Source organism: Candidatus Accumulibacter contiguus (assembly GCF_012940005.1).
GTDB lineage: Bacteria > Pseudomonadota > Gammaproteobacteria > Burkholderiales > Rhodocyclaceae > Accumulibacter > Accumulibacter contiguus.
On sequence record NZ_SPMX01000010.1, the window covers coordinates 57,672 to 114,457 of the forward strand.

A 56,786-nucleotide genomic window follows, 5' to 3' on the forward strand; every position below is an offset into this window, starting at 1 on the left:
CCTTGCGTGATGCCTCGGCGCTGATCGAGCACACTGTCTACCGAACTGTTCGGCGCCGTATCGAGAATTGCCAGGCGATCGCCGTGCTCGGCGCAGTGGCTCAGCATGGCGTGTTGCACCTCGTTGATGGCGGAAGGGTCGGGCAGGAGTACGGCGTCCGGCATCGCCACCAGGTCGACGTCGATGAGCGCTCCCAGCTTGGCAAGAGCCTTTTTCAGGGCGGCCAGCCGATCGGCAGCGGCGGGATCGGCAAGTGCCACATAACACCGGCGACCACCATTGGCAAAGAAACCCGTGATTGCAGCTCCGAGATAGCCGTCTGGAGGGCACGGCAGGGCACCGACGAGTTCTTCCATGCGATGCAACAGAATCGGAGCCGGCACAGCCGCTCCGGTGACCGCCGCCAGGCCGACGAAACCAGCGATGCCGGTCGGCAGGCCGGTCGCTGGCTGGAGAAAGACGTCCTCGCGGTAGACACCAGGAGTCTGGCAGGTGGCGGCCATCCGTGTCGCCTACTTGCCGGGTGCAACGAACTGACTGATGCGGAAGATGACGAACTCCGCCGGCCGCACGATCGATACTCCGATCTCGGTGACTACCTGACCCAATTCGCGCAACTCTGGCGGGTTGGTTTCCGCATCGCACTTGACATAGAAAGCCTCCTGCGCGGTGGTGCCGAACAGTGCTCCCGAACGCCAGACGTTGGTGAGAAAGGCCGTTACGTTGCGATTGATTTTCTGCCACAGCGCGGGATTGTTGGGTTCGAACACCGCCCATTGCAGACCCTCATCGATCGACTCGCGCAGGAACAACAGGGTGCGGCGCACATTGATGTACTTCAGATCGGCGTTGGCATCGCCGCCGACGGTGCGCGCCCCCCAGGCAAAGATGTTGTCATTGAGCACGCGGATGCAATTGACCCCTTTCGGGTTCAAACCGTCCTGCTCCGCCTTGCTCAGGGGTTGCGTGACATCGAGCGCGCCGAGGATGACCTCGTTGGCCGGGGCTTTGTGCACGCCCCGCAGGTTGTCGACGCGTGCGTAGATGCCCGCCAGGTGACCGCTGGGGGGCACACCGATCACGCCATCACTGCCCTGCAGTCTGGCAGCGGGATCGAAAACCTTGATCCACGGGAAATACCAGGCCGCGTAATCGGTTTTCTTCGGCATCACGCCGGGATTGGAGTCAGCGGGAATCCGGGTCAGCGTCGTCAAATCGCTGACGCTCTCCGGTCCGTCGAGAATCGCAAAGCGATCGGATGTGCGCAGGCAGTGCGTCACCAGCTTGTCACGGCTGGCGTCATCGGTCATGCCGGGTGCGGCGACCAGAGCGATTTCGTCGATCGCCGCGAAGGCCTTGAGGGCATCGTCGAAGTCGGTCGCCGAGAGGACCCGTACCACGTAACAGCGGCTACCACCGTTGTTGAAGAAGCCATAGACCGCATGTGCGAGGTTACGATGACCGCTGTCGATCGCCGGACCGGGGTCCGTAGTCGCTGCCACCGCCTCGCTGCCGATCAGGTCGCCGAAGGCCTTGGTGAATTGTGTCCAACTGGTGATCAGCCTGGGAGTACCGGCAGGTGTCGGCAGGCTGAAGTCCACGAACTTGATTCCTGCGGGCGCCGCCTGGTCTTTGGCAAGGAGGTGAATCTTGTCCGGTACGACGCCGACGAAACCGGCCGTGCTGGTACTGACGCCAGCGATGGCCTTGATCGCCGACGGGACTTCTTCAACATAGACACCGGGTGACAGGTATTGTGACATACGCCTTACTCCTTAATGTGAAAGTCGCGTATGCGACTCACGAATCTCCCCTCCCCCCGCGCGGGGGAGGGGTCGGGGGGAGAGGGAAGCGGTCACGACATTCATGATCGGGGGTGCCTGGAAAAGTCATGACCGTTAGCGGTTTGGATAGCCTAAATTTGCACGTCGTAGTTGTTTCCAGCGCTGACCGGAACGGTGATGCTGGTCGTCATCTGGGTTGCGCCGGCCTGTACTCGCAAGTCAAAGGTGCCCGGCTCCGGTACGCTCAGTGTATACCGGCCTGCCGCGTCGGTCACCGTCTCGACACCCGTCCGGAGCAGCGTCACCTGGGCGTGCGCTACAGGAAGACTGCTGGCGTCGGTAACCCTCCCGGCGACGCGCAGGAGGACTTGCCGGGTAGCCGGCTTCAGGTCTTCGCCTGCAGCGTTCGTGCGTTCCCCGAGATCGACCTGCCCGGTGATCGCGAGCGGTTCCGTGATCGGTGCAAACCTCTCCATTGCCAGTGTTGCCGTGACGGTGATCGACGGACGCAGCTTGTTGCCGATGGCCGTCCAGAAATCGGCGGGATCCTTCAAGCCGTCGGTTTGCGCCGCCAGCATCGGTAACGGCGGTTGCTGTCCCAGCAGCTGGCCTTGCAGGAACGCGGCGGGAATCGTCGGATAGCGGGCGAGCACCTGCAGCGTCTGGCTCAGCAGGCGATGCTCCTGCAACGGTAGCTCGCTGCCGCCGACCGGCCAGGCGGTGACCAGATACGCACAGGCGACCCGCAATGGCGGCGGATGGATGATCGCCTGACCGCTGTGGCGTTCGAGCAAAGGCTCGCTGCTGCGCAGTTCGAGATTTTCGCGGATGTCGTACAAGAACAGGTTGACCGTCGTCTGCGCCGGGTTGAAGGACTCCGCCGGCCGGTCAAAGACGACCTGCGCCGCCGCAAGTTCCGGGTAAGCGCTTGCCAGGGCTGGATCGTCCAGCAGAGAGCGCAGTGTCAGACTCAGGTCGCGAATCATGCTTCAGGAATATCCCGTCTATTCCGCTGGTGAACTCTGCCGTATCTCCAGGATGACCACCCGGTGTCTTTCGCTATTATCAACGTCCGGAACACCTTCCTCGCGCCAAATTTCTTCGCCATAGACACGCGGCAAGAAGTTGGCGCGTGGCAATAGATCCCTGATTCTACTCAGGATGTAATGAGCGCGCGCGCGCGCCAACTCCCGGTTGCGCTCGAAGTTGCCAAGAGGACTTGCATAGCCGTCAACGAAACCGGAGAGATCGCTTCCCCCTTCGCCATATGGATCAAGATTCATGAGAAAAGTGGTCAAACGTATGCTTTCTTCTTCTCGTGTCGAGGGATTCGTCCCTGGTGTCGCCTGACCGGTGTTGAAATAGTAAGCGTGGTGTCGTATCACGGTGATCGGTCCGAAGGTAATCTCCGGCGGTGGTGCGGGCGTTTCGATGTCAACGACGAATCCGCGCCCGGCGGTCAGGGTCGAGCCGGTAGACGTTCCCCATGAGCGGGAGTATCCGGCGCTGACGTCTACACCAATACCGAACGGCTCAAAGCTGCCGCCAAATTCCACCGGGATCTCATTGCCCACGCTCGTCGACTCGGTCGAGCCAAGCGTCAGAGCCAGTCCAACGCTGGTCTCCCCCTGAACCGGCGTGACGCTGAGAGACCAGGGCGCATCCCCGGCGCCACCCGTCAATCCGTGCGTCGGGGCATAAAGTCTTATCGCGCCACGTTCATCCACCGCAACCCGCCATGTGTAATCGACGTCCCAGGAGTTGGTGTTGTTGAGTATGGGGTCGTCGCGCTCAACAGTGACCGAGCCTGCAATTTGCAGAGAGGCATTGGTGTTCAAAGGGATCGAAATACTTTCTCGTTGACTGCTGGAAAAAGTACGTTCCATCGTTCTTTGTCCACCGACCGACAGCGAGACGCTGAGGTTGATCTCCATGTTGGAGTCGTCCATGGATCGCGGCACCTCACCCCAGCCTGCCAGCGGCACGGTCAAACGCTGTAGGCGTGGTATCTTGCCAGCAACGGGCGGCGGCACCAGCTCACCCGGTATCGGCGCGTGGCTCGCCGTGTCTGGCCTGGACTGTTCCTCCTGTTGCATGACCGCGCGCGCGACCCGGTCCGCCTCCTGTTCGCAGGGGTCGTCCGGTTGACTGACGGAGAGTTCAGCCTGAATCGTGCTGCCGCCTTGCTGCAGCACATGCGTCAGTTCATGAGCCAATGTCTCCCGTCCAGCCGAACTCTGCGGGTTGTACTCTCCCTGACCAAAGAAGATGTCCTTGCCGGTGGTAAAGGCACGTGCGCTCAGCGCTCGATTGAGCGTGTCAGCTTCTGCGTTGGTGTGCACCTGCACGCCGCTGAAGTCGGCGCCGAAAGCGGATTCCATGCGCGTGCGCACGCCGCTTTCCAGCGGCTGTCCGCGGCCAAGGGAACGCTGGATGGCTTGTTCCACGCCTGGAGCAGGCACAGACTCAGCATTGGCCTGTGTACGCTGGGCCAGGAGCCGCTGCACAAAGCGATTGCCGTGCGTGCGCTGGAGATTCTGCAACGCACCGGCCTCTTGCAGCGGCCGTGCTACCGGGTCAGGTTGCAGCGGGCGCTGCCTGACCTGTGCCGTCGTCGAGATTTCGCCATTGCCCTCGTGAACAGTCCTTGTCCTCACTGCCGAGCCCCCCGATGCTGACATCATTGACGCGTTTCACTTCACTTCATTCCACGTTCGCCCAATTTTCTGATGCTCCCGCCGTGCCGCCCGCAGCAGATGCGACATCCCGATCGTCTCTCCGGCGTCGGCAGCGTAAAACGCCGCCGTCAGCGCGATGTTCCTGATGTTCCCCCCGGCCAGCTTGACCTCGCGAGCCAGCACCGCCAAATCCAAATCCTCCGCCAGCGGCGCCTCGGGCGGAAACATGACTTCCCAAATGCGGCGCCGTTGCAGCTCGTCCGGGAACGGGAACTCGACGATGGCATGCATTCGGCGGACGAAGGCATCGTCCATGTGACTGCGCAGATTGGTCGCCAGGATGGCCACTCCTTCGTATTCTTCCATCTTCTGCAGCAAATAGCCCACTTCGATGTTGGCGTAGCGGTCGTGCGCGTCCCTGACTTCGGAACGTTTGCCGAACAAGGCATCGGCTTCATCGAAGAAGAGGATTGCATGGGTGTTCTGGGCGGCAGTAAAGATACGTTCGAGGTTCTTCTCGGTCTCGCCGATGTACTTGCTGACGACCTGGGAGAGATCGATCTTGTATAGCGTTAAAGATAGTTCATTGGCGATGACATCGCCAGCCATTGTTTTGCCGGTGCCCGGCGGACCCGAGAACAGGACGTTCAGCCCTTTGCCGAGAGCAGGCTTGCGGCCGAAACCCCATTGATCGTAGACGGTATGGCGGTGCTTGGCCTGCTGACAGATTTCGTGGAGCTGAGCCAGTTCATCGGCCGGTAAGACCAGATCGTCCCAGGTGTATCTGGGCGTGATCTTGCGTGCCAGATCGTGCAGATGGTGATCGGATTGGGCGCGGGCGGCGGCAAACAGTTCGGCGAGCGTCGGCTGGCTGTTCGGCGTTTCGTCGGGTCGCGTCGCTGTCAGGGCGCCACGCCAACGCGCCAGATTGACCGCGCCGGCAACGGTTCCGGAGATCTGTTCGGGCGTCAACTGCAGGCGCCCGGCCAGGGCCTCCAGCTCGCTCGCTGCCAGCGCGATGCCGCTCGCTGCCAGGCAGGTCTGCAGGTACGCCCGTCGTTGCCAGAAATCGATCGCCGGGAAGCGGATCGCCTGGATTGTCCTGGTCGGGTCGGCGGCGGGCCGCCAGGCCTGCGAACCGGCCAGAATGACGACGCCTGCATGCCTGCCGATCCTGTTCAGCAGATCCTGATACCGCCGGGCGTGCTCACCGGCCAGCAGCGTGTCGAAGCCGGTGCAATACAGCATGGCCTCCTGGAGGAGGGCAGTGCGGAACAGCACGGTCAGCACCGCTGCGAATTCCTCGACGGCAATCGGTGTGCGCGCCAGGTCGGCAACCAGCAGAGGCGCCCCGAGCAGACCGGCCAGCGCCTCGGCAAGCCCGCGTTTGCCGACGCCTGGTGGTCCCTGCAGGTAGAGTCTGAGCGATTGCTGCCTTTCCCTGGCCTGGATCGCCATTCCCGTGATGGCCTTCTTCAGCTCGCTGCCGACCGGCAGGTCGGCGAAAGTGGCCGTCGGTTCAGCCCATTCGCAGCACGATGTCAGACGGGCGTCGAGGGTGTCGTCAGCCAACAGGTAGGCGATGATCTGTCCATCCAGCTTGAGATACTGCGCCAGCAGCGGCGGCCGGAGTTGCTGAGGATCAGCGAGCAGGGAAAGCAGGGCATGGCGGCACAGAGGGGCTGCGGCGGCAACATGGGCGCGCCTGGCCAGCTTGTCCTCGGGCGAAGTGCACAGCAGATTGAAAGCCAGATCGATGCTCGGTCGACGACGCGTCACATCATCCTGCAGGTAGGCATAGAGCCGTTCGTAACGCAGATCCACTTCCGGCGCCAGGGCGACCAGAAGCACGTCCAGGTCGAACGACGATAGCTGGAACGCGCTTGCCAGGCGCCGCAGACGACACCGCTCGCCCAGAGCTTCCGACAACGGCAGCTCACGTGCAGCATTCTGCAGCACCGGGATACCGGGTTGACGGGCCAGCAAGGCCTCCACCTCGCCGAGTCCGATGTATAGCCCCCGGTAAGGATCAGCAGCCGCCTCGGGTCCATAGACAGACTGGGCTGCCGCAATGGCCGCCTGCAAGAGTCTGTCCAGCCGCTGCCATGCCGGCTGCAGATCCTGGAATGCCGAGTCTGGGGCGTTGAGTTCATTCACATGAATCGAGCCTGGTGTGTTGACTGTTCAGCCCCAGGGAAGGTTGATGCCGCAGCAGACCAGAAGGGTGCAGGACGACGCTTACAGGCCGGGCGAGCGGGATAGCCAATCCCCTGTCGGACAAGAACGGGTGAGCGATCGAGAAGTCGCCAGGCGTGGTACTCGACCGAGCGGCATCCCCGAGTACGACAAGTATCCCATCAATCGGCCGGGGATGCCGCACCTCTTTGCAGCAATTCTCATTATGACCGAAGCAATGGGGCGAACTGGTCGGAAAGCGCCTTTCTGCCGTCCATGAGAGGGGTTTGGCCACTAAATATTGCCGATTTCCATGCGATCAGTGGGGAAGCAGAAGGCCTCGTTGGCCAAAATGGGAATTGCTGGCCGATCGAGTTGACGCGCGAGCCACGCTTCGGCCCTGGCAGACTGGGCAGTGGCGGTTGCCGCAGCAGCGCGCACTTTACGAAGTACGATTACGTCAGTGCGCGCAACAGCCTGCCGTGCAGCGGCTTACTTGAACAATGTGGAGCAAGTAACCTGCAGGCGCAAGGGCCGGCGGGCCTACTCCGTGTTTCTTTGAGAGCGCCTGGCCCGCGCGCGGGGTTGGGAGGCTCAGAAGCGCAAGCGATCGTTGGCCAGATAGTGTTCCTGTTGCAGTCGGGCGACGGTCGGCAGGAGATTGAGCCCGGTTTCTTGCAGGCACTGGTTGGCGCGGTGGATCAGTTCGTCGTGGCTGGCATCGACGTGCTCGCCGGCGGCGGCGAAGGCGATGGTGTTGCCGCTGTCGCAGGAGGGAAAGATCATCGCACGGCCGTCGAAAGCCCGCTGGATGCGTTCGGCACTGGCCTCGAAAGCATGCTCGCGACCGAGCAGATTGACTGCCAGCAAACCATTCTCGCTGAGGCGCGCACGGCAGGCCTGGTAAAAGGGCAGGGTGTCGAGCACGCCGGCGCGGGCATCGCGGTCGAAGCCGTCGACCAGGATGTAGTCATGGTGGCTGTCGCCCTGGAGCATGTACTCGGCGCCATCGGCGATGACGACGCGCAGCCGCAGGGGGTCGTCCGGCAGTTTGAAGTGCAGGCGCGCGATCATTTCGACCTGCGGATCGATCTCGACGACGGTGATCCGGGTTGCCGGCAGGCGGTGGTAGATGAACTTGGCCAGCGATCCGGCGCCGAGGCCGATCAGCAAGGCCTGGCGCGGCCAGGGCGGCGCGCGCAGCAAGAGGCCAGCCATCATTTCGCGCGTGTAGGGCAGTTCGAGGGCGTTCGGACGCTGAATGCGCATCGCCCCCTGGATCCAGGCGGACGAGAAGTGCAGGTAGCGTACGCCGGCCTTCTCGCTGATTTCGATGGTGCTGCGGGCCATCAGGCGCTGCAGTTGCCGGCGGAAGTCGAGTGCCTGCAGGGTCTGGCGGAATCGCTCGGGAAGAGTGTGTTTACGTGCGGGCAAGGAATGGTCTGCGCGAAGGCTTCTCGGAAGGGGGAGCGTATGATTTCGTTTCCTGTATGCAAAAGCTTGTGCCGACAGGCCAAGCGGTACGACGGGGCAACCGTACATTTTGTCGACATTTTACCTGGTTCTTCGGATGCCATTTCGACGCTTGCTGGAGGCGAGGCGAAGTGCCGGCAATGCCTGCCTGAACTGCGCATACCTGGCGCATGCAGCGCTTTGTTGCAGCGCAACTTTCATAACGCTCCAGGGTTGCCTATAGTGCTCATTCCAGTCGCGGTCGGAGGTGCGACGTCATTCAACAGGATCATCGATCACTCAACGGAGGAGACGACGTCATGCAGAAGTCCTTGCACATCGATCCGGGCAAATGCACCGGTTGCTTGCAGTGCGAAATGGCCTGCTCTTACGAGAATACCGGGATTTTCAACCCGTCCAAATCGCGAATCAAGGTTTTCGACTTTCACCACGAAGGCCGCAAGGTGCCCTATACCTGCACGCAGTGCGCGGAAGCGTGGTGTCTCAACGCCTGCCCGGTCGAGGCGATCAAGATCGACAGTGGCAGCGGTGCCAAGGTGGTCCTCGAAGCGGTATGCGTGGGCTGCAAGGTGTGCACGATTGCCTGTCCGTTCGGGACGATCAATTACAACCATGACTCGGGAAAGGTCCAGAAGTGCGACCTCTGTGGTGGTGACCCGGCCTGCGCGACGGCTTGCCCGACCGGCGCCATTACCTACATTGATGCGGACTGGACGGGTCTGCAACGGATGCGTCAGTGGGCACAGAAAACCGATAGTGCGGCACGCCTTTGAGGAGGAACGATCATGGCCTGGACACGCAAAATTCTTCGCGTCAACCTGACCCAGGGGACCTGCAGCAGCGAACCGCTGAACATGGCCTGGGCAGCACAGTATCTCGGCCAGCGTGGGCTGGCCAGCAAATACCTGGTCAGCGAGATCGACCCGAAAGTCGACCCGCTGTCTCCGGAAAACAAGCTCATCTACGCGACCGGCCCGTTGACCGGCACGATGGCGTCGACCGGCGGCCGCTATTCGGTGATCACCAAGGGGCCCCTGACCGGCGTGATTGCCTGCTCGAATTCGGGGGGCTACTTCGGTGCCGAACTGAAATCGGCGGGCTGGGACATGCTCATCTTCGAGGGCAGGTCGCCGCAGCCGGTCTATCTGCACATTGAAAACGAGAAAGCGACCCTGCTGCCTGCGGACGATCTGTGGGGAAAGACCGTATGGGACACCGAAGGCACCCTCAAGAAGCGTCATCAGGATTCGCTGCTGCGGGTATCGAGCATTGGCCGCGCCGGGGAAAACCAGGTCCTGTTTGCGGCGATCGTGAACGATCTGCACCGCGCCGCCGGCCGCTCGGGTGTCGGCGCCGTGATGGGGTCGAAGAATCTCAAGGCGATTGCCGTTCGCGGTACGCTCGGTGTGGGCAACATCGCCGATCCCAAGGCATTCATGGCGGCCGTGACCGCCGGCAAGAAGGTGCTGGCGGAGAATGCGGTCACCGGCCAGGGTCTGCCGACCTACGGCACGCAGGTGCTGATGAACGTGATCAACGAAATGGGCGCTTCGCCGACGCGCAACCACCGCGATGTGCAGTTCGAAGGGGCGCGCAAGATTTCGGCGGAAGCGATGCACGAAAAGCGCGCCACCGACGGCAGGACGCATCTGGTCACCAATCAGGCCTGCTTTGGCTGCACCATCGCCTGCGGCCGGATTTCGCGGATCGACGAGACACACTTCTCGGTGCAGACCAAACCGGAATATTGGGGGGCCAACGGCGGCCTCGAATACGAAAGTGCCTGGGCGCTGGGCAATGCCAACGGCGTCGACGACCTCGAGGCGCTGCAATACGCCAACCTGCTGTGCAACGAAGACGGCATGGATCCGATCTCGTTCGGGGCGACGGTCGGTGCAGTCATGGAACTGTACGAGCTGGGTGTCCTGACCAGCGAAGAGATCGGCCTCGAAGCGCCTTTCGGTTCTGCCGCAGCCCTGTGCAGCTTGGCGGAAATGACGGCGCGCGGCGAAGGCTTCGGCAAGATCGTCGGGCAGGGATCGAAGCGTCTGTGTACCCGATATGGCCGGCCGGAGTTGTCGATGACCGTCAAGGGGCAAGAGTTTCCGGCTTACGACGGACGCGCGCTGCAGGGCATGGGTCTGGCCTATGCAACGTCGAACCGCGGTGCCTGTCATTTGCGCGGTTACGTGGTTTCCAGCGAGGTTTTCGGCATCCCGGTGAAGACCGACCCCAGGGATACCGACGGCAAGCCCGAACTCCTGAAAGCGTTTCAGGATGCCACCGCCGTCGTCGATTCGAGCGGCCTGTGCGTATTCACCACCTTCGCGTGGACCCTGCACGACATTCAACCGCAGATTCAGGCGGCTTGCCCGGGCGACTGGTCGCTGGAATCGCTGCTGGCGATGGGCGAGCGGATCTGGAACCTCGAACGCGACTTCAATCTGGCGGCCGGGATCACCAGCAAGGATGACACCCTGCCGCCGCGCCTGCTCACGGAACCGTGCAAGACCGGTGCTTCGAAGGGCATGGTGGCCGAACTCGGGAAGATGCTGCCGGAGTACTACAGCCTGCGTGGCTGGACCCCGGACGGCGTCCCGACAACGGCCACACGCGCTCGCCTGGGTCTCTGAGGTGACCCGCCACGTCATTATCGGCAACGGCCCGGCCGGGGTCGTTGCCGCCGAGACGCTGCGACGTGCCGATGCAGCGGCCGAGATCACGCTGATTGGTGACGAAGCCGAGCCGCCGTATTCCCGGATGGCGATTCCCTACCTGCTGATGGGACAGATCGACGAGGCGGGCACCTATCTGCGCAAGAATGCGGAGCATTTCGAACGTTTGCGCATCCGTATGCTGCGTGGCCGGGTCGAGGCCATCGATAGCGGAGCTCGCTCGCTCAGGCTGGCCGATGGCCAGCTGCTTCCCTACGATCGCCTGCTGATCGCCAGCGGTGCGCAGCCGGTTCGCCCGCCGGTTCCCGGCATCGATTTGCCAAAGGTCTGGTCGTGCTGGACGCTGGCCGATGCGCGGATGATCGCCGCCGGCATAGGCCGGGGCGTGCGTGTGCTGCAGATGGGCGCCGGTTTCATCGGCTGCATCATCATGGAGTCGCTGGCGGCGCGCGGCCCGCAACTGACGGTCGTCGAGATGGGTGACCGGATGGTGCCGCGGATGCTCGATGCCGTGGCCGGAGCGATGCTTCGCCGCTGGTGCGAGGCGCGAGGGGTGCGCGTCCTGACCGGCCGGCGGGTGGTGGCGATCGCTGCGGCAGGCGAAGCGCTGCGGGTCCAGCTCGACGATGGCGAAACCCTGGAGGTCGACGCGCTGATCAGTGCGACGGGAGTCAGGCCGAACATCGCTTTCCTCTATGGCAGTGGTGTCGCAGTCGATGCCGGGGTGCTCGTCGACGCGTCGATGCAGACCAGCGTCGCTGGTATTTACGCAGCCGGTGACGTCGCTGAAGCGGTCGAATTCGGAACCGGTCTGCGCGTCGTCAATGCCATTCAGCCCGATGCCGTCGAGCAGGCGCGCGTCGCGGCACTCCACATGGCCGGTCAGCCGGCAGTCTTGCCCGGCACCTTCGTTTTCAACATTCTCGATACCCTGGGGCTGATTTCCGCGTCCTTTGGTCAATGGCAGGGCGTTGCCGGCGGCGAAAGCGTGCAACTGCTCGACGAAGCCGGGTTTCGTTACCTGCGTCTGGCGTTTGACGGGGATCGGCTGGTCGGTGCCAATTGCATCGGCCATACCGAGCACATCGGGGTGTTGCGTGGCCTGATTCAGGGACAGGTGCGTCTCGGTGAATGGAAAGATCGTCTGCTCGCCAACCCCCTGCAACTCAGTGAAGCCTATCTCGCCAGGGGGCTGGCCATGGCGCACTGATGGAAATCACCTTGAAGCTGTTCGCTTCGCTCTCCGATTACCTGCCCGCGACGGCCCGGCGGACCAATGCCTTGTCACTCGACGTTGCCGACGGGTGCAGCGTTGCCTCGGTGATTGATTCCTGGGCGCTGCCGCCGCGCCTGGTGCATCTGGTTCTGGTCAATGGCGAATTCATTCCGCCGCATTTACGCGCCGAGCGCTGCCTGGCACCGGGTGACGCCCTGGCGATCTGGCCACCGATCGCCGGCGGCTGAGCCGTGGCCCATTTCACGATGAGCTTGACTATTCATGAATTCGAGCGCCAATTGCAGCCGCTGTTGACCGGCTGGTGCGTGGAGCAGCAAGCGCAGGAATGGCGCCTCGAGCGTCCAGAGCGCAGCGTGGACATTTCCTGCCGGCTGCTGCCGGCGCTACGGCTTGGCGCACTGCAGTTGCCGCGTCTCGTCGTGTCAATTGCCTTCACTGGCGGCAACGCCGACCAGGAAGCCGATTTCATCGACGACTTCCTGCGCTATTTCCAACGCGGCGGCGGCTGATGTGATAGCATTCCGAGTGGCGGGTCTCCCCGCATCGCAGGATGGTGAACCTGGTCAGGTCCGGAAGGAAGCAGCCACAGCCGTCTGATGTGAGTGCCGGGGGTAAGGCTCGCCACCTTCCACTTCCTTCTGCCACCGACCTTTGCCCAGAGTTGCCCCGAAACCCCTCCGTGGCCAACAGCAGCGGGGTCGGTAACGCCATCTGCTAGAATCCGCCCATGAGTTACCAAGTCCTGGCGCGCAAATGGCGCCCGCGAACATTTGCCAGCCTGGTCGGGCAGGAGCACGTTGTCCGGGCACTGACGCACGCGCTGACCGAACAACGCCTGCATCATGCCTATCTGTTTACCGGTACGCGCGGGGTCGGGAAAACCACGCTGGCGCGCATTCTTGCCAAAGCACTGAATTGCGAGAGCGGCGTCACGGCAAGCCCCTGCGGCGTCTGTTCCGCCTGCCGGGAAATCGATTCCGGGCGTTTCGTCGATCTGCTTGAAGTGGACGCGGCGACCAATACCAAGGTCGATGAAATGCGCCAGCTTCTCGAGAACGCGGTCTATGCGCCAACGCGCGGCCGCTTCAAGGTCTATGTGATCGACGAAGTGCACATGCTTTCGAACTCGGCCTTCAACGCCATGCTGAAGACCCTCGAAGAGCCGCCGGAGCACGTCAAGTTCATTCTCGCGACCACCGACCCGCAGAAAATTCCGGTGACCGTGCTGTCACGCTGTCTACAGTTCAATCTCAAGCAGATGACGCAGCCGCTGATCGTCGGTCATCTCAAACACATTCTCGAAGTCGAGGCGATCAGCGCCGAGAGCGCTGCCCTGCACCTGCTGGCGCGCTCGGCAGCAGGCAGCATGCGCGATGCGCTGTCGCTGCTCGACCAGGCGATCGCGCATGGTTCGGGCAAGATCGAGGAAGTGCAGGTGCGCGAGATGCTCGGCGCAGTCGATCTTGACCACCTGTTCTCGATTACCGATGCCCTGCTCGCCGGAGATGCGGCAGGCATGCTCCAGGTTGCCGACGAGATGGCCGCACGCAGCCTGTCCTTTGACGCGGCGTTGCAGGAGATGGCCAGCCTGTTCACCCGTCTGCAGATTGCCCAGCTCGCACCCCAGGCGATCGCCGACGATTTGCCGGAGCGTTCGCGTCTTCTCGAAATCGCTGCCAGGCTCGATCCGGAGTTCGTTCAGCTCGCCTATCAGATTGCCGTGCATGGCCGTCAGGAATTACCGCTGGCGCCCGATGAGCAGGCGGGTTTCATCATGACGCTGCTGCGTCTGTATGCCTTTCGCCCAGCGCTCGACGACGCTTCCGGCGGACAACGGAGTACTGCGCCCGCTGGCCGCCCGCTGGCGGCGCCACTGCCAGGCACCGCAGCCGCACCGCAGCCGGCACCCTCGAAGCTGGCGGCGGCGCCTGGGCAAACCGCGGCGTCTGTTGCGGCGATAGCACCGGTGCCTGCAGAAGCCGGTTCGGAAACTGGCTGGCACGACATTCTCGCCGCACTCAAGGTCAGTGGCATGGCACGGGAACTGGCACAGCACTGTGAACTGCGCGATCTCGGAAAGGCACGGATGCTCCTGCGCCTTTCCCCGACGCACCGCCATCTGCTGATGAAACCGGCACAGGACAAACTGCAGCAGTCGCTCGTCGAGCATTTCGGCCGGCCGCTGCAACTGCTGATCGAACTCGAAGAAGGCTCGGGGGGATACGCCCGCTGCCGCCGCAGAGCGCGACCGCCGCGAGCGCATGGATCTCGCCATCGCTTCGGTCGAGCAGGATGGCTTCGTTCGAGAGCTCATCGAGACCTTCGACGCCACCCTGATCGAATCTTCCATAAAACCCATTTAATCGTTCAATCGTTCAAAGCGAGGCAAGCAAGATGATGAAAGGCGGAATCGCCGGCCTGATGAAACAGGCTCAGCAGATGCAGGAAAATATGAAGAAAGCTCAGGAAGAGCTCGCACAGCTCGAAGTCGAGGGACAATCCGGCGCCGGCATGGTCAAGGTGCTGATGACCGGTAACCACAATGTGCGCCGGGTCACCATCGACCCTTCGGTGATGGACGACAAGGAGATGCTCGAGGATCTCATTGCGGCCGCTCTGAACGACGCCCTGCGGCGCGCCGAGGAAGTTTCCCAGCAGCGGATGGCCGGTTTTTCCGCCGGACTCAATCTGCCACCCGGGTTCAAAATGCCGTTCTGATGAATACGCCGTCTAGCCTCGAGTCATTGATCGAGGCTTTGCGCTGCCTGCCGGGTGTCGGTCCAAAATCGGCGCAGCGCATGGCTTACTACCTGCTGCAGCACAATCGCTCCGGCGCCCAGCGTCTGGCTGAATCGCTGCAGCTGGCGCTCGGCGCACTCCGTCACTGTCAGCGCTGCAACACTTTTACCGAGTCCGAAATCTGCTCCCGCTGTCTCTCGCACAAGCGCGACGGGAGCCTGCTGTGCGTCGTCGAAACGCCGGTGGATATGAACATGCTCGAGCAGACGCATGCCTATGCGGGCTTGTACTACGTGCTGATGGGGCGCGTCTCGCCGCTGGACGGCATCGGCGCCGGCGAGTTGCACCTCGAGCGTCTGCTGGCACGTGCCTGCGATGGCGTGGTACGGGAAGTGATCATCGCCACCAATTACACCAACGAGGGGGAAGCAACTGCGCACTACCTTTCCGAACTGCTCAGGAGTCGCGGCGTCAGCGTGTCGCGCATCGCACGCGGCGTGCCGGTTGGCGGCGAACTCGAATACGTCGATGCGGGAACCCTGGCGCAGGCCCTGCGCGAGCGTCGACCGCTTGTAGGCTAGCGTTTTGGGCGTTTCGCGATTCAATCCGAATCAAGATTGACGTATAATGCGGCGGTTTAGTTCGTACCAACTTTTCATTACGTTCTAGGGATCAGCGCTATGAGCAATGAGAGCAAAGTGGACTGCGGAAGGCGGCGACTGGTCGTCGCCACTGCTGCGGTCGGCGGGGTAGGGGCGTTAGCCGCGCTCGTACCTTTCCTGTCCAGCATGCTGCCGTCCGAGCGTGCCAAGGCGGCCGGCGCGCCGGTGGAAGTCGACATCGGCAGCATCGAGCCTGGCCAGATGATCACCGTTGAATGGCGAGGCAAACCGGTGTGGATCATCAACCGCAACCCGTCCATGCTCGAAACGCTGCCCAAGCTCGATGACTCGGTGGCCGACCCGAAGTCCGAGAAGAACATGCAGCCGGCCTATTGCAAGAACGAGACGCGCTCGATCAAGCCGGAAATCCTGGTCGCGGTCGGCATCTGCACGCATCTGGGCTGCTCGCCCTCGGCCAAGTTCAAGAAAGGTGCCGACGAAGGCATGGACAGCAACTGGCTGGGCGGTTTTCTGTGCCCGTGCCACGGCTCCACCTTCGACTTTGCCGGGCGGGTCTTCAAGAGCAAACCGGCACCGGACAACCTCGAGGTGCCGCCGCACATGTACCTGTCCGATAAGCGGATTCTCATCGGCGAAGACAAGAAGGGGGCTTAAGCAATGGCATCGAATACCAATTTCGAAAAGTACAAGTCTGACGGTTCCCTGCAGGGCAATCTGCTCGAGTGGTTTGATGCCCGTTTCCCGGCCACCTCGATGTGGCGCGGGCACCTCTCCGAGTACTACGCGCCCAAGAATTTCAACTTCTGGTATTTCTTCGGGTCGCTGGCGATGATGGTGCTGGTCATCCAGATCCTGACCGGCATCTTCCTGGTGATGCACTACAAACCCGACGCCTCGGTCAACGCCAATGGCATTCCAGTGGCCTTTGCCAGCGTCGAATACATCATGCGCGACGTGCCCTGGGGCTGGCTGATCCGCTACATGCACTCGACCGGTGCTTCGGCGTTCTTCATCGTGGTGTACCTGCACATGTTTCGTGGCATGCTTTACGGCTCGTACCGGCAGCCGCGCGAACTGATCTGGATCTTCGGTACGCTGCTCTTCCTGTGTCTGATGGCCGAGGCTTTCATGGGTTATCTGCTGCCCTGGGGACAAATGTCCTTCTGGGGTGCGCAGGTGATCGTCAACCTGTTCTCCGCCATTCCGCTGATCGGTGAGCCGCTGTCGATCTGGATTCGTGGCGACTTTGTCGTCGGCGATGCCACGCTCAACCGCTTCTTCTCGTTCCACGTCATCGCCGTGCCGCTGGTGTTGCTCGGACTCGTCGCCGCGCACATCCTGGCTCTGCACGAAGTCGGTTCGAACAACCCGGATGGCGTCGAGATCAAGAAGCGCAAGGACGTTCACGGCAATCCGCTCGACGGCATCCCCTTCCACCCGTACTACACAGTGAAGGACATCGTCGGCGTGGTGGTGTTCCTGATGGTTTTCTCGATCATCGTCTTTTTCGCACCCGAAGGCGGCGGCTACTTCCTCGAGTACAACAACTTCCTGCCTGCCGATCCGCTCAAGACGCCGCCGCACATTGCACCGGTCTGGTATTTCACGCCCTACTATTCGCTGCTGCGCGCCATGGTCTGGCCGCTGTTCGGGATCGATGCCAAGTTCTGGGGGGTCGTGGCGATGGGTGCCGGCGTCGTCATTCTCGCCTTCCTGCCCTGGCTCGATCGCAGTCCGGTCAAGTCGATCCGCTATCGTGGCCCGATCTTCAAGACCCTGCTGGCATTGTTCGTGATTGCCTTCGCCATCCTGGGTTTCCTCGGCACGAAGCCGCCGTCCTACGCCTTCTTCGGCGTCATTCCCGGCGCACCAGTGGCGCAGGTTCTCAGTGCTTTCTACTTCCTCTATTTTCTGACCATGCCCTGGTGGTCGAAAATCGACAAGTACAAGCCGGAACCCGATCGCGTGACGATGTAAAGGACTGCACAAAATGAAAAAAACTGCTTATGGCATTGCTCTTTGCCCCGCTCACTGCTCTCGCCAGCGGCGCTAGCGTGCATCTTGACAAGGCCCCGGATGTGCAGGGCGACAAGGCCGCCCTGCAAAGCGGCGCGCGGACTTTCGTCAACTATTGCCTGAACTGCCACGGCGCGAGTTTTGTCCGCTACAACCGCCTGACCGATCTCGGCCTCACCGAGCAGCAGATCAAGGAAAACCTGATGTTTACCGCAGTCAAGACCGGCGAAACGATGCGTATTTCCGCTCGCCCCGAGGAGCAGAAGATATGGTTCGGCGCAGCGCCCCCGGACCTCTCGCTGGTGGCCCGCGCACGCGCCTCGGAAGATGGTAGCGGAGCCGACTGGCTGTACACCTATCTGCGTTCTTTCTATGTCGACGAAAACCGCCCGACCGGCTGGAACAACACCCTGTTCGCCAATGTTGGCATGCCAAACGTCCTGTGGCAGTTGCAGGGTCAGCAGGTGCTGAATAAGGAACATCACCTGGAACTGGCCGTACCCGGCACGCTGACACCAGCCGAATACGACAAGCAGGTCGGCGACCTGGTCGGTTTCCTGGTCTGGCTCGCCGAGCCCGATGCCGGCTTTCGCAAGAAAATCGGTTTCGGCGTGCTGGCCTTTCTGGTCGTTCTTTTCGCCTTCGCCTATCCGCTGAAGAAAGCGTACTGGAAAGACGTCAAGTAGTAGCAGCGCCGGGTTTCACCGCGGCATCGCCGGCGAGGACGCGACAAGCGCCCGTAGCCGCCGCGATGCCGATTCGTTTTTGAGGGTATTGATCATGATGAATCTCTATTCGGGAACCACCTGCCCGTTCAGTCACCGCTGCCGTATCGTCCTTTATGAAAAAGGTATGGATTTCCAGGTGATCGATGTCGACCTCTTCGCCAAGGCCGAAGAAATTGCCATCATCAACCCCTACGGGCGAGTTCCGGTACTTGTTGAACGCGATCTCATCCTCTATGAGCCGAACATCATCAACGAGTACATTGACGAGCGCTTCCCGCATCCGCAGCTGATGCCGGCCGATCCGATCATGCGCGCGCGCGCGCGCCAGCTCCTGATCACCATGGAGCGCGAGGTCTTTGCCTACATCGAGCCGCTCGAAAAGAACAGCAAGGCCGCCGAACGCTCGCGCCAGCAGATTCGTGATCGACTCACCGAGATGGCGCCGGTATTCGTCAAGCAGAAGCACATGCTTGGCGAAGAGTTCTCGATGCTCGACGTCGCCATCGCGCCACTGCTCTGGCGGCTCGACCATTACGGCATCGAGCTGTCGAGAACGGCAGCACCATTGATGAAGTACGGCGAACGGATTTTCAGTCGTCAGGGCTTCATCGATGCGCTGACGCCATCCGAAAAGGCGATGCGCAAATAGCTGCCGGCGACGACCTGCACTCGCGCCTGCCAACCCCCTGCGCCAACACGCCTTGAGGAAGTGAACGTGGACCTGCCGTCGACCAAGCCCTACCTGATTCGCGCCATTCATCAATGGTGCTGCGACAACGGTTTCACCCCCTATCTGGCCGTTGCGGTCGATGCCCGAACGCGCGTACCGCGCGAACATGTCCGCGATGGCCGGATCGTCCTCAATGTCGGTTACGACGCCACCGCCCATCTCTGCATGGACAACGACAGCATCAGCTTCCAGGCCCGTTTTAGTGGTGTGGCCCGCGACATCTCGATCCCGATTGGCAACGTGTCCGCGATCTATGCTCGCGAAAACGGCGCCGGCATGGCTTTCGAACCCGAAGACGAAACCGCTTCCACAGCAACAGCCAGCAGCGCGCCCGACCAGGACGAGCCGCCTGATCCGCCACCGCCGCCAGTCAGCCGTGCCAAGTTGCAGCGAGTCAAGTGATCGACGATTCGACGATTTCTTTGCATCGGGTGCTTTGTCGATTGGTATCGCCACTACTACCAGCTCTGAAAGGAAAGTTTCCATCTCATGAAAAGTTGATGGCGATCTACCGAGCGCTGGGCATCAACCCCGCATCAGGAGGGACCCGAAAACTGGTTTCCTGACCTCGACAATACGAGATTGTTGTGCCATTAGAGATTGTTTCATTCGCAAGTTTTTGATTCAAAATAATATTTTTTCGGTATGTTAAACACCGGTTAATGTGGCATTAAATAGTCCCATCCACCCCCCATCGCTTTCGCCAGATCGATCAGCGCAAAGCGCACGTCGCGCGCGGCGAGGATCTGCAGGGTCTGCGCTTGCAGGAGTTGGCGCTGCGCGTCGAGCACGTCGATGTAACCCGAGTAACCGGAACGGTAGCGCAGTTCGGCGAGTTCGAGCGAGGCCTTGAGCTTCTGCGCACGCTCGGTCTGTGCGGCGAGGGCGTCGCGGGTGCTGCGGTTGGCGATCAGTGCGTCGCGCGTTTCACGAAAAGCGCTCTGCACGGTCTGCGTGTAGCTGACCACTGCGGCTTCGCGGCGGGCGGTCTCGGCTTCGACGTTGGCCTCGATCGCTTTCAATCCGATCAGGGGCTGCAACAGCGAGGCGCCGATTCCCCAGGCGAGCGCCGGCGTGGAAAACAGGTTGGCAAGCGCTGCCGACTCGGAACCGTAGGATGCGGTCAGTGACAGCAACGGAAAATACTGCGCGCGCGCGGCATCGATGCGCAGGCTCGCGGCAGCGAGCTGGGCTTCGACCTGTCTGATGTCCGGCCGGCGTTCGAGCAGGTCCGAGGGTAGCCCCGACGGTACCTCCGGGACGCCAAGCAGGCGGACCTGCGTCAGGTCGCGGGCGATCCTCGCGGCGAAGACCTCGCGCGGCGAACGGCCGACGATCGCTGCCAGCGCTGTCTCATAGGTGCCGACCGCGCGCTCGGCGACGGCGACGTTGGCGGCGACTGCCGCACGTTCGGCCTGCGCACGTTGCAGGTCGTAGTCACCGATGAGGCCGGCCTGGTAGAGATCGACCTGCAGGGCGACCGTCTCGTCGCGCGACTGCAGCGTGTCACGCAGCATGGCCAGTTCGGCGTCGGCCGCGAGCAGGCCGAAGTACGCACGCGCGGTCTCGGCCGCGACTGCGGTGCGTACCGTCTGGCGTGCGTACTCGGTCGCCAGCAGTTCGCTGCGCGCAGCACTCGCTCCGTTGCGATAACGTCCCCAGAGGTCGACTTCGTAGGAGGCGCGCAAACCGACGAGATAATCATTGTTGGTCGGATTGAAATTCTCCGGCAGCGGCTGCGAACCGACCAGCGTCATGCGGTTGCGGCGACTATCGACGCCGAGGTTCATGCTCGGGTAGAGGTAGGACTGGGCGAGCAGCACGTTCGAGCGCGCCAGATCGACGCGCACCATCGCCGCCCGCAGATCGAGGTTGTGGGCGAGCGCCTCGTCCATCAGCGCCGTCAGGGTGGGATCGTTGAAGGTCGTCCACCAGCGCTCGAGATCTGGCGCGACGCTCGCGCTTGCCGGTGGCAGGTCGAGCAGCGGCGGTGTGGTCGGGGTCGACTGGCAGGCCGCGAGCGCGAATGTCGTCGCGGTGACGAGTACAAGGGTGCGCAGCGTCCGGCGGGGGTCAGTCATGTTTGCCTCCTTTCGCGAGCGGTTCCGGCGCCGGTGGGACGACCGGGATGACGTGATGCAGGTGCCGCACCTCGTCGAGCAGCTCGTCGTGCGAGCGCGTTTCGCGAATGCGCCGGTCGTAGAGCACCTTGAAGAACAGCGGCACGTGAAAAACGGCGAGCAGGGTTGCGGCGATCATGCCGCCCATCACGCCGGTGCCTACGGAATGCCGGGCGCCGGCACCGGCGCCGGTGGAAATGGCCAATGGCAGGACGCCAAGGATGAATGCCAGCGAGGTCATCAGGATCGGCCGGAAGCGCAGGCGGGCCGCCTCGATCGCCGACGCCGAAGCCGACAGGCCCTCGGCGTGCTTCAACACCGCGAACTCGACGATCAGGATGGCGTTCTTGGCGGCCAGACCGAGCAGCGTCACCAGACCGATCTGGAAATACACGTCGTTGGTCAGTGGCGTCGCGTGAAAAAAGGGCCCGATGAGATTTTTCGCCCAGATCGCGACGAGTGCGCCGAAAGTGCCGAAGGGCAGCGCCAGCAGCACCGACAGCGGTAGCGACCACTTCTCGTACTGCGCGGCGAGGATCAGGAAGACCATCACCACTGCGAGGCCGAGTGCGAAGGTCGATGCGCCGCTCGATTTCTTCTCCTGGTACGACGAACCGCCCCAGTCGAAGCTGAAGTCCGGCGGCAGTACCTCTTTCGCGATCTGCTCGACGCGCGCGATGCCCTGACCGGAACTGATGCCGGGCGCCGTCTGGCCGATGACCTTGACCGCCGGCAGATTGTTGAAACGGTCGAGCGAATCCGGTCCGGATGCGTGCTTCACGTTGACCAGCGCAGACAGCGGCACCATCTCGCCCTTCTGCGAGCGCACATAGAGTCCCTCGATGTCGTCGGGGCGCTTGCGGTACTCGGGTTCGGCCGACATCAACACCTGCCAGGTGCGTCCGTACTTGTTGAAATCGTTGACGTAGTAGGTGCCGAGCGTAGACGACAGCGCGGCAAACACCTCGTCGATCGCGACGCCAGCCTTCTTGGCCTTCTCGCGGTCGACGTCCACGAAGAGTTGCGGAACGCTCGCGCGCCACAAGGTCTGCGCGCCGCCGAGCTGCGGGTCGCTGTTGGCGCGCGCGAGGAATTGCTGCAGCACTTCCTGCAGGCGTCTGGAACCGCCATCGCCGCGATTCTGGATGAAGAACTCGTAGCCGCCGGCGGTGCCGAGACCGAAGATCGCCGGCGGATTGAAGGCCAGTACCAACGCTTCCCGGATGCCCGCGGTTTTCATGAACAGTTCGCCGACCAACTGCTGCGAAGTCGTCTGGCGCTCGTGCCAGGGCTTCTGGGTCACGAACAGGGTCGCCGCATTGTTGCGGAAACCGCCGCCAATGAAGTCGAAGCCGGCGAAGGCAACGACATCCTGGTTGTCGGGATTGCTGCGTACCGCCGCCTCGACCTGCTCGACAACCCGGGTGGTGCGTTCGAGCGTCGCACCGTCGGGCAGGATCACCGCACTGATGAAGAAACCCTGGTCCTCTTCGGGGACCAGGCTGCCCGGCGTCGTGCGCCACAGGAAGGCGGTGATCGCCACCATGCCGGCAAACAGCACCAGCACCCGCGCGGCGCGCCGGATCATCCAGACGACGCCGTCGAGGTAGTGCCCGGTGACACGGGCAAACCAGGCATTGAACCAGCGGAAAAAGCGGTTCGGCTGGCGGTGGCCGTGCTTGAGCATGATCACGCAGAGCGATGGCGACAGCGTCAGCGCGACGATTCCCGAGAGCACCACCGAGATCGAGATGGTCACCGCGAACTGCCGATACAGCTCGCCGGTCAGCCCGCCGAGGAAGGCGATCGGCACGAACACTGCGGTCAGCGTCAGGACGATGGCGATGATCGGGCCGGTCACTTCGTGCATCGCCTGCACCGCGGCGTCACGCGGAGGCAGGCCTTGCTCGCGCATGATCCGCTCGACGTTTTCCAGGACGACGATGGCGTCGTCGACGACGATGCCGATCGCCAGCACCATGCCGAACAGGGTCAGCGTGTTGATCGAATAGCCGAGCAGGTAGATGCCGGCGAAGGTACCGATCAAGGACACCGGGACGGCGGCGAAAGGGATGATCGCCGCTCGCCAGCTCTGCAGGAACAGGTACACCACCAGGAAGACGAGCAACATCGCTTCGCCCAGCGTCTTCAGCACCTCCTCGATCGAGACTTTGACGAAGCGTGTCGTGTCGTAGGGTACTGCGTAGCTCAGGCCTTCGGGAAAGCGCTGCTGGAGTTCGTCTACGGTGCTCAGCACGCTTTTCGCGACGTCGAGCGCGTTCGCGCCGGGCGACAGGAAGACGCCGACGAGGGTGGCGGGCCGGCCGTTGTAGCGACCGTTGAACTCGTAGTCGCGCGAACCGAGTTCGACGCGCGCGACATCGGCGAGACGCACCGTCGAACCGTCGGGGTTGGCGCGGACGATGATCTCCCTGAACTGCGCCGGGTCGGCGAGGCGACCCCTGGATGTGACCGTGTACACCAGATCCTGGCCCTTGCCGATCGGCGACTGGCCGACCTTGCCGGCGGCGAACTGCGCGTTCTGTTCGTTGATCGCACTGGCGACGTCGCCGGGGGTGAGCTTCAACTGCGCCAGGCGATCAGGCTTCAGCCAGATGCGCATGGCGTAGTCCTTGGCGCCGAAAATCTGCACATTGGTCGTTCCCGGCAGCCGCTTCAGGCGGTCGAGAACATTCAGCGTCACGTAATTCGAGGTGAACAGGTCATCGTAGCGGCCGTCGGGCGAATAAAAGGCGAGCACCTGCAGGAACGCCGAAGAGCCTGGCTCGACGGTCACGCCCTGCCGGCGTACCTCCAGCGGCAGCCGCGATTCGACCTGCTTGACGCGGTTGCTGACATTGACCGCGGCGATGTCGATCTGGGTGCCGATTTCGAAGGTCACCTGGATCTGCGTGAGGCCGTTCGACGACGAATTCGACGACATGTAGATCATGCCGGGTAGACCGTTGATCGCGTTTTCGAGCGGCGCGGCGACGGTCGATTCGAGCACTTCGGCCGAGGCGCCGGGATAGGTGGCCTGCACCGTGACCACCGGCGGTGCGATTTCCGGATACTGGGCGATCGGGAGTGAGCGCATCGCCGCCAGGCCAGCAACGATGAGCAACACCGAGATGACCACGGCGAAGATCGGGCGGTCGATGAAGAAGCGAGAGAACATCGGCGCGTACTCCGCTTATCTGCTTGCTGTGTCGGCGGCCGGCGCTGCGGCGGCAGGCGGCTGGCCGGGGAGGGCTGCGGCGGCGGGCTCGGTGATGCGCACCGGCGAGTTCGGCATCATGATCCGCGCCAGCCCGTCGACGATCACGCGGTCACCGGCAGCGAGCCCCGATTCGATCAGCCAGACGTTCGTGCCGTCGCTCCGGGACCAGTCACCGACGATCACCGGTCTCGGGACGGCAATGTCCTTGCCGTCCTTGTCCTTGCCGGCGACATAGACAAACTTACCCTGCGGTCCTTCGAGTACTGCCACCTGCGGCACCGCCAGTGCACCCTGACGCTGTGCGCCTTTGAGCGCAACGCGAACGAACTGGCCCGGCTTCAGCGCGAGGTCGGAATTGGTGATCTCGGCGCGCATTTCGTAAGTGCCGGTCTGCGGGTTGACCCGCGTGTCGGCGAAGTTGATGCGGCCGCTGCTCGGAAAGGTCGAGCCGTCGGAGAGTTTCACCGAAACCTCGAAGGCATTGTTGCGCGGCAGCGTCAGGCGACCGTCGACCATCGCCTTGTTCAGCCGTAACTGCTCGTTGTCGGAAACGTTGAACAGCACCCAGATCGGGTCGACCTGCGAGACCGTCGTCAGCAAGGTGGTATTGGCGTTGGCCAGGCTGCCTTCCGATTGCTGGGCGCGGCTCGACAGACCGTTGATCGGCGCCACAACGCGTGTGTAGGCGAGGTTCAGCCTGGCCTCGCTCAGCTTCGCCTGTGCCGCCTTGATCGACGCCGCTGCGAACTCGGCGGCGGAAGCGGCGTCGTCGGCTTCCTTCTGGCCGATTGCCTTGCGCTCGGCGAGTGGCTTGAGCCGCGCCGCTTCGCGGTCGGCCTGGGTCTTCTGGGCCTGGGCACGCAGCAACTCGGCCTCGGCGGACGCCAGTTGTGCTTCGAAAGGTTTGGCGTCGAGCAGGAACAGCGGCTGCCCGGCGCGTACCGCTGTACCTTCCTGGTAGAGTCGTTTCTCGACGATGCCGGTGACCCGCGCCCGCACCTCGGCATCCTTCGATCCGGCAGTCTGTCCGACGTATTCGAAGGTCACCGGGAATGATGCGGGCTGGACGTTGATCGTCGTCACCTCGGGGGGTGGAAAACCGCCCATGCCGCCAGTGGGATGCTGCTGCCCACAGCCGGCTGCCGCCGCTGCGATGAGGATCAGGAGGAGCAGTGAAGGGGGAGAAAGGCGGGCAGGGGAGGCTGACATGGGATTCCTTACTATGGAAATCGCGAGCGATTCATGAATCTCCCCTCCCCCCTCTCGCGGGGGGAGGGGGTTGGGGGGAGAGGGAAACGGTCATGACTTTCATTATCGGGGGTGTCTTGCAAAGTCATGACCGTTTGGCTCGCATCGCGTTTTTTGGAGAACGTGACTTGCGGAAGGTGCGAATTTTACGTACATTCAAGAATGTTTGTAAATAGGTTGCCGCAAGGGGACAGTAGAAATGGTGAGAAGGACGAAAGACGAAGCGCTGGCGACCCGCGAAGCGCTGCTCGACGCCGCCGAGCGGGTGTTCTGTGCCAGCGGCGTGACAAGCGCGACGCTGGGCGACGTGGCGAGCGCCGCCGGTGTCACCCGTGGCGCCGTCTACTGGCACTTCCGCGACAAGGGCGAACTCTTTGGCGCGATGTGCAACCGCGCCACCTTGCCCTTGCAAAGTCGCCTCGAGCAGGCGGCGGATGGCGATGGTGACGACGCCATCGCCACCTTGCATGCGGTGTCGGTACAGGCCATGCGCGAGATTGCCTCGAACCCGCGCACACGCGCGGTGCTGGAGATCCTGCTCTGCAAGTCCGAGCGGCTGACTCAAGCGGCCGACGGGGCACCGCAAATCGACGAAATGGATCGCCAGTGTGCCAACGCCCTCGAGCGCATCATTGTCCGTGCCATCGCGCAGGGCCACTTGCCCGCCGAAACCGACAGTCATCTCGCGGCACATTTGCTGCAGGCGTTTTTCCACGGAGTGATCCAGCACTGGCTGATGCATCCCGAGGCCTTCGACCTGGACACCGCGGCACCGGCGATGGTGGACACGATGATTGCCGGTCTGGTTGCGGCGCCGCCGCGGCGGGGTGCTGGCGGGAGGCCGGTATGACCCTCCGTTTCGGCGAAGTCGCCACCCATAACCACTTCGTCCTCGATCGCGGCGGCTATCAGCCGGTGCTTCTTCAGGCAAAGCCAGGGAGCCAGCCGCTTTGCGGGCTGCTCGAGACGGCTTCAAGCGTGCCCTGAAAGAGGGCTTCGATCACCGGTGCTTCCTGCCAGTTTTCATTCAGGAAGGTCAGCCCGACTTCTTCGACGAGCGCGCCCTGCCAGTAATAATTGGCGATTTCGTCGAGCGTCGACAGGCTCAGACTGTGTGGCAGTCGCAGGTAATCCAGCCAGCTCGAATCATGAAACGAGCAGATGTAAGCGCCCTTGCTGCGCGCTCTGGTCAGTGTCTTGCCGAAGACGCGCGCCGGATGTTTGGCGCGGAAGGTTTCTGCATCGACGCGCGTCGCGAAAAGCAACAGCGCGTGCAGGCGGCTCGGGAAGTTCTGGTAGATTCGCTGACGAAAATACTCCAGATGGTACTCGGCAAAGTAGTTCTGAACCGTCGTGAAGTGATCTTCGGGCAGTGTTTGAGCGAAGGGGTTGCCGACCAGGATGTCCCAGCCCGGCAACGCGGCATCTTCGTCCAGCCAGGCGTACAACTCGAGTGGGCTGCTGTCCTTGAGTAGATGGTCCATGATCTGTACGGAACCACTGCATGGCCAGGGCTTAGCGGTTGCGGCCAAATTTCTCGACCAGTTGGTCGAGCTTTTCGATACGCTCACGCGCCAGCGTCTCGGCCTCGCGCTGCGCCTTGCGCAGTTCGGCCTGCTTGCGCAGTCGTTCCTTGATCAGTTCCGAGGCATGGCTGCGATGCGTTGCCGGGATTTGATCGGCAGGCTGGCCGTCGAGGTCGAAGCGTATGCTGGCCTTTTCCATGGATTTCAGGTAGCGAAGCGAATGCGTGTGCATTCCCAGCGCGCTGCGCAGAGCCTTGCGATCCAGGCCTGGCAGCCGCGCCAGGAGTTGCTTGTCGATGCCGATGGCCAGTGGCAGAGCGTCGCGGAAGACCGGGAAGGTCTCCTGCAATTCTTTCAGGAGCTGGCGAGCGTGATGACCCGGGACGGGGATTGGGACTGGGTTGGGCGTATTCATGGGAAAGGATTCAGAAATGGATTCCCCGCATGATCTGCGAGAAAGCGATTTGGTCAGCGGTCTGCGGCTCGGACTCTTCGGGCCTGCGCATGGCCGCCGCACTGGAGTCGGGGAACATCCGGAAGGAAGTATTCATGGTGATCTGCGCAACCTTGGGCAGCAGCGAGTGCAGCAGGGCGCCGAAAATACCCAGCCGGGTGGCGATGCGCACCGGTTTGTGGATGATTGCCTCGACGACCAGATCGGCGGCATCTTCGGGGGACAGCGTCGGGACCTGATCGTACAGCTTGGTCGGTGCGATCATGGGAGTCCTGACCAGCGGCATGTTGATGGTCGTGAATTCGATGCCGCGATCGGCAAACTCGGATGCCGCGCAGCGTGTCCAGGCGTCCATTGCTGCCTTTGAGGCGACGTAGGCGGAAAAGCGCGGTGCGTTCGTCAGGACGCCGATCGACGAAATGTTGATGATCTGTCCCTTGCGTTTGGCAATCATTGACGGCAGGAAGCCCATCGTCAGGCGCAGCGCACCGAAGTAGTTGACTTCCATGGTACGTTCGAAATCGTGGAAGCGATCGAAGGAGTTCTCGATGCCGCGGCGAATCGAGCGGCCGGCATTGTTGACCAGGAAGTCGACGCCGCCGTGTTCCTCGGTCATGAATTTGACGAAGGAAGCGCACTGTTGCGGGTCGGCAATGTCGACCGCATGCGTGACCAGGCGCAGGCCTGCGGCTTCGAACTCACGGCGGACTTCTTCAAGCGCCTGCGCGTCGCGGGCGATGGTCACAGCAATCGCCCCGGCTTCAGCCATCTTGCGAATGGTGGCCTTGCCGATACCCGACGAGCCGCCGGTGACGAGGACGACCTTTCCTTCAACCTGGCCACGCAGGGTGTGATCGATGAACAGATCCGGGTCTAGGTGACGTTCCCAGTAGTCCCACAGGCGCCAGGCGTAGCTTTCGAGCGGCGGTACGGCGATGCCGCTGCCCTTGAGCGCCCGCTGCGTCTCGCGGCAGTCGAAGCGGGTCGGGTAATTGACGAACTCTAGGATGTCGTCGGGCAGCCCGAGATCCTTCATGACCGCCTTGCGGATGCGGCGCACCGGTGTCAGGGCGAACATCGCCTTGCGTACCGAGCGTGGAATGAAACCGAGCAGGGCGGCATTGATGCGCATCACCATTCTGGGGCGTGCGCCGCACGGGCGAAGGTGTTGAGCAGATCACCGACGCGCATCGGCGTCGGATCGGTCAGGTGGAAGCACTGACCATCCTGGTTCTCGAGGTGCGCAATGTAGTCCATCGCAGCAACGACGAAGTCGACCGGTACGACGTTGATTCGCCCGCCTTCGATGCCGATCGCCGGCATCCAGGACGGGAACATCCTGCGCATCTTCTGGATCAGCTTGAAGAAGTAGTAGGGGCCATCGATCTTGTCCATTTCGCCGGTGCGCGAGTCGCCGACCACGATTGCGGGACGGAAAATGCGCCACGGGATTTTGCACTCCCTGCGGACGATGCCCTCGGAATCATGCTTGGTGCGGAAGTAGGGGTTGTCGAGGTTCTCCGCTTCGTCGAACATGTCCTCGCGAAACAGTCCCTCGAAAAGGCCGGCTGCCGCAATCGAACTGACCAGATGGAAGTGCCAGGCGTCGATTTCCTCGGCCAGGCGCACCGTGTTGCGGGTGCCGTCCACATTGGCACGCTGCTGGTCCTCGGCGCTGGCCTTGAGGTCATAGATCGCGGCCAAGTGGAAGAAGTGCTCGATCTTGCCCTTCAGCTTGTGAATGTCGGCTTTGGAGACTCCCAGCTCAGGCTGCGTGAGATCACCAACGATCGGGATGACACGTGTTTCGTCACTGCCCCAATACTCGTACAATTCCGCGAGTCGCGGCAGTTCCACGGCGCGAGTCAGAAAATAGATGATGGCCTCGGGGCGGCCGAGCAGTTTTTTTTACGAGCCTCTTGCCGATGAAGCCAGTGGCGCCGGTAACGAAGTAATTCATTGCTGTCTCCTAAAATTCATGGTCATCTCCTGAATGCCTTGCCTGTCCGACTGTCATGCCATCGAGGCTGTCCCCTGGTCTTTAGTGTGCGTCCTCTAGATATTGTCACTAGACTGGCTTCACAGGGCAAGCAAAATACTTGTTGGCCTTTTGATGATTACCTTCAAGGAGAAAGAAATGGGCAAGAAACTCAAGGAATTGGCTGGTGATGTGACGGAAAGCCAACTGGCATCGACGGTCAAGGAATCTGCTCAGCAGATCTGGCTGGCCGGGCTTGGTGCCTTTGCCAAGGCGCAGGAAGAGGGTGGCAAGGTGTTCGACGCGCTGGTCAAGGAAGGCGAAAGCATTCAGTCCAGAACCCGCAAGATGACCGACGAGCGGATCTCGCAGGTTGCCGGCAAAGCGGCTGGAACCTGGGATCGCCTGGAGCAGGTATTCGAGGATCGTGTCGCGCGTGCCTTGGGCAGCCTCGGCGTGCCGAGCAAGCAGGATATCGACAATCTGTCCAAGCGCGTCATCGACTTGAGCGCAGTGGTGCAGGCCTTGACCGAAGGGAAAGCTGCTCCCAAGGTCGCCATCAAGCCGGCAGTCAAGGAAGATTCCGCTCCGGTTGAGCCTGCCGAGGCCAAACCGGCAGTGGCCAAACCGGCTGCCCGCAAGCCTGCGGCCGCGAAGCCGGTACCTCCGGTGACGCCGGCTGACGTGCTGAACACGCTGCCGCAGACCGGCGACTAAGCCTGCTGCCTCATCTAGTTGCGGTAAGCCAGGGGATTGCGCTCGATGGATGCTACAAAACAACGTTCGAAGCTCGGGCTGGCTCTCGCTGGCGGGGGTCCGGTGGGTGGGATCTATGAAGCCGGCGCGATGGCTGCCTTGGCGGAAGCCCTTGAAGGCGTCGACTTCACCGACTTCGATGTCTATGTCGGGGTAAGTTCCGGCGCTTTCATGTCGGCTGCGGTGGCCAATGGCCTGGGGCCTGCCCAGTTGGCACGCATGTTGGTGGAAGATGACAACGATGAGGTGTTCGACCCCGAAATGCTGCTGCGCCCAGCCGTCGGTGAATACCTGCGGCGAGTGCTGCAGGTTCCGGTATTGTTCTGGTCGTCCTTGCGACAGTATCTCTCCGATCCCTGGCATCTTCGCCTGGTGGAGGCGTTTCAGGGCCTCAGTCATGCCATCCCCACCGGGATTTTTGACAGTGCCGGAATCGACAGGCTGTTGAAGAAGCTGTTTTCGACGGGGGGGGCGAAGCAACGATTTTCGTCAGCTCAAGCACCAGCTCTTCATCGTGGCGACCGACCTCGATACCGGTGAGTCGCTTGCCTTCGGCTCCGAGGGGCATGACGATATTCCCATTTCGCTTGCGGTGCAGGCGAGCGCTGCTTTGCCGGGCCTGTTTCCGCCGGTCAGGATCGGCGAGCGTTATTTCGTCGACGGGGCCTTGATCAAGACCCTGCATGCTTCGGTTGCGCTGCAAGCGGGCGCTGACCTGCTGATTTGCATCAACCCGCTGGTGCCATTTGATTCGCGCCTGGCTGCACGGCGGCCGCGGCACGAGAACCGGTCGCCGGCACCTGACCATCTGGTCGACGGGGGCCTGCCGGTAGTCCTGTCACAGACCTTTCGCGCCATCATCCACTCGCGCATGCGTACCGGAATGGATCGCTATCGACACGAGTTCGAGGGCAGGGATGTGATTCTGTTCGAACCGACACGTGATGATACGGACATGTTCTTCACCAATGTCTTCAGCTATCGCGGCCGCAGCCGCTTGTGCGAGCATGCCTACCAGCGCACCCGTAGCGAACTGTATCGGCGGCGCCATGAACTGCGGCCAATTTTCGAGCGGCACGGTATCGAACTCAACCTCGGCGTGCTCAAGGATCACAGTCGTTCGCTGCTGTCGCACAAGCGCCGCCCGGATCTGGCGACCAGCGCGAGTGCGCTGGACTCTTCGTTGAGCGATCTCGAGGTCTGGCTGCAGGCGCAGCAAATTTGATCCTGTCGGCGGCGACCGGCTGCACAGGATTCCCTGACGCATGCGGCAGTGCTATGCTCGCCGTCCAGGATAGATCATGGCGGACAGGTGATGGAAAAGAAACCGAAGCGGCGAACGCGTGAGCGCATCATCGAGACCAGCCTGCGCCTGTTCAATGACTTTGGCGAGCCGAATGTGACGACGACCGTGATCGCGGACGAAATGAACATCAGCCCCGGCAATCTTTATTATCACTTCAATAACAAGGATGAGATCATCGAGTCGATTTTCGTGGTCTTCGAGCGGGAGATCGAGGACACCCTGGCGGTGCCGACGCGACGGCCAGCCGATGTGGAGGATATCTGGCTTTTTCTGCATCTCCTCTTCGAAAAGATCTGGCAGTATCGTTTTTTCTACCGCGATCTGAACGATCTGCTGACTCGCAACCGCATACTGGAAATACATTTCAAGCGAATTCTGGCGCACAAGGTGCGCACCGCGAAGACCCTGTGCGAGGGTCTGGTGTCGGCAGGCGCCATGCGCGCCAACTCGGAGGAGTTGCGTGCGCTGGCAACGAACATGACGGTCATTGCCACCTACTGGCTCTCTTTCGAGTACGTCTGTGATCCGCGCGGCAAGCTCGACAGTGGTCGTATCGGGCGCGGTGTCTATCAGGTGATGGCGATGGTTTCGCCATTTCTGCTGGGGGAATCCAGAGGCCTGCTTGAAAGGCTGTCACAAGAGTATCTCGGCGCACCGCGCCGTGCCTGATGCAATGCTCACAATTCACCTTTCACCTGGAGGATGATCAATGGCCTGGAACAAGTTTCCCTATCCTGACAAGGCATATTTCTATGCCGGAGCGGCACTGCAAGTGAACTGGTCGCGGCTGCATTGCGGCGACTGCGAGCCTTTTCCCGAGGATCCGCGAGTACAGGAGGCCTGGCGGAGTTATCACGCCGGCGACTTTGGCCAGGCTGTCGAGGTCGGCTTGACTTGTGGCCTCGCGGGTTATAACGCGGCCAACAAGGCGGCGACGGTCTATGCCTCTTATCTCGAGACGGATGACGAGAAAAAGTGCGGTCTGCTGATGGAGGTTGCGCAGCGCTGCGAGGAGCAGCAGGAAAAGACGCCTGCTGATGTCAACGCATGGTACCTGCATGCCTTCGCGCTCGGTCGTTACAGTCAGAGCATCTCGGTGGTCAAGGCGCTCGCACAGGGTCTCGGTGGCAAGATCAAACATAGCCTGACCAAGGCCCTGGAGCTGCAACCCAGGCACGCCGATGCGCATATTGCGCTCGGTGCCTATCACGCCGAGGTGATCGACAAGGTCGGGTCGCTGGTTGGAGGAATCACTTATGGGGTAAAGAAGGACACCGGCAAGGACTTGCTTGAAGCCGCTCTGAAACTCAACCCCGACTCGGCGATCACCCGCATCGAGTATGCCAACGCGCTGGTAATGATGTTCGGCAAGGCGAAGATGAAGGACGCCGAGCGCCTCTACCAGGAAGCTGCGGCCTGCGTGCCGATGGACGCCATGGAGCGGCTAGACGTCGAAGCGGCGAAAGCCGAACTTGCCGACTGAGCACCTGCCTTGCCGCTTGCCTGGACCGACGAAAGTCTTTGTAATGTCTGCGACATCTGCAGATGGACTGCTTTTGTTAGGATCAACTGTTGGCCAGGACGAGCAGGTCTTCTGCCACCGCTACCGGGTCGTCAAGCCGGTCCCAGGGCTCGAGTAGCAACAGCCACAGGAGCTTGTCGAACTCGCGGGCAAAGCGGTCGACTATTTGCGCGGGATCGTCGACCAGTTTCTTGTCAGTGATGAGTCCGAACTGGACCCGGCTGTTGTAAGAGAGAATGCTGACGCCCATGCCGATGTCGCCGGCTTGCGGAACCCAGACCATTTCCTGCTCGATCCTGCTGCCGGCAAAAAAGCGGGGCTGCTGCGGACCGGGGACGTTGGTCATCACTGCCGTGGTCTTGCTGGCCAGCAGATTGAGGATCTGGTCCTGGATGAACTTGGGTGCCATGCCTGCGGCTCCCAGCAGGGTGAAGGTCAGCATCGCCTGATACGAACCCTTCAGCGCCGCCATCCTGGCGCGGGTGGCATACAGCCGGGCCAGCGGGTTGTCGATGCCGATCGGCAGTTCGAGAGCTACCAGACCAAAGCGGTTGCCGAGGTCCTCGATGTCATCCGGTGCGCGTAGATTGACCGGGACCATCGCACGAATCTCGGTGGCAGCCACCGGATCACCTCTGGCCAGCAGATAGCCACGCAGGGCGCCGGCTACCGAAGCCAGCAGGATGTCGTTCACCGAGCAGCCGAGAACCTTGCCGACGGCCTTGATTTCGGGCAAGGGGATCGGCTCGGACCAGGCGACTCGTTTGACCGTCCCCGCTTTACCCTTGTAGCGCGTCGGGCTGTCGTTGGGCATCAGGGCAAGTCTGCCGATTTCCTCGGCGATCGCCCCGGCGACGCGCAGGTAGTCGCGGATCGTCGCAGGATCATTGCGCAGGCCCAGGTACTGTCCCCATAACTGGCCACCAATGCGGATCGATGTCAATGCGACATCGCTGAGAGGATCGAAGATCATCCGCCAGAAAGCGTCACCGGCATCGCTTTCCTGCTCGTCCACCGCGTCCAGCGGGGTGACTGCCACCGTCCCGCCGTCCTCGGGGGTGTCGATGTCCTTGTCGGTCAACGAATTGATGACGCCAATCAGGGCGATGCCGTCGGCAATCGCGTGATGGATCCTGACCACCAGTGCGGAGTTGCCGTCGGCGGTGTCGACGAGGTTGAATTCCCAGCGTGGTCGTGAGGGGTTGAGTGGGGTGCCAGCCATCGTCGCAACGAATTTTTGCAGTTCGTTCTTGCCGGCAGGCGCCGGGAGAAAAGAGTGGCGGACATGCGCGTCGATGTCGAAGTCGGGGTCGTCGGCCCACCAGCTACCGTCGGCGTCCTGCGTGGCGATTTGCCGGAAACGACGGTAACGCACGATGCGCTGCGCGACGGTGTGCTTGAAACGTTCGGCGTCGATGCGACCCTTGAAGATCATCACACCGAGGATCTGCATGAGGTTTTCCGGGCGGTCCATGCGCAGCCAGGCGTTGTCGACGTGGGAAATTCTTTCGCGCGAGTTCATCGCCGGTGCTCCCGTGGGAAATGGCCAGCCCATATAATAGCAAGCCATTTCAAGAGATCATCAACCGGAGAGGAAACAACGTGAGTGACTTGCAAGCCCAGTTCGAGGCCGCCGTGGCCAGTTCCAAGACCCTGCCCGAGCGCCCGGACAACGCCACCTTGCTGAAGCTTTATGCCCTGTACAAGCAGGTGACCGACGGCGACGTCGAAGGCCGGCGCCCTGGGTTTACCGATCTGGTTGGTCGCGCCAAGTACGATGCCTGGGCTGCGATCAAGGGCACTGCGGCGGACGCTGCGATGCAGCAGTACATTGCCCTTGTCGAGAAACTGAAAGCATCCTGATCAGGGCCTGTCGGCTCGTCCGGCAGGCTGGTTCAACCGGGGAAGTTTTCGTCGAAGTATCGGTGGATCGCACGTTCGATTGCTGGTTTGACCGCGAAGAGCAGGAGCCCGAGACGGATGTTGAGGGCTACTTCCCTTTCGTTGAGAGACAGTTCGCCGGCAACGCCCGGCCGCTTGAAGCGCATCCGGTCCCCGTCCCAGGCGTAGTCGAGGTCGAACTCTTCCCCTAATTCGCCGGCCATGTGTTCGGCTGCGGCCCGCGCTTCGGCGAGGCTCTTGCCATGCTGGCGGCGAATGATGATATCGCTCATGTGAGAGTTCCTTTGATGTCAGCCGATTTCGGCACAGAGTGAACGGAAAACCGCATAGCGGCGCGGGTCGATGGTACCGTGCTCGACGGCGGCAAGGATGCTGCAGTCGGGTTCGCGGTGGTGCTGGCAATTGCGAAATCGGCATTGGCCGAGCAGCGGTCGCATTTCGAGAAAGGCCTGGGCAATGTCCTCGGACGAGAGATGGCGCAGGCCGAATGCCATCAGTCCTGGCGAGTCAATCAGCGCGGCGCCCGTACTGGGGTGATAGAGGCAGGCATGCGTGGTGGTGTGCTTGCCGGCGTTGAGCGCCTGCGAAAATTCTCGGGTGGGTGCACAGGCCTCGGGGATCAGGGCATTGATCAGGGTCGATTTGCCCATCCCGGATTGGCCAATCAGCAGGCTGGTATGGTCGGCCAGGTACGGCAACAGGCGTTCGCCATCGTTGCGCGCAGAGAGCTTCAGAACCCGATAACCGAGTTTCTCGTACGGCAGCAGGGTCGCCGAAGCTGCCGGTACCCGTTCACCGAGGTCGCACTTGTTGAGAACGATCAGAACCTGGATGTCCTGACTTTCGGCGGCGACGATGCAGCGTGTGATCAAATCGTCCGAAAACGGCGGTTCGGTGGCGACGACGATGATGATTTGTGTCACATTGGCAGCGATCAGTTTTTGCTTGTAGTGGTCCGAGCGATAGAGCAGCGTTCGCCGCGGTTCAAGCGTGGCGATTACGCCCTGGTCGGCGCTCGTTCGCTGCACCTTGACCTGGTCACCGCAGACCAGTTCGCTCTTTTTGCCACGAGGAACGCAGAGCAGCGTCTCGCCATCGCTCAGCTCGACCCGGTACTGCCGCCCGTAAGCGGCGATGACGCTGCCGGCCAGTCTCAAATTCGTGCCAGTGCTTCGATCTTGGCTGCGCAGATGAAATCGTTACGCGACAGGCCGGCAACATCGTGCGTGCTGTAGCCGACCCGGACACGGCCGTAGCCGACTTCGAGGTCAGGATGATGGTTCTCTCGTTCAGCGAGACCTGCGACGGTGTTGACGAATAGCAGGGTGGCCGCGTAGCTGGCAAAGGTGAACTCCTTATGGAGCAGACCGGGCTCGGCAATCTGCCAGCCTGGCAGGTCGGCCAGCAAGGCCGAGGCCTGTGCAGGATCCAGCGCGTGTTCGCTGCCGCGTAGCGGCCGGCAATGTTCGAGAGCAAGTTCGGTGAGCATGGGATCCTCCTGTTTTCTGCTTAGGCGTCCTGCAGGCGGGCGATGCGCAGGGCGGCGGGTGGGTGTGAATCGTAGAACAAGGAGTGTAGTGGGTCAGGGGTCAATGTCGCGGCATTGTCTTCGTACATCTTGACCAGTGCGGCCACCAGATCGCTTGCCGAAGCGTGGGCCGCTGCGTAGCGGTCCGCCTGGAATTCGTCGCGACGCGAGAGGAGACTGAGCAGCGGTGTCAGCAGAAAAGCAAAAACCGGTGCGGCGAGAAAGAAAAGGAGCAGCCCAAGGGCCGTGTTCTGGCTCGTCAGACCGAGACCGTTGAAGAACCAGCGAGCATCGATCAGTTGCCCGAGGATGGCGAGAAAGCCGAGCGACATGACGAAGAGCATGCCGATCCGCTTGTGCACGTGCCGGTGTTTGAAGTGGCCCAGTTCGTGCGCCAGCACGGCTTCGACCTCAACGGCCTGCAGGCGGCCGAGCAAGGTGTCGAAGAAGACGATGCGCTTGCTCTTGCCGAAACCGGTGAAGTAGGCGTTGCCATGGCTCGACCGCTTCGATCCGTCCATCACGAAGAGGCCCGAACTGGCGAAGCCGCAGCGTGCCAGCAGTGCCTCGACGCGCGCTCGGAGTTGGGCATCGTCGAGCGGGGCGAACTTGTTGAATAGCGGCGCGATCCAGGTCGGATAGACGAACAGGAAGAGCAGGTTGAAAGCGCACCAGAAGAGCCACACGTAGAGCCACCACAGTTCTCCCATTCTCGCCATCAGCCAGAGCACGGCGAGCAGCACCGGCGTGCCGATGACGATGGCCAGGCTGGCCTGCTTCAGCAGATCCGCGAGAAAGATTCGGAGGGTCATGCGGTTGAAGGCAAATTCTTCTTCTATGACAAATTGGTGATACAGGCTGAGCGGCAGATCAACGATGGCGGAAATCAGCAGGACGCTGAAGATCAGTGCGACCCCGTAGGCAGGCCATCGAGTCGTGCTGACCAGAAATCATGCAGTGTCTGCAAGCCGCCACCGAGCGTGAAGGCGAGCAGCATCGCCACCTCGACGGCCAGGCCGACCCTGCTGAAGCGGCTGCGTGCCACGGTATAGTCGGCGGCCTTCTGATGAGTCTTGAGATCGACACGATCAGCAAAGTTTTCGGGCACGCGGCCACGATGCGCCATGACATGCGCAATTTGCCGCTGCGCCAGCCAGAGACGCAAGGCGCACATCACCAACAAGGCGGCAAGAAAGGCGAGGGAGAAGGTATTGAACATAGGCCTGTGACACAATGGAGGTTTTACGGTTCAGATGGATTATATGACACAGGCTGCCTCCTACCTCGTTTGGCTGGACATGGAAATGACCGGTCTGGCTCCTGACCGCGACCGCATCATCGAACTGGCGATGGTGGTCACCGACAGCCAGTTGACGACCATCGCCGAATCAACGGTGTGGAGCATACACCAGGAGGATGCCTGCCTCGATGCGATGGACGAATGGAACCGGAAGACGCACGCCCGCTCCGGGCTGCTTGATCGGGTCCGGGCGTCGGCACTCGACGAGACGGCTGTCGAGGCGGCCGCGCTGGAATTCATGCGGGCTTATGTTCCCCAGGGAGTCAGCCCGATGTGCGGCAACTCGATCGGCCAGGATCGTCGCTTCATGGCAAGGTACATGCCACGTCTTGAGGCCTGGTTTCATTATCGCAACCTGGATGTCAGCACCCTCAAGGAACTCTGTCGACGCTGGAAACCCGAGGTTGCAAAAGGTTTTGTCAAGCGCTCCGAGCACACCGCGCTCGCTGATATCCGCGAGTCGATTGAAGAGTTGAAGTACTATCGTGAGCATTTCATCAGGCTCTGAGGAAGTCGGCTGGTCAGCGGCGCCGCTCGCCTACCTGCCGGGCGGCTGGCCTTTCTTGAGGTCGCGCCGATAGAGGTGCAGTTTGTCGACGTTCCGACGCTCGGCGGGACGACCGCCTTCCCAGACCTTTCGCCAGCCACCGACTGCCGGGGCGCTGCCATCCTTGGGTGCGCCATGGATGAGCAGCCAGTCACACTTTTTGCCGTCCGCGGAGTTTGCCGCAAGCGTGCGAATACCGTCGAAGTAGTCCAGTGAGGCGACGATCGAATCGGCGAGGTTGGCACCGGCAATGCAGTTGCGCGTCTCGGGGAGTGCCTTGGCCAGGGACACCGATACCTGACGGTAAGTCTTGCCGTAGTCGATCCAGGGCATCCAGAGCGTCACGATCAGCAGCCAGAACAGGGTCAGACCAGCCATCCAGTGCATGATTCCGCGCATTGGCGAACGCGGGCTGGTGACAATCAGCCAGCACCAGACCAGCGTTCCAAGAATGGCGATACTGGCGCCAAGGAGGCTGAAGTGCCCCACGAATCCCGGCTCAAGTCGAACGGCCAGACGCGCCAGCCTTTCCGGCCAGCCGAAGACCATTGCGCACCAGCCAATCCAGGCCAGCAGGGCAAGGAGACTGAAGGTGATCATGCCAAACCAGTCAAAAGCATTCGCCGCGCCACGTCGCAGCGAAGCGACGCCCGGAACGGCCAGCAGAACCAGTGGCGGCAGCAGCAGCAAGGCTGGCGCACTGCGTGCCCCAAGGCAGATGCCGACCACCAGCAGTGCAACCATGAAAGCGAACATCGGCAAGGCCAGCGGGGTCGTTGCCCATTGGCGCCGCTTTGCCCAGAGTGCCCAGCAGGCGAGAGGGGAGGCTGGCCATGCGTACCACGGGAGCATCAGCAGAAGGCGTTGTATATTCAGCAGGGGTTGCGTGTTGCCGCCGAGTTGGTTTAGCTCGCCCTGCGAGAAGGCGGCGAGGTACTCGGGCGAGGTCGCGAACAAGGCAGCCAGCCATCCTCCGGCAAGCGCACAGGCAAGCAGCAGCGAGCCAAGCAGCAGCAGCGCTGAACGTTGGCGATGGTCGGATCGCCAGACCACAAACGCTGCCACCGGCAACAGCGGCAGCATCGCTGCCAGGCCGTTGGCGAGAAACCCCAGTCCTAGTGCCGAGCCGAACCAGGAAGCGCCTCGCAACGGCCGCCTGTCAAGCTGTGTCAGTCCCCAGTAGGCGGCGGTGTGCGCCGTCAGCGTCGCCAGCATGGGCTGTGCTTCATGCGCGTGGAACAGGAAGCCAATGCTGCCGGCAAGCAGCAGCGGCGCTGCCGGTGCTTGCTCGCGACCGTGCAGTTCGCGTGCGGCGAGGTGAATGAAGCCGAGGGCGAGCAGCGTGAATACTCCGCTGGCCAGTCGCGTCGCCTCATGTACCGGCAAGAGCCAGGACAACAGTCGACTGCCGGCGGCCGCCACCCAGTAGTAGAGGGGCGCGTCAGGGTAAGGGCGACCCGCAAGGCCTGGCGTCAGCCAGTTCCCGTTCGCGACCATGTCATGGACGACGCCGATCGTGACTGCGTCATCATTTTTCCAGGGGTCGTGACCGATCAGCCCCGTGCAAATATAGAGGGCGAGGAGAACCGCCAGAGTCCAGCCGCTGGGCGGCAATGGAATCCCCCGGAAGCGTGCATGCTCCGCTTGCACCGGCATATGGAAAGGCGTGCTGATCGTAGTGCCGAAAGCGGCTCTTGACGGAAACGAAAAAGGCAGCCGCGGGGCTGCCTTTTGCTGTCGAGCCCGCTGTTCGACCTAAGCCGGCTTGCGCATCGCGCCGTACTTCTGGTTGAACTTTTCGACGCGGCCAGCCGTATCGATGATCTTCTGTTTGCCAGTGTAGAAAGGATGACAGGCCGAGCACACCTCGACATGCAGCGCTTTCTTCATCGTCGACCGGGTGGTGAAGGTGTTGCCGCAGGAGCAGGTCACCGCGATTTCACCGTAGGCAGGATGGATGTTGTCTTTCATCTGGTGCTATTCCTGTAGGTTAAAACTGTTGTTCTGCCGCAATCAGGCGACAATTCGAGCGTGAGGCATTGAGAAAGGCGGTCATTATCGGCGATTTCTCCACTATCTGCAATCCGGCATCGGCGGGTGCAGGTCAACAAACCTTGGCCCGGCGGCTTCGTGAGCGCGTCTGCTGACCGATCAGCGGCGCATGGAGTCGAAGAATTCGGCGTTGTTCTTGGTGGCCTTGATCTTGTCCAGGAGAAACTCCATCGCTTCAAGGTCGTCCATGTTGTATAGCAGCTTGCGCAGGATCCACATCTTTTGCAGAACATCCGGTTTGAGCAGAAGTTCTTCGCGGCGGGTGCCGGAGCGATTGACATTGATCGCCGGATACACGCGTTTCTCTGCCATGCGGCGGTCCAGGTGGATTTCCATGTTGCCGGTGCCCTTGAACTCTTCGTAGATGACGTCGTCCATGCGGCTGCCGGTGTCGATCAGCGCGGTGGCAATGATGGTCAGCGAGCCGCCTTCCTCGATGTTGCGGGCAGCACCAAAGAATCGCTTTGGCTTCTGCAGGGCATTGGCATCGACGCCGCCGGTCAGCACTTTGCCGGATGCCGGCTGAACGGTGTTGTAGGCACGTGCCAGGCGCGTGATCGAGTCGAGGAGAATGACCACGTCCCGCTTGTGTTCGACCAGACGCTTGGCTTTTTCGATGACCATCTCGGCAACCTGCACGTGGCGCGTCGCAGGCTCGTCGAAAGTCGAGGCAACGACTTCACCGCGTACCGAGCGAGTCATCTCGGTGACCTCCTCGGGGCGTTCATCGATCAACAGGACGATCACCGTGACATCCGGGTGGTTGGTGGTGATCGCATGCGCAATATGCTGCATCATCACCGTCTTGCCGCTCTTCGGACTGGCCACCAGCAGACCGCGTTGCCCCTTGCCGATGGGCGCGATGATGTCGATGATGCGACTGGTGATATTTTCTTCGCCGCGGATGTCACGCTCGAGTTTCAGATGTTCAGCCGGGTGTAAGGGCGTCAGGTTTTCGAAGAGAATCTTGTTCTTCGATGCCTCGGGCACCTCACCGTTGATCTTGTCGACCTTGACCAGGGCAAAGTAGCGTTCCCCATCCTTCGGTGTGCGGATTTCACCCTCGATGGTGTCGCCGGTATGCAGATTGAAGCGCCTGATCTGGCTCGGGCTGACGTAGATGTCGTCGGTACTGGCCAGATACGAAGTATCGGGAGAACGCAGAAAGCCGAAACCATCAGACAGCGTTTCCAGCGTGCCGTCGCCAAAAATGCTTTCACCCTTCCTGGCCTGATTCTTGAGCAGCGCGAAGATCAGTTCGTGCTTGCGCAGTCGGTTGGCGCCTTCGACGTCGTTGGTGATCGCCATGTCAAGAAGCTGGCTTACATGGAGTGCTTTGAGTTCGGATAGGTGCATGTGCTGGAGACGAAGATGGGGAATAAACGCGCGGCGCGCCGCCGCAAATGCGATGCGCGTCTAACGGAGTGCCGTGGGATCGGCAGGGGTACTGCAAAAGGGAGAGGACGCCTGAAGGTTCTATGCGGATTTGTGGATTGCTACGGGCCAGCGGCTGCACCCAGCGAACCTTCAGAGCGTGAGGATAGCGACTTCAGAGGTTGCTGTCAATGAAGGTGATCAGCTGCGACCTGGAAAGGGCGCCGACCTTGGTGGCTTCAACGTTGCCATTTTTGAACAACATCAGCGTCGGGATGCCACGGATGCCAAAACTGGCGGGAGTCTTTTGATTGTCGTCGATGTTCAACTTGACGACTTTCAGGCGGCCAGCATAGTCAGTGGCGATGTCGTCAAGGATTGGCGCAATCATCTTGCATGGACCGCACCATTCGGCCCAGTAATCAACAAGAACAGGTTCGTCCGACTGAAGAACATCGGTGTTGAAGCTGTCGTCCGTAACGTGATGGATGTGTTCGCTCATGAAAAAGCCTCTTGCGTGATCTGGGATAGGGTACCTAGTGGAAGTGGGGCGCATGGCGAGTTGAGCCTTATTGGCTGGCCAGCTTTCCAATGCTAGCGAAAAAACCTCGCCAAGGGAAGCCGTAGACCTGTGTCGTAGCCGTCAAATCAGTTATAGTTCCATTCGTCTCAACTTGCGGAAGCGCGACGATGACGTACGTTGTTACCGAGAATTGTATCAAGTGTAAATATACCGACTGCGTTGATGTATGTCCTGTGGACTGCTTCCACGAGGGTCCGAATTTTCTGGTAATCGACCCTGACGAGTGCATCGATTGCACCCTGTGTGTCCCCGAGTGCCCGGCAGAGGCCATTTTTGCCGAGGACGATGTGCCGGAAGCGCAGCGCAGGTTCATCATGATCAATGCTGAACTGGCCAAGGCATGGCCGGTCATCGTCGAGCGCACGGAACCCCTGGCCGACGCCGACGAGTGGAACCACAAGCCGGACAAGCTGAAGTACCTGCAGCGTTCCTAGTACAAACCACAGCCTACGCTTGCTGCCGCTGCAGCGCAGGCGTACGGCAGACCAGAAAAAACTGGCAATGGAAACACGAGTTTTCCGATAAGAATGTCACAAAGGAGGAGGGCAGTTGGAAAAGATTTGGTTGAAGAGCTATCAGAAGGGAGTTCCTGCCGAGATTGAATTAAACGAATTTCAGTCGCTGGGCGAACTCTTCGAAAAAAAGCGTTGCACAGTATCGCGACCGCGTGGCCTATATCAACATGGGTGCCCAGATCACCTACGGTGAACTGGACAAGTGGTCACGGGATTTCGCCGCCTATCTGCAATCGGTCCTCAAGCTGCCCCAGGGCGCCCGCGTGGCGCTGATGATGCCGAACTTACTCCAGTATCCGGTTTGTATCTTCGGTGCCTTGCGTGCGGGTTACGTGGTGGTGAACGTCAACCCGCTGTACACGCCGCGAGAACTTGAACATCAGCTCAAGGATTCGGGAGCCGAGGTCATCGTGATTGTCGAAAATTTTGCGTTCACGCTGGAGCAGGTGCTGGCCAGGACGCCACTCAAGCACATCGTGGTGGCTCGTCTTGGCGACATGCTCGGTTTTCCGAAAGGCGCTGTCGTCAACTTTGTCGTCAAGTACGTCAAGAAGATGGTTCCGGCTTGGAGTCTGCCGCGCGCAGTCAATTTCCAGGCTGCGCTCGCCAAGGGTGCTGCAGCGGAGTTGAAATCGGTGACCGTCACACAGGAAGACCTGGCTTTTCTGCAGTATACGGGTGGAACGACCGGCCTCTCGAAAGGGGCCATGCTGATTCATCGCAACATCCTGGCGAATCTGGCGCAGGCGCACGCCTGGATCAAGCCGGCGCTGGGTGACGAGCAACACATGGTGGTCACTGCGCTGCCGCTCTACCATATCTTTGCGTTGACGGCGAATTGCTTCACTTTTTTCAAGATTGGTGCCAGCAACCTGCTGATTACCAATCCCCGTGATATTCCGGGTTTCGTGGCGGAGATGGGCAAGTATCCATTCACGGTGCTCACCGGTGTCAACACCCTGTTCAATGCACTGCTGCACAATGATGCCTTTTGCGCGCTCGACTTCAGCAAGCTGAAAGTCACGCTTGGTGGCGGCATGGCTGTGCAGAAAGCGGTGGCGGAGAAGTGGAAGCAGGTCACCGGCAAGCCGCTGATCGAGGCCTATGGTCTGACCGAAACGTCACCGGCGGCGACCATCAACCCGCTCGATATTCCCGAGTATACCGGCGCCATTGGCTTGCCGATATCTTCCACCGAAGTGGCGATTCGCAACGATGCGGGCGCCGACGTTCCATTGGGTGAGCGCGGTGAACTCTGCGTCCGTGGTCCGCAGGTGATGAAGGGCTATTACAATCGTCCTGAAGAGACGGCCAAGGTGATCAGCCCGGACGGTTTTCTGTTGACCGGTGACATTGCGGTGATGGAGCCAACGGGCTTCGTCCGTATCGTCGACCGCAAGAAGGACATGATTCTGGTCTCCGGTTTCAATGTGTACCCGAACGAGGTCGAGGATGTGGTCGCACTGCATCCGGGCGTACTGGAAGTGGCGGCTGTCGGCGTACCGCATGACAAATCCGGGGAGGCGGTGAAGATCTTCGTCGTCAAGAAGGAACCGACACTGACCGCCGAGGCGCTGATCGCCCATTGCCGGGAACACCTGACCGGTTACAAGGTGCCGAGCCAGGTCGAATTCCGGACCGAACTGCCGAAGACCAATGTCGGCAAGATCCTGCGCCGCGAACTGCGCGACGAGGCGATCAGGAAGGCCTGATTGGCGAGTCCCGGATCTCTGCGCAATCAAGCCCCATCAGCAGCCACCATCAATCCTTCGCGGCGTACTGCTGGAGTACTTCGGTGGTTACCGGGTGCTTGTTCTGTGAGGCGTAGAAGAGGGGCGTCTTGCCGTTCTTGTCCTTCGCTTTCGGGTCGGCGCCGCGTTCGATGAGAACGCGTGATACCTTGGGCTGGCCGGTCGCGGCGGCCAGATGGAGCGGCGTTTGCCCGGTGTCGGTGGTTGCACTGACATCGGCCTTTCTTTCGAGTAGCAGTTCCACTTCGTACCGGCCACCCGCAAGCACCGCCGCGTGCAGCGGCGTCATGCCCACGCGGTCCCTGGCGTCGATCTTCGCGCCGCTCGTGAGCAGAAGTTCCGAGGCTTTGGTGCGTCCGTAAAAGGCCGCCATGTGGAGTGGGGTTCTGCCCAGGGCGTCGGTCACATTGACTTCGGCTCCGGCTTCCAGCAAAGCTTTGATCTCCACCAGATCGCCACGTATGGCGGCCTTTGCCAGTGGAGAAGCAGCGGTCGGGACATCCTCGACCTTGTTTGCACCAGGCGGTTCCGCTTTCACGGTGGCACTATTCTCGGGCCCCTGGCTACATGCGCCGAGGGACAGCAAGAGCACGGCAAGGGCAAGCAGCATGGTGCCAGATGGAACTGTATTCATTTGAGATATTCTCCTGCAGGAACGAAGCCGCTGCTCACTTTAGCCCAATTTCCAGTAAAGTGCTGCGCTTCTTGCCCAGAACAGTTGTCAACGGTCATGGCTTTTCCGGGTACCACCGATCATGGAAGTAATGCCCGTTTCCCTCTCCCCCGACCCATCCCCACGAGGGGGAGGGGAGATTCGTGAGTCGCTGATGCGACGTATACATGAATCCGAAGGAGTATTTCATGTTGATGCATACGGATCGTTCCGTCTTGTTGCTCGTCGATTTGCAGGAGCGTCTGCAGCCGGCGATCGACGCCGCCGAACTGGTGCTTGAAGCCAGCGTGTGGCTGACCAGGGTGGCCCAGCGGCTGGGAGTGCCGGTGATCTGCACCGAGCAGTATCCACAAGGCCTGGGACCAACGATGCCTGCGCTACGGTGCTTGTTGCCGGACGCATGCATCGTTGAGAAGATTCAGTTCTCGGCGGTTCCCGAGGGAGGGTTGTTCAAGGCACCGGGTGGCGACCGCGCACAGTTCGTGGTGGCCGGCACCGAAGCGCATGTCTGCGTTCAGCAGACGGTGCTCGATCTGCTCGCCGCTGGCCGACGCGTTTTCGTTGTCGAGGAGGCGGTCGGATCGCGGCGAAATGCGGACAAGGCACTGGCGCTGGAACGGATGCGTGCTCATGGTGCCGACATCGTTTCGCGCGAAATGGTCGTTTTCGAGTGGCTGCGGCAGGCCGGTAGCGATCTTTTTCGCCAGATCAGTCGCGAGTTCATCCGCTGAGCAGGGTGCCGCCGTCATCTTGGTGACTTGTCCGAGAAGCCGTCCGGTTTGAGAGCAACGGCATTTTCCGCTACAATCTGGATTTCCCGCTGCAGTTATCTCCATGACCAAATACGTATTCGTTACTGGCGGCGTGGTTTCATCGCTGGGTAAGGGTATCGCAGCCGCATCCCTGGGAGCGATCCTCGAATCGCGCGGCATCCGAGTCACCCATCTCAAGCTCGACCCCTATATCAACGTTGATCCCGGAACGATGAGTCCGTTTCAGCACGGTGAGGTCTTTGTCACCGAAGACGGGGCTGAAACCGACCTCGACCTCGGACATTACGAACGCTTCACCAATGCCAGGATGGAGCGGCGCAACAATTTCACGACCGGCCAGATCTACGACTCGGTAATCAAGAAGGAGCGGCGTGGCGAGTATCTCGGCAAGACGGTGCAGGTGATTCCGCACATTACCGACGAGATCAAGGCGCACATCAGGCGCGGCGCCGAGGGTGCCGACCTGGCGATCGTCGAAGTGGGCGGCACGGTCGGCGACATCGAGTCGCTCCCCTTTCTCGAAGCGATCCGCCAGATGGGTCTGCAGGAAGGTCGCAGTAATGCCTGCTACATGCATCTGACGCTGGTACCCTACATCGCCACTGCCGGTGAGCTGAAAACCAAGCCGACACAGCACTCGGTCAAGGAGCTGCGGGAGATCGGCATCCAGCCGGACATCCTGCTCTGTCGCACCGATCGCCCGATTCCGGAAGAAGACAAGCGGAAGATGGCCCTGTTCTGCAACGTGCAGCGCGAAGCCGTGATCGAGGCGCGGGATGCGGATTCGATTTACAAGATTCCGGCCATGTTGCATGACCAGATGCTCGACGAGATCGTCTGCCACAAACTCGGGATTCTCGCCAAGGCGGCTGATCTGACGGTTTGGAAAACGATCGTACACGCGCTGGAACACCCTGAGCACCAAGTCGACGTGGCTTTTGTCGGCAAGTACGTGGACCTGACCGAATCGTACAAGTCGCTGACCGAAGCGCTGATACATGCAGGCATTGCGACGCGCAGCAAGGTCAAGGTCAGCTACATCGATTCCGAAGAAATCGAGAAGAACGGTTGTGATGTCTTGCAGGGCATGGACGCCATCCTCGTTCCGGGCGGCTTCGGGCGGCGCGGTACCGAGGGCAAGATCGCCGCGATTCGCCATGCTCGCGAGCATGGCATTCCCTTTCTCGGGATCTGTCTCGGCATGCAACTTGCGGTCGTCGAGTTCGCTCGTCACGTGGCCGGCATGAACGGGGCGCACAGCACCGAGTTCGACAGGGATACTCGATATCCGGTGGTGGGTTTGATCACCGAGTGGCAGGATGCCTCGGGACGCCTCGAAAAACGTGACGAAAACTCCGACCTGGGTGGCAGCATGCGTCTGGGTGGTCAGCGTTGCGAGCTTGGCGAAGGCACCATGGCGCGCGCGATCTACGGGCAGGCGGAGATCGTCGAACGTCATCGCCACCGTTACGAGGTCAACAACATGCTGCTTGGTGAACTGGAAGGAAGCGGTCTGGTGGTCGCCGGTCGTGCGCCGGTCACCGATCTGTGTGAAGTCGTCGAGCTGCCGAAAGACGGGCCGAATGCACACCCTTGGTTTCTCGGCTGTCAGTTTCATCCCGAGTTCACTTCTTCGCCGCGCAAGGGGCACCCGCTGTTTACGTCCTTTGTTCAGGCCGCCGTCGCCTACCGGGCGAAGGTATGAAGCTCTGCCACTTCGAAGCCGGACTCGATCAGCCACTGTTCCTGATCGCCGGCCCGTGCACTGCGGAGTCGCTGGATCTGTGCATCGAGGTTGCCGGACGGCTGCAGGAGATCTGTGCCCGGCTTGCGCTGCCGTACATCTTCAAGGCCTCCTATGACAAGGCCAATCGCAGCTCCGGGCAGTCTCCGCGTGGTCCAGGGATCGACCGCGGTCTGCACATCCTCTCGGAAGTGCGGCGTCAGATCGGTACTCCGATCCTGACCGACGTACATCGCGAACCGGACATCGCCGCCGTTGCCGCTGTCGTCGATGTGTTGCAGACGCCAGCCTTTCTCTGTCGCCAGACCGATTTCATCCAGGCCGTTGCCGCCACCGGCAAGCCGGTGAATATCAAGAAAGGACAGTTTCTCGCCCCGGGCGACATGCAGAACGTCGTCGCCAAAGCCAGGGATGCCGCTGTCGGTGTCGATACGATCATGGTTTGCGAGCGCGGCGCTTCCTTTGGTTACAACAACCTGGTTGCGGACATGCGCAGTCTGGCGATCATGCGCGAGAGCGCTGCCCCGGTGGTATTCGATGCCACGCATTCGGTGCAGTTGCCAGGCGGGCAGGGCACCGTTTCCGGTGGACAGCGCGAGTTCGTACCGGTGCTGGCGCGTGCGGCGGTGGCCGTGGGCATCGCCGGGCTGTTCATGGAAACGCATCCGCGCCCGGAAATGGCGCTTTCCGATGGGCCGAACAGTTGGCCCCTGAGTCGCATGGAAGGCCTGTTGACGACGCTGGTTGCGCTTGATCGCCTGGTCAAGGCGAACCGTCTGGATGAACTCCAGTCCACGAATCCCCGGCAGCCAGAGTCACGCGCCGCCATGCGGCCGCAATGAACCTCCGGGGATTGCCGGATTGCCTCTCTTTAACATTATGAATAAAAAGGAAAGATCATGAGCTCTGTGGTTGATGTCGTCGCCCGTGAGGTGCTCGATTCGCGCGGCAACCCGACCGTCGAATGTGACGTACTGCTCGAATCCGGTGTCATGGGGCGTGCTGCGGTGCCTTCCGGGGCATCGACCGGATCACGTGAAGCCATTGAACTGCGCGATGGCGATGCCGCCCGCTATCTGGGCAAAGGCGTTCTGCAGGCCGTCGAGAATGTGAACACCGAAATTTCCGAGGCGATCATCGGCCTCGATGCCCAGGAACAGGCGTTCATTGATCAGACACTGATTCATCTTGACGGTACCGACAACAAGGCACGTCTTGGTGCCAACGCCATGCTGGCGGTTTCGATCGCGGTGGCCAAGGCTGCTGCCGAGGAATCGGGTCTGCCGCTTTACCGCTATTTCGGCGGTTCCGGGCCGATGCAGATGCCGGTACCGATGATGAACATCATCAACGGTGGGGAACACGCCAACAACAGTCTCGATTTCCAGGAGTTCATGATTCTGCCGGTGAGTCAGAACTCGTTTCGCGAAGCCCTGCGCTGTGGTGCCGAAGTTTTTCACGCGCTGAAGAAGCTGTTGCACAAGAAAGGCTTCTCGACCGCCGTTGGCGATGAGGGGGGATTCGCGCCCAACCTCGGCAGCCATGCCGAAGCCTTGCAACTGATCATCCAGGCGATCGAGAACGCCAGTTATTGTCCCGGCGAAGACGTGCTGATCGGTATCGACTGCGCGGCCTCCGGGTTATACCGGGATGGTCGCTATCATCTGGCCGGCGAGAGCCTGCAGTTGAACTCGCACGAACTGGTCGATTATCTGGCCAATCTGGCCGACCGCTTCCCGATCGTCTCGATCGAGGACGGTATGGCTGAAAACGACTGGGATGGCTGGAAAGTGCTCACCGGGCGCCTGGGCAAAAGCGTACAGATTGTCGGCGACGACGTCTTCGTGACCAATACCCGGATTTTCAAGGAAGGCATCAAGCAGGGCATCGCCAACTCGATCCTGATCAAGATCAATCAGATCGGCACGCTCTCGGAGACCTTTGCGGCCATCGAAATGGCCAAGCGCGCTGCTTACACGGCGGTGATTTCTCACCGCTCCGGCGAAACCGAAGACAGCACCATTGCCGACATCGCCGTCGGCATGAATGCCCTGCAAATCAAGACGGGTTCGCTGTCACGTTCCGATCGCATCGCCAAATACAACCAGTTGCTGCGCATCGAGGAGGACCTCGGGGACACCGCAGGCTATCCGGGTCGTGATGCCTTCTACAATCTGTCGTGACGGACTGAATTCGACATCCGCTACCGTGCGCTTGCTGGCTGTCATCCTGCTGGTGCTGATTGCCCTGCTGCAGCATCCGCTGTGGCTGGGCAAGGGCGGCTGGTTGCGAGTGTGGGATGTCGATCGGCAGCTTCAGCAACAGAAGGAAAGCAACGGCAAGCTGGAGATGCGCAACGCCGGGCTGGATGCCGAAGTACGTGATCTCAAGCAGGGTTACGATGCGATCGAGGAGCGTGCGCGCTTCGAACTCGGGATGGTCAAGCAGGATGAAGTTTTTGTCCAGATCCCCGACAAGCCTGCGAGCGAGAAGACCGTGGCGCCGGCTGCCGAGAAACCCACCATTGCAACCGCCCCGGCACGACCGGCAAAACGCTAGCCGCCAGTCCTGCCCGACAGGAGTCTCTGTACCGCTTATTCCGGGAGTTCAATCTGGCCCGCGACGCTGGCGGTGACCAGGGTCTCGCCGGCTTCGATCGGCATCGCTGCTGCCTCGGCCGAGGCCAGCGATGCCGCGCGCAGCATTGGCAGCGGTGGTGTGCGGCCACTGCTGTTGATGGCCAGGTGCTTGATCCGGTAAGGCTTGCCCAAAGCGTCGGCGATCAGCCTGGCGCGGGCCTTGAAGGCCGTGATGGCTTCGAGCGTGGCTTCGTTTTCGGCTTTTTTTCGGGTTTCCGGTGCTGGCAGCATGCTCAGGCTGGCAACGCCCAGCGACGCCTGGAGCTTGCCCAGCAACTCGGAGAGCGCGGCCGGATCAGAGCACTCCAGCGTGAGATCGGAGCGCATCCGCCAGCTTTCGATCTTGCCGCCCTTGGCGTAGACCGGATAGGTGTAAGTGGCACCGCTCTGGGTCCTGACGTTGCTGTACCCGCGTGCGGTCTTCAGACCGTCGGCGATCAGTCCGTTTACTCGTTTCGCCAGTTCGCTCGGCGTTGCGCCGGCCGCTTCGGCAAAGACCGTTGCGCGTGCCAGGTCGTTGGCGGCGGGTCGGCTGGCTTCGGCCGCCAGGTCGATGCTCGTGCCACTGCCGGGAGCTGCCGGTGCCGGTAGGGCGACCAGCAAGGCGAGCAGGGGCAGGGTGTGCAGCAAAGGTCGAAATCGCTTCATGTGGGTCTCCGGGTTTGCTGTGTTCGAGAATGACGAGTATCCTGCAGAACCTCGTGCAGGATCGGGAAATCGTTGCGCGGGAGCGACTGCCTCAGGCAGGGCTTATTGTAGCGGGATTCGGGCATCGCTTTCTTGTAGTCAGACGGCAGAAGCTTGGTTAGAATCTGCGTCACCCGCTCGCTTGTGTGCGATCGGGAAGGGTCTTTGAGGGGGCACCATGCTGAAAGCAGGACAGGCAGCTCCGATGTTCGTCCTCCCCGATGCGGATATGGAACTCATCGATATTGCCCAGTTTCAGGGTAAAAACAATATCATTCTCTTTTTCTATCCGAGAGATGACGCGCCGTGCTGTACGCTGCAGGCTACCGATTTCTCCGATCATGAGGACGAATTCGCGCGGCTGGACTGCCTGATCATCGGCATCAGCCGTGACGACTGCATCAAACACGCAGAGTTCCGGGACAAGCATGGTATTTCCGTGTGTCTCCTTTCGGATGCCGAGGGTTCGGCGTGCAAACAGTACGGTGTCTGGCAGGCGAAAGAGGTGAATGGGGTCAAGAAGCACGGCATCGTTCGCTCGACTTTTGTCATCGACAAACAAGGTGTTCTCCGTTTTGCGTCTTATGGAGTGAATGCCAAAGGCCACGCGCTTGAAATGCTGCGCACGGTTAAGGAACTCAAGCAATGAATATGCAAGTTGCAAAGAATATGGTGGTCACCCTGGATTATAACGTCACCGATGTGGACGGGCAGCTGGTGGATGCGGGTCAGGAGCCGCTGGTCTATTTGCACGGCGGTTACGATGACATTTTCCCGATGATCGAAGAAGCCATGCACGGCAAGCGGATTGGCGAGTCGGTGGTGGTGAAAATGCAGCCCGACGATGCCTTCGGCGAGTACGATGCTGAACTGGTCCAGCTCGAGTCACGCAGTCAGTTTCCCCAGGAACTGCAGGTTGGCATGCAGTTTGAAGGGGTACCGGAGGGTGTCGACGACGAAGATGAAGACGATGAAGTGCTGATTTACCGGGTGACCGAAATCGCCGACGACAAGGTCGTGCTCGATGCCAACCATCCCTTGGCCGGCATGGCCCTGGTGTTCACCTGTACCGTCACCGCTGTCCGCCCGGCCACTGCCGAAGAAATCAGCCATGGGCATACGCACGACGACAGTTGCGAAGACGAGGAATGACCGCCCTGCAAAGTGTCATCGGCACTTGCCGAGTCATTCCCGGTGTGCCGGGCGATCGCCCGCACACCAGGTCTAGCGCAGCAGCTTGCCGGCGCGATTGAGGATGGTGATGTCGACGAAGCGCGAGCCGGCGTGCCTCTTGGGGGAAAAGCTGATGAAGACGCCACCGGCGTCATAGTTCTTGAGCGCTTCAAGGGTGTCGCGCAGCTTCTTGCGAGTCGGGTTCGGGCCGGCACGGCGAAGTGCTTCGCCGAGGACCATGGCGCCAAGGTAGCCTTCAACGAAGGTATGGTTGAGCGTCACGTCCCTGGGTTTGAACTTCGCGAAATTGTTCTGGATTTCCCGGATCAGGGCAACGGTATGACTGTTCGGATCCGGAACGACTTGTGTGAGTGCCAGTCCTTCCGCCTTGTTGGCGCCAATTCGCTGCACGACCTGCGCCGCATCGGTTGTCGAAAGCGCGACATGCTGGGCGAGGCTTCCTGCTTCGCGCGACTGTTTCAGGAACTCGGCGCTGGCCGCGGTATTGGCAATCAGGATTACCGCCTGTGGTTTCGCGGCGGCAATGATCTTGACGGCGGCAGCGACGTCGGTCGTGTTTTTCGCGTAGGCTCCTTTGGCTACCAGGGTGCCGCCGGCATTCTTGATGAGCTGTTCGGCGCTCTGCAGTACGTCCTTGCCGAAAGGGTCGTCCTGATAGAAGACGGCAATGCGGATATAGCCGGTGGTGATGTACTGGTCGGTGATTTTCCCGACTTCTTCTGCGTAGCTGGCGCGGGTCATGAACAGAAACGGGTCGTTCCTGCGCACCAGCGATTCGCTGCCGGTGCGCACGGCGACCAATGGAATGCCGGCTTCACTGAGGATATTCTGGTCGAGAATGGCCTCGACGTTGCCAGTGCCGACGAAGCCGATGAATGCCAGGGGTTGCGACTCCTTGATCATCTCGCGAGCCAGCCGAACCGTCTCCTCGCTTTTGTAGCCGTCATCCTTCGAGAGCAGTCGAATCCTGGCCCCGTGGATGCCGCCTTCGGCGTTGACCGCGTCGAAATAGAGTTGCACCCCGGCCCGCATGTGTGTTCCCGTCGGTGCCAGAGGGCCGCTGAAAGCAGCGATCTGGCCGATGACGATGTCGGCAGCGCAGGGCAGCGCCAGGGCGAACAAGATGATCGCCAGGGTAGAGCGAACGAAGGAGATCAGCGGCATGGTCCAGTCCTCCTGATGCGGTTAAGCTCGCCGAGTGTAGGCCTTGTCGCCGCCGCTGTCGACGGCCTTGTTCGCTGCAGCAGTCAGCGCCGGTGGTAGGGGCGCACCTCGAAGCGGAAGAGTTGCGGCAACTGGTCGTCGATGATGACTTTCACCCAGCCCATGACGGGGTAGCCAAAGGTCTCCAGGCGAGTGAAGTTGCTGATCGGCAGCTTTGTCTTCGGATGGCGCAGCGGCTGGTCGATGCGCTGCCAGTGCGTGTCGCCATGCACCAGCAGAACCTGACCAGGGAAAGCCAGGGTCTCCATGCGCAGGGTTTCCAGCAGATCCCGGTAGCCAGCGTGCGTCAGACCGGCCGCGTGGTGCTTGAAGCCCGGGTTGGCCTGCATGACGATGACGATGCCGGCGGCCTGTTCGCGCCGTGCAACGGCAAATCCCTGCTGGAGCCAGTCGATGAGCACGGGATTGCGCGCCAGATATTCGCCGCTGGGCGTGCTTCCCATGCCGAAGTGGTTGTTCGGACCGGGAACGTTGAGCGACAGGAAGAGCACCGGGCCAAGGCGCCAGCGCAGGTGCTCCGGGGTATTAGCCTGCTGTTCGACCGGCAGCGTCTGCCTTCCCAGCGATTGCGGTTCTGCGAAAAACAGCTCGCGCAGCTTCTGCAAGCGTTCGAGTGGGTCGAAGTGACCGGCCGGCAGTTGCCGGCAGTCGGTCCATTCGTTGTCGCCAACGACGTAGAGCAGCGGCACCCGCGACGCAGCGAAGAGTGCGCGACGGTCGCGGAACAACTCGTCGCTGCAGATCGTCCGGCTATCCTTGAAATCGCCGGCATGGACGATCAAGCCGGGGTGCTCATCGGCGATGTCGTCGAGCATGCGCGGCAGTTCGCTGCGTTCGTAAGCGCTGTACGGGGTGTCGCCGATCACTGCGAAGCGCCAGGTTTCGGCGTGTACCGATCCGGCGAGCAACAGGCCAGCGAGCAGCGATGCGCAGGATCCTTGGATCATCAAAGCAGGGATTTGAGTTCGTAGAGGGCGTCGAGCGCCTCGCGGGGGGTCAGTCGATCGGGATCGATCGAACGTAGCCGCTCGATGGCCGGCGGGGTGGGGTGCTCCTGCGCTTCCGCAGCATTGGCCAGTGCCGTGGCAAAGAGATCGGGTTGCAGGGGGTTGATCGAAGCCCGTTGCTCGAACTCGCGCAACTGTCGTCGGGCCGCTTTCAGCACCGCGGAGGGAATTCCCGCCAGCGCCGCGACCTGAATCCCGTAACTCTGGTTGGCCGGGCCTTCCTCGACGGCGTGCAGGAAGACGATGCGCTCGCCGTGCTCGATGGCGTCCAGATGCACATTGGCCAGATCCGGGTACTCGTTCGCCAACAGCGTCAGCTCGAAGTAGTGGGTCGCAAAAAGGGTCAGACAGCGGTTTTTTTCGAGCAGATGGCGACAGATCGCGAAAGCCAGCGCCATGCCGTCGAAGGTCGAGGTACCGCGGCCGACTTCGTCCATCAGTACCAGGCTGTGTTCCGTGGCGTGATGCAGGATGGCTGCCGATTCGATCATTTCGACCATGAATGTCGAACGCCCGGCGGCAAGGTCGTCGGCAGCGCCGATGCGCGTGAAGATCTGGTCGAGCGGGCCGAGAACCGCGCGCGTTGCCGGCACGTAACTGCCGACATGCGCGAGCAGGGCGATCAGCGCGGTCTGGCGCATGTAGGTCGATTTGCCGCCCATGTTCGGGCCTGTGATCAGTAACAGCCGCCGCTCGTCGCCCAGGCGCGTATCGTTGGCAATGAAGCTTTCCCCGCCGCCGATCTGTTCTTCGACGACCGGGTGCCGACCGTCCTCGATCAGCAGTCCCGCCTCGGACGAAAACAAGGGTCGGCAATAGTTGCGCCTTTGCGCGGTATCGGCGAATCCGCTCAGGAGGTCGATGCCGGCGACCGCCTGGGCGATCTGCTGCAACTGCGGCAGATCATCCTGCAGGGTGGCGAGAAGGCCTTCGTAGAGCAGCTTTTCGCGCGCCAGGCCGCGCTCCTGCGCCGACAGGGCCTTGTCTTCGAAGGCCTTGAGCTCCGGTGTCAGGTAGCGCTCGGCGTTTTTCAGGGTCTGCCGGCGGCGATAATCGTCGGGCACCCTGGTGGCGTTGGCGTGGCTGACTTCGATGTAGAAGCCGTGCACGCGGTTGTACTCGACCTTCAGGTTGCCGATGCCCGTGCGCTCGCGTTCGCGCGCCTCGAGCTCAAGCAGAAAAGTGCCGCAGTGGTCGTTGAGGGCGCGCAGTTCGTCGAGATCGGCGTCGAAGCCCTTGGCAATGACGCCACCGTCGCGGATCAGGGCGGCCGGTTCGGGCAGGATGGCGCGACATAAGAGATCGAGGGCGGCATCCGGGGTGGCCAGTTGCGCATGCAATTCGGCGAGCAGTGGCGCTGCTGCCGCCGCGATCGAAAGCATTGCCGCCAGCGGCGCGCGCAGTTCGTGCAGGCGCTGCAGGCTGTCGCGCAGGCTTGACAGGTCGCGCGGCCGAGCGCTGCAGAGCGCGATCCGGCCGGCGATACGTTCGATGTCGGCAAAGCCGCGTAGCGCTTGCCGCAATGCATGCAGGGTACGGCCATCGTCGTCGAGCAGCATCGCAATTGCAGCGTGGCGGGCGGCCGGGATGGTCGGGTCACGCCAGGGGTGGTGCAGTGCATGCCGCAACAGACGCGCGCCCATTGCGGTGACGCAGTTGTCGAGCAGGCTGCACAGCGTTGGCGCCGGCTGGCCACGCAGGGTCTCGGTGAGTTCGAGATTGCGTCGCGTCGCCGTGTCGAGCCCGAGGAAGGTGGCATCGCGTTCGACGATCAGCGCCCGCAGGTGTGGCAGGGCACGCGTCTGGGTGGCCTTGGCATAGCGCAACAGTGCGCCGGCGGCGGCGATGGCCGGACGCAGGGCGTCGGCACCGAAACCGGCCAGCGAGCGGGTGGCGAAGTGCGTACAGAGTTCGCGGCGTGCGGCCTCGACGTCGAAATGCCAGTCGGGCTGGCGAGTCAGAGCCACCTCGGGAGTGAAAGTCAGTCCGAGGCTCTCCGGCACGATGATCTCGGCGGGACGGATACGATCCAGCGTGGCAGCGAGCTTGCTCGGTGCGACTTCACAGACGCGGAAATCGCCGCTCGCGAGGTTGATCCAGGCGAGGCCGGCAAATTGTTTGCTGGCGCACAAGGAAAGCAACAGCGTATTGCGCTTCTCGTCGAGCAAGGCCGCGTCGGTCAGGGTGCCGGGGGTGACGATGCGTGCCACGGCGCGCTCGACCGGACCCTTGCTGGTCGCCGGGTCGCCGATCTGCTCGCAGATCACCACCGATTCGCCAAGTCTGACCAGCTTCGCCAGATACT

The 56,786-nt window shown here is 61.5% G+C and carries 51 protein-coding genes, 1 other RNA gene and 4 pseudogenes (2 of these 56 cut by a window edge); 30 read left to right on the plus strand and 26 right to left on the minus strand.

What is annotated here, in order from left to right:
- The 6 genes from E4Q08_RS04810 to E4Q08_RS04835 all read right to left on the minus strand — a co-directional run.
- Positions 1 to 503 carry the beginning of a phage tail sheath family protein gene (locus tag E4Q08_RS04810; protein ID WP_169069550.1) on the minus strand. It extends 637 nt beyond the left edge of the window, so the window shows 503 of its 1,140 coding nt (coding positions 1–503); its start codon is at positions 501 to 503; its stop codon lies beyond the left edge, outside the window.
- A gap of 9 nt (positions 504 to 512) precedes the next feature.
- Entirely contained in the window at positions 513 to 1,763 is a 1,251-nt protein-coding gene (locus tag E4Q08_RS04815; protein ID WP_169069551.1) for a phage tail sheath family protein, read from the minus strand.
- A 152-nt stretch (positions 1,764 to 1,915) separates the two neighbouring features.
- Entirely contained in the window at positions 1,916 to 2,770 is an 855-nt protein-coding gene (locus E4Q08_RS04820; RefSeq protein WP_169069552.1) for a Pvc16 family protein, read from the minus strand.
- A gap of 18 nt (positions 2,771 to 2,788) precedes the next feature.
- Positions 2,789 to 4,291 (minus strand): eCIS core domain-containing protein, encoded by a 1,503-nt coding sequence (locus tag E4Q08_RS04825; protein ID WP_308240061.1) that lies wholly within the window; start codon positions 4,289 to 4,291, stop codon positions 2,789 to 2,791.
- A 186-nt stretch (positions 4,292 to 4,477) separates the two neighbouring features.
- A complete protein-coding gene (locus E4Q08_RS04830) occupies positions 4,478 to 6,619 on the minus strand; it encodes an ATP-binding protein (RefSeq protein WP_308240062.1) in 2,142 nt (713 codons plus the stop codon).
- Between the two features lie 612 nt (positions 6,620 to 7,231).
- Positions 7,232 to 7,987, minus strand: a complete 756-nt coding sequence (locus E4Q08_RS04835) for a fused MFS/spermidine synthase (RefSeq protein ID WP_169069603.1) — start codon at positions 7,985 to 7,987, stop codon at positions 7,232 to 7,234.
- 422 nt (positions 7,988 to 8,409) lie between these two features.
- Between E4Q08_RS04835 and E4Q08_RS04840 the strand changes: the two genes are divergently transcribed.
- The 14 genes from E4Q08_RS04840 (at position 8,410) to E4Q08_RS04905 (ending at position 19,260) form a co-directional block, all read left to right on the plus strand.
- Positions 8,410 to 8,883 (plus strand): 4Fe-4S dicluster domain-containing protein, encoded by a 474-nt coding sequence (locus tag E4Q08_RS04840; RefSeq protein WP_034914782.1) that lies wholly within the window; start codon positions 8,410 to 8,412, stop codon positions 8,881 to 8,883.
- Between the two features lie 12 nt (positions 8,884 to 8,895).
- A complete protein-coding gene (locus E4Q08_RS04845) occupies positions 8,896 to 10,743 on the plus strand; it encodes an aldehyde ferredoxin oxidoreductase family protein (RefSeq protein ID WP_169069554.1) in 1,848 nt (615 codons plus the stop codon).
- Between the two features lies 1 nt (position 10,744).
- Positions 10,745 to 11,995 (plus strand): NAD(P)/FAD-dependent oxidoreductase, encoded by a 1,251-nt coding sequence (locus E4Q08_RS04850; protein ID WP_034910387.1) that lies wholly within the window; start codon positions 10,745 to 10,747, stop codon positions 11,993 to 11,995.
- Positions 11,995 to 12,249 carry a sulfur carrier protein ThiS gene (gene thiS, locus E4Q08_RS04855; RefSeq protein ID WP_034910388.1) on the plus strand — a complete coding sequence of 85 codons (255 nt, stop codon included), beginning with the start codon at positions 11,995 to 11,997 and terminating at the stop codon, positions 12,247 to 12,249. Before E4Q08_RS04850 ends, thiS begins: the two co-directional genes overlap by 1 nt.
- A 24-nt stretch (positions 12,250 to 12,273) precedes the next feature.
- Positions 12,274 to 12,531, plus strand: a complete 258-nt coding sequence (locus tag E4Q08_RS04860) for a hypothetical protein (RefSeq protein WP_169069555.1) — start codon at positions 12,274 to 12,276, stop codon at positions 12,529 to 12,531.
- 18 nt (positions 12,532 to 12,549) lie between these two features.
- Positions 12,550 to 12,648: signal recognition particle sRNA small type (gene ffs, locus E4Q08_RS04865), an RNA gene on the plus strand.
- 101 nt (positions 12,649 to 12,749) lie between these two features.
- Positions 12,750 to 14,420, plus strand: coding sequence for a DNA polymerase III subunit gamma/tau (dnaX, locus tag E4Q08_RS04870; RefSeq protein WP_443984445.1), 1,671 nt, complete (start codon positions 12,750 to 12,752; stop codon positions 14,418 to 14,420).
- A complete protein-coding gene (locus E4Q08_RS04875) occupies positions 14,417 to 14,740 on the plus strand; it encodes a YbaB/EbfC family nucleoid-associated protein (protein WP_034910394.1) in 324 nt (107 codons plus the stop codon). The genes dnaX and E4Q08_RS04875 overlap by 4 nt, the downstream gene beginning before the upstream one ends.
- Positions 14,740 to 15,342, plus strand: coding sequence for a recombination mediator RecR (gene recR / locus E4Q08_RS04880; RefSeq protein ID WP_034910397.1), 603 nt, complete (start codon positions 14,740 to 14,742; stop codon positions 15,340 to 15,342). Before E4Q08_RS04875 ends, recR begins: the two co-directional genes overlap by 1 nt.
- A 99-nt stretch (positions 15,343 to 15,441) precedes the next feature.
- Entirely contained in the window at positions 15,442 to 16,038 is a 597-nt protein-coding gene (petA, locus tag E4Q08_RS04885) for a ubiquinol-cytochrome c reductase iron-sulfur subunit (RefSeq protein ID WP_169069556.1), read from the plus strand.
- Positions 16,039 to 16,041: 3 nt separating this feature from the next.
- Complete coding sequence (locus E4Q08_RS04890) at positions 16,042 to 17,361, plus strand: cytochrome b (RefSeq protein ID WP_169069557.1); 1,320 nt, start codon at positions 16,042 to 16,044, stop codon at positions 17,359 to 17,361.
- 29 nt (positions 17,362 to 17,390) lie between these two features.
- Positions 17,391 to 18,086, plus strand: a complete 696-nt coding sequence (locus tag E4Q08_RS04895; protein ID WP_169069558.1) for a cytochrome c1 — start codon at positions 17,391 to 17,393, stop codon at positions 18,084 to 18,086.
- A gap of 94 nt (positions 18,087 to 18,180) precedes the next feature.
- Positions 18,181 to 18,777, plus strand: coding sequence for a glutathione S-transferase N-terminal domain-containing protein (locus tag E4Q08_RS04900; RefSeq protein WP_034916377.1), 597 nt, complete (start codon positions 18,181 to 18,183; stop codon positions 18,775 to 18,777).
- 66 nt (positions 18,778 to 18,843) lie between these two features.
- Positions 18,844 to 19,260 carry a ClpXP protease specificity-enhancing factor gene (locus E4Q08_RS04905; protein WP_169069559.1) on the plus strand — a complete coding sequence of 139 codons (417 nt, stop codon included), beginning with the start codon at positions 18,844 to 18,846 and terminating at the stop codon, positions 19,258 to 19,260.
- Positions 19,261 to 19,517: 257 nt separating this feature from the next.
- Here E4Q08_RS04905 and E4Q08_RS04910 read toward each other — a convergent pair whose 3' ends face one another.
- From E4Q08_RS04910 to E4Q08_RS04920, 3 genes are read right to left on the minus strand one after another with little or no spacing between them, the layout of a single operon-like run.
- Positions 19,518 to 20,939, minus strand: a complete 1,422-nt coding sequence (locus tag E4Q08_RS04910; protein WP_169069560.1) for an efflux transporter outer membrane subunit — start codon at positions 20,937 to 20,939, stop codon at positions 19,518 to 19,520.
- Positions 20,932 to 24,156, minus strand: coding sequence for an efflux RND transporter permease subunit (locus E4Q08_RS04915; protein WP_169069561.1), 3,225 nt, complete (start codon positions 24,154 to 24,156; stop codon positions 20,932 to 20,934). The genes E4Q08_RS04910 and E4Q08_RS04915 overlap by 8 nt, the downstream gene beginning before the upstream one ends.
- Positions 24,157 to 24,171: 15 nt before the next feature.
- The gene (locus E4Q08_RS04920; protein ID WP_169069562.1) at positions 24,172 to 25,407 is read right to left on the minus strand and encodes an efflux RND transporter periplasmic adaptor subunit; all 1,236 of its coding nucleotides are present in this window, start codon (positions 25,405 to 25,407) and stop codon (positions 24,172 to 24,174) included.
- A gap of 238 nt (positions 25,408 to 25,645) precedes the next feature.
- On the opposite strand from E4Q08_RS04920, the gene E4Q08_RS04925 reads away from it, so the two are divergent.
- Positions 25,646 to 26,296, plus strand: coding sequence for a TetR family transcriptional regulator (locus tag E4Q08_RS04925; protein ID WP_034918101.1), 651 nt, complete (start codon positions 25,646 to 25,648; stop codon positions 26,294 to 26,296).
- A 73-nt stretch (positions 26,297 to 26,369) separates the two neighbouring features.
- Here E4Q08_RS04925 and E4Q08_RS04930 read toward each other — a convergent pair whose 3' ends face one another.
- From E4Q08_RS04930 to E4Q08_RS04940, 3 genes and pseudogenes are all read right to left on the minus strand, one after another.
- Positions 26,370 to 26,930 carry a hypothetical protein gene (locus E4Q08_RS04930; RefSeq protein WP_169069563.1) on the minus strand — a complete coding sequence of 187 codons (561 nt, stop codon included), beginning with the start codon at positions 26,928 to 26,930 and terminating at the stop codon, positions 26,370 to 26,372.
- Positions 26,931 to 26,961: 31 nt separating this feature from the next.
- Entirely contained in the window at positions 26,962 to 27,387 is a 426-nt protein-coding gene (locus tag E4Q08_RS04935) for a ProQ/FINO family protein (RefSeq protein WP_034918095.1), read from the minus strand.
- Between the two features lie 10 nt (positions 27,388 to 27,397).
- Positions 27,398 to 29,386 (minus strand): annotated as a pseudogene (locus E4Q08_RS04940) (SDR family oxidoreductase).
- 177 nt (positions 29,387 to 29,563) lie between these two features.
- On the opposite strand from E4Q08_RS04940, the gene E4Q08_RS04945 reads away from it, so the two are divergent.
- From E4Q08_RS04945 to E4Q08_RS04960, 4 genes and pseudogenes are all read left to right on the plus strand, one after another.
- Positions 29,564 to 30,121, plus strand: a complete 558-nt coding sequence (locus E4Q08_RS04945; RefSeq protein ID WP_034918107.1) for a phasin family protein — start codon at positions 29,564 to 29,566, stop codon at positions 30,119 to 30,121.
- A 45-nt stretch (positions 30,122 to 30,166) separates the two neighbouring features.
- A pseudogene (locus tag E4Q08_RS04950) lies at positions 30,167 to 31,385 on the plus strand (patatin-like phospholipase family protein).
- 90 nt (positions 31,386 to 31,475) lie between these two features.
- Complete coding sequence (locus E4Q08_RS04955) at positions 31,476 to 32,135, plus strand: TetR/AcrR family transcriptional regulator (protein WP_169069564.1); 660 nt, start codon at positions 31,476 to 31,478, stop codon at positions 32,133 to 32,135.
- Between the two features lie 40 nt (positions 32,136 to 32,175).
- Positions 32,176 to 32,949, plus strand: a complete 774-nt coding sequence (locus E4Q08_RS04960) for a tetratricopeptide repeat protein (protein ID WP_169069565.1) — start codon at positions 32,176 to 32,178, stop codon at positions 32,947 to 32,949.
- A gap of 82 nt (positions 32,950 to 33,031) precedes the next feature.
- Here the strand turns inward: E4Q08_RS04960 and E4Q08_RS04965 are convergent, their stop codons facing one another.
- Entirely contained in the window at positions 33,032 to 34,510 is a 1,479-nt protein-coding gene (locus E4Q08_RS04965) for a WS/DGAT/MGAT family O-acyltransferase (protein ID WP_169069566.1), read from the minus strand.
- Positions 34,511 to 34,590: 80 nt separating this feature from the next.
- On the opposite strand from E4Q08_RS04965, the gene E4Q08_RS04970 reads away from it, so the two are divergent.
- Positions 34,591 to 34,851, plus strand: coding sequence for an acyl-CoA-binding protein (locus E4Q08_RS04970; RefSeq protein WP_034908370.1), 261 nt, complete (start codon positions 34,591 to 34,593; stop codon positions 34,849 to 34,851).
- 32 nt (positions 34,852 to 34,883) lie between these two features.
- On the opposite strand, the gene E4Q08_RS04975 is transcribed toward E4Q08_RS04970, so the two are convergent.
- From E4Q08_RS04975 to E4Q08_RS04990, 4 genes and pseudogenes are all read right to left on the minus strand, one after another.
- Positions 34,884 to 35,162 carry a polyhydroxyalkanoic acid system family protein gene (locus E4Q08_RS04975; RefSeq protein ID WP_034908372.1) on the minus strand — a complete coding sequence of 93 codons (279 nt, stop codon included), beginning with the start codon at positions 35,160 to 35,162 and terminating at the stop codon, positions 34,884 to 34,886.
- A gap of 18 nt (positions 35,163 to 35,180) precedes the next feature.
- The gene (gene rsgA / locus E4Q08_RS04980) at positions 35,181 to 36,047 is read right to left on the minus strand and encodes a ribosome small subunit-dependent GTPase A (RefSeq protein WP_034908373.1); all 867 of its coding nucleotides are present in this window, start codon (positions 36,045 to 36,047) and stop codon (positions 35,181 to 35,183) included.
- The gene (locus tag E4Q08_RS04985) at positions 36,044 to 36,379 is read right to left on the minus strand and encodes a 4a-hydroxytetrahydrobiopterin dehydratase (RefSeq protein ID WP_034908374.1); all 336 of its coding nucleotides are present in this window, start codon (positions 36,377 to 36,379) and stop codon (positions 36,044 to 36,046) included. Before E4Q08_RS04985 ends, rsgA begins: the two co-directional genes overlap by 4 nt.
- A 20-nt stretch (positions 36,380 to 36,399) precedes the next feature.
- Positions 36,400 to 37,637: pseudogene (locus E4Q08_RS04990) on the minus strand (M48 family metallopeptidase).
- Between the two features lie 43 nt (positions 37,638 to 37,680).
- On the opposite strand from E4Q08_RS04990, the gene orn reads away from it, so the two are divergent.
- Entirely contained in the window at positions 37,681 to 38,226 is a 546-nt protein-coding gene (gene orn, locus E4Q08_RS04995) for an oligoribonuclease (protein WP_034908380.1), read from the plus strand.
- 30 nt (positions 38,227 to 38,256) lie between these two features.
- Here orn and E4Q08_RS05000 read toward each other — a convergent pair whose 3' ends face one another.
- The 4 genes from E4Q08_RS05000 to trxA form a co-directional block, all read right to left on the minus strand.
- On the minus strand, positions 38,257 to 39,921 hold the full coding sequence (locus E4Q08_RS05000) for an ArnT family glycosyltransferase (protein WP_169069567.1): 1,665 nt from the start codon (positions 39,919 to 39,921) through the stop codon (positions 38,257 to 38,259).
- 99 nt (positions 39,922 to 40,020) lie between these two features.
- Positions 40,021 to 40,236 carry a 50S ribosomal protein L31 gene (gene rpmE / locus E4Q08_RS05005; RefSeq protein WP_034908378.1) on the minus strand — a complete coding sequence of 72 codons (216 nt, stop codon included), beginning with the start codon at positions 40,234 to 40,236 and terminating at the stop codon, positions 40,021 to 40,023.
- Positions 40,237 to 40,416: 180 nt separating this feature from the next.
- Positions 40,417 to 41,673 carry a transcription termination factor Rho gene (rho, locus tag E4Q08_RS05010; protein ID WP_169069568.1) on the minus strand — a complete coding sequence of 419 codons (1,257 nt, stop codon included), beginning with the start codon at positions 41,671 to 41,673 and terminating at the stop codon, positions 40,417 to 40,419.
- A gap of 193 nt (positions 41,674 to 41,866) precedes the next feature.
- Positions 41,867 to 42,193 (minus strand): thioredoxin TrxA, encoded by a 327-nt coding sequence (trxA, locus tag E4Q08_RS05015; protein WP_034918327.1) that lies wholly within the window; start codon positions 42,191 to 42,193, stop codon positions 41,867 to 41,869.
- A 188-nt stretch (positions 42,194 to 42,381) separates the two neighbouring features.
- On the opposite strand from trxA, the gene fdxA reads away from it, so the two are divergent.
- A complete protein-coding gene (gene fdxA / locus E4Q08_RS05020; protein WP_034918330.1) occupies positions 42,382 to 42,708 on the plus strand; it encodes a ferredoxin FdxA in 327 nt (108 codons plus the stop codon).
- Between the two features lie 115 nt (positions 42,709 to 42,823).
- Positions 42,824 to 44,501 (plus strand): annotated as a pseudogene (gene fadD / locus E4Q08_RS05025) (long-chain-fatty-acid--CoA ligase FadD).
- Positions 44,502 to 44,550: 49 nt separating this feature from the next.
- Here the strand turns inward: fadD and E4Q08_RS05030 are convergent.
- Positions 44,551 to 45,150, minus strand: a complete 600-nt coding sequence (locus tag E4Q08_RS05030; RefSeq protein ID WP_169069569.1) for an ankyrin repeat domain-containing protein — start codon at positions 45,148 to 45,150, stop codon at positions 44,551 to 44,553.
- Positions 45,151 to 45,401: 251 nt separating this feature from the next.
- Between E4Q08_RS05030 and E4Q08_RS05035 the strand changes: the two genes are divergently transcribed.
- The 5 genes from E4Q08_RS05035 to ftsB all read left to right on the plus strand — a co-directional run bounded on the left by E4Q08_RS05035 (position 45,402) and on the right by ftsB (position 50,289).
- Positions 45,402 to 45,944 carry a hydrolase gene (locus tag E4Q08_RS05035; protein WP_169069570.1) on the plus strand — a complete coding sequence of 181 codons (543 nt, stop codon included), beginning with the start codon at positions 45,402 to 45,404 and terminating at the stop codon, positions 45,942 to 45,944.
- A gap of 103 nt (positions 45,945 to 46,047) precedes the next feature.
- On the plus strand, positions 46,048 to 47,691 hold the full coding sequence (gene pyrG, locus E4Q08_RS05040; protein ID WP_169069571.1) for a CTP synthase: 1,644 nt from the start codon (positions 46,048 to 46,050) through the stop codon (positions 47,689 to 47,691).
- Positions 47,688 to 48,572: a 3-deoxy-8-phosphooctulonate synthase gene (gene kdsA, locus E4Q08_RS05045; protein WP_169069572.1), complete on the plus strand. Its 885-nt coding sequence runs from the start codon at positions 47,688 to 47,690 to the stop codon at positions 48,570 to 48,572. The genes pyrG and kdsA overlap by 4 nt, the downstream gene beginning before the upstream one ends.
- A gap of 57 nt (positions 48,573 to 48,629) precedes the next feature.
- Positions 48,630 to 49,913, plus strand: a complete 1,284-nt coding sequence (gene eno / locus E4Q08_RS05050; protein ID WP_169069573.1) for a phosphopyruvate hydratase — start codon at positions 48,630 to 48,632, stop codon at positions 49,911 to 49,913.
- A 25-nt stretch (positions 49,914 to 49,938) separates the two neighbouring features.
- Complete coding sequence (ftsB, locus tag E4Q08_RS05055) at positions 49,939 to 50,289, plus strand: cell division protein FtsB (protein ID WP_169069604.1); 351 nt, start codon at positions 49,939 to 49,941, stop codon at positions 50,287 to 50,289.
- 35 nt (positions 50,290 to 50,324) lie between these two features.
- On the opposite strand, the gene E4Q08_RS05060 is transcribed toward ftsB, so the two are convergent.
- Positions 50,325 to 51,017, minus strand: coding sequence for an SIMPL domain-containing protein (locus E4Q08_RS05060; RefSeq protein WP_169069574.1), 693 nt, complete (start codon positions 51,015 to 51,017; stop codon positions 50,325 to 50,327).
- A 217-nt stretch (positions 51,018 to 51,234) separates the two neighbouring features.
- On the opposite strand from E4Q08_RS05060, the gene E4Q08_RS05065 reads away from it, so the two are divergent.
- Together E4Q08_RS05065 and E4Q08_RS05070 are read left to right on the plus strand one after the other, a co-directional pair.
- Entirely contained in the window at positions 51,235 to 51,705 is a 471-nt protein-coding gene (locus tag E4Q08_RS05065; protein ID WP_169069575.1) for a peroxiredoxin, read from the plus strand.
- The gene (locus E4Q08_RS05070) at positions 51,702 to 52,208 is read left to right on the plus strand and encodes an FKBP-type peptidyl-prolyl cis-trans isomerase (RefSeq protein WP_034925611.1); all 507 of its coding nucleotides are present in this window, start codon (positions 51,702 to 51,704) and stop codon (positions 52,206 to 52,208) included. Before E4Q08_RS05065 ends, E4Q08_RS05070 begins: the two co-directional genes overlap by 4 nt.
- A gap of 72 nt (positions 52,209 to 52,280) precedes the next feature.
- On the opposite strand, the gene E4Q08_RS05075 is transcribed toward E4Q08_RS05070, so the two are convergent.
- The 3 genes from E4Q08_RS05075 to mutS all read right to left on the minus strand — a co-directional run.
- Positions 52,281 to 53,414 (minus strand): ABC transporter substrate-binding protein, encoded by a 1,134-nt coding sequence (locus tag E4Q08_RS05075; protein WP_034911143.1) that lies wholly within the window; start codon positions 53,412 to 53,414, stop codon positions 52,281 to 52,283.
- A gap of 83 nt (positions 53,415 to 53,497) precedes the next feature.
- Entirely contained in the window at positions 53,498 to 54,421 is a 924-nt protein-coding gene (locus E4Q08_RS05080) for a metallophosphoesterase (protein WP_169069576.1), read from the minus strand.
- Positions 54,421 to 56,786, minus strand: the 3' portion of a protein-coding gene (mutS, locus tag E4Q08_RS05085) for a DNA mismatch repair protein MutS (protein ID WP_248594699.1). 247 nt of this gene lie beyond the right edge of the window; the window shows 2,366 of its 2,613 coding nt (coding positions 248–2,613); the start codon falls outside the window, past its right edge — the gene reads right to left on this strand; its stop codon occupies positions 54,421 to 54,423. The genes E4Q08_RS05080 and mutS overlap by 1 nt, the downstream gene beginning before the upstream one ends.

Coding starts and splice junctions, on each gene's coding strand:
- E4Q08_RS04815 (WP_169069551.1), bottom strand. CDS start 1,763: ATGTCACAATACCTGTCACCCGGTGTCTATGTTGAAGAAGTCCCGTCG.
- E4Q08_RS04820 (WP_169069552.1), bottom strand. CDS start 2,770: ATGATTCGCGACCTGAGTCTGACACTGCGCTCTCTGCTGGACGATCCA.
- E4Q08_RS04835 (WP_169069603.1), bottom strand. CDS start 7,987: ATGGCCCGCAGCACCATCGAAATCAGCGAGAAGGCCGGCGTACGCTAC.
- E4Q08_RS04840 (WP_034914782.1), top strand. CDS start 8,410: ATGCAGAAGTCCTTGCACATCGATCCGGGCAAATGCACCGGTTGCTTG.
- E4Q08_RS04845 (WP_169069554.1), top strand. CDS start 8,896: ATGGCCTGGACACGCAAAATTCTTCGCGTCAACCTGACCCAGGGGACC.
- thiS (WP_034910388.1), top strand. CDS start 11,995: ATGGAAATCACCTTGAAGCTGTTCGCTTCGCTCTCCGATTACCTGCCC.
- dnaX (WP_443984445.1), top strand. CDS start 12,750: ATGAGTTACCAAGTCCTGGCGCGCAAATGGCGCCCGCGAACATTTGCC.
- E4Q08_RS04875 (WP_034910394.1), top strand. CDS start 14,417: ATGATGAAAGGCGGAATCGCCGGCCTGATGAAACAGGCTCAGCAGATG.
- recR (WP_034910397.1), top strand. CDS start 14,740: ATGAATACGCCGTCTAGCCTCGAGTCATTGATCGAGGCTTTGCGCTGC.
- petA (WP_169069556.1), top strand. CDS start 15,442: ATGAGCAATGAGAGCAAAGTGGACTGCGGAAGGCGGCGACTGGTCGTC.
- E4Q08_RS04890 (WP_169069557.1), top strand. CDS start 16,042: ATGGCATCGAATACCAATTTCGAAAAGTACAAGTCTGACGGTTCCCTG.
- E4Q08_RS04895 (WP_169069558.1), top strand. CDS start 17,391: ATGGCATTGCTCTTTGCCCCGCTCACTGCTCTCGCCAGCGGCGCTAGC.
- E4Q08_RS04900 (WP_034916377.1), top strand. CDS start 18,181: ATGATGAATCTCTATTCGGGAACCACCTGCCCGTTCAGTCACCGCTGC.
- E4Q08_RS04910 (WP_169069560.1), bottom strand. CDS start 20,939: ATGACTGACCCCCGCCGGACGCTGCGCACCCTTGTACTCGTCACCGCG.
- E4Q08_RS04915 (WP_169069561.1), bottom strand. CDS start 24,156: ATGTTCTCTCGCTTCTTCATCGACCGCCCGATCTTCGCCGTGGTCATC.
- E4Q08_RS04920 (WP_169069562.1), bottom strand. CDS start 25,407: ATGTCAGCCTCCCCTGCCCGCCTTTCTCCCCCTTCACTGCTCCTCCTG.
- E4Q08_RS04925 (WP_034918101.1), top strand. CDS start 25,646: ATGGTGAGAAGGACGAAAGACGAAGCGCTGGCGACCCGCGAAGCGCTG.
- E4Q08_RS04930 (WP_169069563.1), bottom strand. CDS start 26,930: ATGGACCATCTACTCAAGGACAGCAGCCCACTCGAGTTGTACGCCTGG.
- E4Q08_RS04935 (WP_034918095.1), bottom strand. CDS start 27,387: ATGAATACGCCCAACCCAGTCCCAATCCCCGTCCCGGGTCATCACGCT.
- E4Q08_RS04945 (WP_034918107.1), top strand. CDS start 29,564: ATGGGCAAGAAACTCAAGGAATTGGCTGGTGATGTGACGGAAAGCCAA.
- E4Q08_RS04955 (WP_169069564.1), top strand. CDS start 31,476: ATGGAAAAGAAACCGAAGCGGCGAACGCGTGAGCGCATCATCGAGACC.
- E4Q08_RS04960 (WP_169069565.1), top strand. CDS start 32,176: ATGGCCTGGAACAAGTTTCCCTATCCTGACAAGGCATATTTCTATGCC.
- E4Q08_RS04965 (WP_169069566.1), bottom strand. CDS start 34,510: ATGAACTCGCGCGAAAGAATTTCCCACGTCGACAACGCCTGGCTGCGC.
- E4Q08_RS04975 (WP_034908372.1), bottom strand. CDS start 35,162: ATGAGCGATATCATCATTCGCCGCCAGCATGGCAAGAGCCTCGCCGAA.
- E4Q08_RS04985 (WP_034908374.1), bottom strand. CDS start 36,379: ATGCTCACCGAACTTGCTCTCGAACATTGCCGGCCGCTACGCGGCAGC.
- orn (WP_034908380.1), top strand. CDS start 37,681: ATGACACAGGCTGCCTCCTACCTCGTTTGGCTGGACATGGAAATGACC.
- E4Q08_RS05000 (WP_169069567.1), bottom strand. CDS start 39,921: ATGCCGGTGCAAGCGGAGCATGCACGCTTCCGGGGGATTCCATTGCCG.
- rpmE (WP_034908378.1), bottom strand. CDS start 40,236: ATGAAAGACAACATCCATCCTGCCTACGGTGAAATCGCGGTGACCTGC.
- rho (WP_169069568.1), bottom strand. CDS start 41,673: ATGCACCTATCCGAACTCAAAGCACTCCATGTAAGCCAGCTTCTTGAC.
- trxA (WP_034918327.1), bottom strand. CDS start 42,193: ATGAGCGAACACATCCATCACGTTACGGACGACAGCTTCAACACCGAT.
- fdxA (WP_034918330.1), top strand. CDS start 42,382: ATGACGTACGTTGTTACCGAGAATTGTATCAAGTGTAAATATACCGAC.
- E4Q08_RS05030 (WP_169069569.1), bottom strand. CDS start 45,150: ATGCTGCTTGCCCTTGCCGTGCTCTTGCTGTCCCTCGGCGCATGTAGC.
- E4Q08_RS05035 (WP_169069570.1), top strand. CDS start 45,402: ATGTTGATGCATACGGATCGTTCCGTCTTGTTGCTCGTCGATTTGCAG.
- pyrG (WP_169069571.1), top strand. CDS start 46,048: ATGACCAAATACGTATTCGTTACTGGCGGCGTGGTTTCATCGCTGGGT.
- kdsA (WP_169069572.1), top strand. CDS start 47,688: ATGAAGCTCTGCCACTTCGAAGCCGGACTCGATCAGCCACTGTTCCTG.
- eno (WP_169069573.1), top strand. CDS start 48,630: ATGAGCTCTGTGGTTGATGTCGTCGCCCGTGAGGTGCTCGATTCGCGC.
- E4Q08_RS05060 (WP_169069574.1), bottom strand. CDS start 51,017: ATGAAGCGATTTCGACCTTTGCTGCACACCCTGCCCCTGCTCGCCTTG.
- E4Q08_RS05065 (WP_169069575.1), top strand. CDS start 51,235: ATGCTGAAAGCAGGACAGGCAGCTCCGATGTTCGTCCTCCCCGATGCG.
- E4Q08_RS05070 (WP_034925611.1), top strand. CDS start 51,702: ATGAATATGCAAGTTGCAAAGAATATGGTGGTCACCCTGGATTATAAC.
- E4Q08_RS05075 (WP_034911143.1), bottom strand. CDS start 53,414: ATGCCGCTGATCTCCTTCGTTCGCTCTACCCTGGCGATCATCTTGTTC.
- E4Q08_RS05080 (WP_169069576.1), bottom strand. CDS start 54,421: ATGATCCAAGGATCCTGCGCATCGCTGCTCGCTGGCCTGTTGCTCGCC.